57 protein-coding genes, 5 tRNA genes and 1 pseudogene (1 of these 63 only partly in view) are annotated in these 57,671 nt (G+C 44.2%); 17 read left to right on the top strand and 46 right to left on the bottom strand.

Annotated elements, in window-relative coordinates; all coding sequences use genetic code 11:
• The 4 genes from BMX02_RS05280 to BMX02_RS05265 all read right to left on the bottom strand — a co-directional run.
• Positions 1-509: the 5' portion of a fumarylacetoacetate hydrolase family protein gene (locus BMX02_RS05280; protein WP_091689633.1), read on the bottom strand. 223 nt of this gene lie to the left of the window's left edge; the window shows 509 of its 732 coding nt (coding positions 1-509); the start codon lies at positions 507-509; its stop codon lies beyond the left edge, outside the window.
• A 143-nt stretch (positions 510-652) separates the two neighbouring features.
• On the bottom strand, positions 653-1,552 hold the full coding sequence (locus tag BMX02_RS05275; RefSeq protein ID WP_091689632.1) for a mechanosensitive ion channel family protein: 900 nt from the start codon (positions 1,550-1,552) through the stop codon (positions 653-655).
• Between the two features lie 125 nt (positions 1,553-1,677).
• On the bottom strand, positions 1,678-2,094 hold the full coding sequence (locus BMX02_RS05270; RefSeq protein WP_091689631.1) for a hypothetical protein: 417 nt from the start codon (positions 2,092-2,094) through the stop codon (positions 1,678-1,680).
• Between the two features lie 86 nt (positions 2,095-2,180).
• Positions 2,181-2,516 (bottom strand): Rieske (2Fe-2S) protein, encoded by a 336-nt coding sequence (locus BMX02_RS05265; RefSeq protein ID WP_091689630.1) that lies wholly within the window; start codon positions 2,514-2,516, stop codon positions 2,181-2,183.
• A 189-nt stretch (positions 2,517-2,705) separates the two neighbouring features.
• Between BMX02_RS05265 and msrB the strand changes: the two genes are divergently transcribed.
• Complete coding sequence (msrB, locus tag BMX02_RS05260; RefSeq protein WP_091689629.1) at positions 2,706-3,104, top strand: peptide-methionine (R)-S-oxide reductase MsrB; 399 nt, start codon at positions 2,706-2,708, stop codon at positions 3,102-3,104.
• Positions 3,105-3,136: 32 nt separating this feature from the next.
• Entirely contained in the window at positions 3,137-3,595 is a 459-nt protein-coding gene (gene msrA, locus BMX02_RS05255) for a peptide-methionine (S)-S-oxide reductase MsrA (protein WP_091689687.1), read from the top strand.
• An 83-nt stretch (positions 3,596-3,678) separates the two neighbouring features.
• Here the strand turns inward: msrA and BMX02_RS11840 are convergent, their stop codons facing one another.
• Positions 3,679-3,846: a hypothetical protein gene (locus BMX02_RS11840; RefSeq protein WP_167879254.1), complete on the bottom strand. Its 168-nt coding sequence runs from the start codon at positions 3,844-3,846 to the stop codon at positions 3,679-3,681.
• A gap of 173 nt (positions 3,847-4,019) precedes the next feature.
• Between BMX02_RS11840 and BMX02_RS05250 the strand changes: the two genes are divergently transcribed.
• Positions 4,020-4,346 carry a DUF1801 domain-containing protein gene (locus BMX02_RS05250; RefSeq protein WP_167879253.1) on the top strand — a complete coding sequence of 109 codons (327 nt, stop codon included), beginning with the start codon at positions 4,020-4,022 and terminating at the stop codon, positions 4,344-4,346.
• A 229-nt stretch (positions 4,347-4,575) separates the two neighbouring features.
• Here the strand turns inward: BMX02_RS05250 and BMX02_RS05245 are convergent, their stop codons facing one another.
• From BMX02_RS05245 to BMX02_RS05200, 10 genes are all read right to left on the bottom strand, one after another.
• Positions 4,576-4,974, bottom strand: coding sequence for a hypothetical protein (locus tag BMX02_RS05245; protein ID WP_091689627.1), 399 nt, complete (start codon positions 4,972-4,974; stop codon positions 4,576-4,578).
• Between the two features lie 102 nt (positions 4,975-5,076).
• A complete protein-coding gene (locus BMX02_RS05240; RefSeq protein WP_135643939.1) occupies positions 5,077-5,655 on the bottom strand; it encodes a hypothetical protein in 579 nt (192 codons plus the stop codon).
• 527 nt (positions 5,656-6,182) lie between these two features.
• Positions 6,183-6,267: transfer RNA gene (locus BMX02_RS05235), tRNA-Leu, on the bottom strand.
• Positions 6,268-6,368: 101 nt separating this feature from the next.
• Positions 6,369-7,724: an MATE family efflux transporter gene (locus BMX02_RS05230; protein WP_091689625.1), complete on the bottom strand. Its 1,356-nt coding sequence runs from the start codon at positions 7,722-7,724 to the stop codon at positions 6,369-6,371.
• Complete coding sequence (locus tag BMX02_RS05225) at positions 7,721-8,152, bottom strand: MarR family winged helix-turn-helix transcriptional regulator (RefSeq protein ID WP_091689624.1); 432 nt, start codon at positions 8,150-8,152, stop codon at positions 7,721-7,723. The genes BMX02_RS05230 and BMX02_RS05225 overlap by 4 nt, the downstream gene beginning before the upstream one ends.
• Positions 8,153-8,278: 126 nt before the next feature.
• Positions 8,279-8,349: transfer RNA gene (locus tag BMX02_RS05220), tRNA-Gly, on the bottom strand.
• Between the two features lie 100 nt (positions 8,350-8,449).
• Complete coding sequence (gene uvrB / locus BMX02_RS05215; RefSeq protein WP_210409155.1) at positions 8,450-10,432, bottom strand: excinuclease ABC subunit UvrB; 1,983 nt, start codon at positions 10,430-10,432, stop codon at positions 8,450-8,452.
• Positions 10,433-10,563: 131 nt separating this feature from the next.
• Complete coding sequence (locus tag BMX02_RS05210) at positions 10,564-10,926, bottom strand: TIGR00304 family membrane protein (RefSeq protein ID WP_091689622.1); 363 nt, start codon at positions 10,924-10,926, stop codon at positions 10,564-10,566.
• Positions 10,923-11,168 carry a TIGR00304 family membrane protein gene (locus BMX02_RS05205; RefSeq protein WP_091689621.1) on the bottom strand — a complete coding sequence of 82 codons (246 nt, stop codon included), beginning with the start codon at positions 11,166-11,168 and terminating at the stop codon, positions 10,923-10,925. The genes BMX02_RS05210 and BMX02_RS05205 overlap by 4 nt, the downstream gene beginning before the upstream one ends.
• Before the next feature lie 29 nt (positions 11,169-11,197).
• On the bottom strand, positions 11,198-12,082 hold the full coding sequence (locus BMX02_RS05200; RefSeq protein WP_091689620.1) for a hypothetical protein: 885 nt from the start codon (positions 12,080-12,082) through the stop codon (positions 11,198-11,200).
• 581 nt (positions 12,083-12,663) lie between these two features.
• Between BMX02_RS05200 and BMX02_RS05195 the strand changes: the two genes are divergently transcribed.
• The 4 genes from BMX02_RS05195 to BMX02_RS11595 all read left to right on the top strand — a co-directional run bounded on the left by BMX02_RS05195 (position 12,664) and on the right by BMX02_RS11595 (position 14,877).
• Positions 12,664-13,911, top strand: coding sequence for a proteasome-activating nucleotidase (locus BMX02_RS05195; RefSeq protein WP_091689619.1), 1,248 nt, complete (start codon positions 12,664-12,666; stop codon positions 13,909-13,911).
• 86 nt (positions 13,912-13,997) lie between these two features.
• Positions 13,998-14,075, top strand: a tRNA-Glu gene (locus tag BMX02_RS05190).
• A 200-nt stretch (positions 14,076-14,275) separates the two neighbouring features.
• Positions 14,276-14,542 carry a hypothetical protein gene (locus tag BMX02_RS05185; RefSeq protein ID WP_091689618.1) on the top strand — a complete coding sequence of 89 codons (267 nt, stop codon included), beginning with the start codon at positions 14,276-14,278 and terminating at the stop codon, positions 14,540-14,542.
• Between the two features lie 71 nt (positions 14,543-14,613).
• The gene (locus tag BMX02_RS11595; protein ID WP_135643936.1) at positions 14,614-14,877 is read left to right on the top strand and encodes a hypothetical protein; all 264 of its coding nucleotides are present in this window, start codon (positions 14,614-14,616) and stop codon (positions 14,875-14,877) included.
• A gap of 126 nt (positions 14,878-15,003) precedes the next feature.
• Here the strand turns inward: BMX02_RS11595 and BMX02_RS11835 are convergent, their stop codons facing one another.
• The 7 genes and pseudogenes from BMX02_RS11835 to mtbC all read right to left on the bottom strand — a co-directional run bounded on the left by BMX02_RS11835 (position 15,004) and on the right by mtbC (position 21,075).
• A complete protein-coding gene (locus tag BMX02_RS11835; protein ID WP_167879252.1) occupies positions 15,004-15,156 on the bottom strand; it encodes a hypothetical protein in 153 nt (50 codons plus the stop codon).
• Positions 15,157-15,368: 212 nt separating this feature from the next.
• The gene (locus BMX02_RS11830) at positions 15,369-15,545 is read right to left on the bottom strand and encodes a hypothetical protein (RefSeq protein WP_167879251.1); all 177 of its coding nucleotides are present in this window, start codon (positions 15,543-15,545) and stop codon (positions 15,369-15,371) included.
• A 329-nt stretch (positions 15,546-15,874) separates the two neighbouring features.
• Entirely contained in the window at positions 15,875-16,279 is a 405-nt protein-coding gene (locus tag BMX02_RS05180; RefSeq protein ID WP_091689617.1) for a response regulator, read from the bottom strand.
• A gap of 63 nt (positions 16,280-16,342) precedes the next feature.
• Positions 16,343-17,242 (bottom strand): GAF domain-containing protein, encoded by a 900-nt coding sequence (locus BMX02_RS05175; protein ID WP_091689616.1) that lies wholly within the window; start codon positions 17,240-17,242, stop codon positions 16,343-16,345.
• A 126-nt stretch (positions 17,243-17,368) separates the two neighbouring features.
• Positions 17,369-18,871 carry an APC family permease gene (locus tag BMX02_RS05170; RefSeq protein ID WP_091689615.1) on the bottom strand — a complete coding sequence of 501 codons (1,503 nt, stop codon included), beginning with the start codon at positions 18,869-18,871 and terminating at the stop codon, positions 17,369-17,371.
• A 111-nt stretch (positions 18,872-18,982) separates the two neighbouring features.
• Positions 18,983-20,386, bottom strand: a pseudogene (gene mtbB, locus BMX02_RS05165) ([dimethylamine--corrinoid protein] Co-methyltransferase).
• 17 nt (positions 20,387-20,403) lie between these two features.
• Positions 20,404-21,075, bottom strand: a complete 672-nt coding sequence (gene mtbC / locus BMX02_RS05160) for a dimethylamine corrinoid protein MtbC (protein ID WP_091689614.1) — start codon at positions 21,073-21,075, stop codon at positions 20,404-20,406.
• 331 nt (positions 21,076-21,406) lie between these two features.
• Here mtbC and BMX02_RS05155 point away from each other — a divergent pair, with 331 nt between their 5' ends.
• From BMX02_RS05155 to BMX02_RS05145, 3 genes are read left to right on the top strand one after another with little or no spacing between them, the layout of a single operon-like run.
• Positions 21,407-22,195 (top strand): helix-turn-helix transcriptional regulator, encoded by a 789-nt coding sequence (locus BMX02_RS05155; protein WP_091689613.1) that lies wholly within the window; start codon positions 21,407-21,409, stop codon positions 22,193-22,195.
• 15 nt (positions 22,196-22,210) lie between these two features.
• Positions 22,211-24,730, top strand: coding sequence for a histidine kinase dimerization/phosphoacceptor domain -containing protein (locus BMX02_RS05150; protein WP_244624848.1), 2,520 nt, complete (start codon positions 22,211-22,213; stop codon positions 24,728-24,730).
• A 10-nt stretch (positions 24,731-24,740) separates the two neighbouring features.
• Entirely contained in the window at positions 24,741-25,145 is a 405-nt protein-coding gene (locus BMX02_RS05145) for a response regulator (protein ID WP_091689685.1), read from the top strand.
• A 130-nt stretch (positions 25,146-25,275) separates the two neighbouring features.
• Here BMX02_RS05145 and BMX02_RS05140 read toward each other — a convergent pair whose 3' ends face one another.
• The 11 genes from BMX02_RS05140 to BMX02_RS05090 all read right to left on the bottom strand — a co-directional run bounded on the left by BMX02_RS05140 (position 25,276) and on the right by BMX02_RS05090 (position 34,020).
• The gene (locus BMX02_RS05140) at positions 25,276-25,425 is read right to left on the bottom strand and encodes a 30S ribosomal protein S27ae (protein WP_048193869.1); all 150 of its coding nucleotides are present in this window, start codon (positions 25,423-25,425) and stop codon (positions 25,276-25,278) included.
• 17 nt (positions 25,426-25,442) lie between these two features.
• Entirely contained in the window at positions 25,443-25,772 is a 330-nt protein-coding gene (locus BMX02_RS05135; RefSeq protein WP_091689612.1) for a 30S ribosomal protein S24e, read from the bottom strand.
• Positions 25,762-26,343 (bottom strand): GTP-dependent dephospho-CoA kinase family protein, encoded by a 582-nt coding sequence (locus BMX02_RS05130; protein ID WP_091689611.1) that lies wholly within the window; start codon positions 26,341-26,343, stop codon positions 25,762-25,764. The genes BMX02_RS05135 and BMX02_RS05130 overlap by 11 nt, the downstream gene beginning before the upstream one ends.
• Before the next feature lie 2 nt (positions 26,344-26,345).
• On the bottom strand, positions 26,346-26,531 hold the full coding sequence (gene spt4, locus BMX02_RS05125; RefSeq protein ID WP_091689610.1) for a transcription elongation factor subunit Spt4: 186 nt from the start codon (positions 26,529-26,531) through the stop codon (positions 26,346-26,348).
• A gap of 17 nt (positions 26,532-26,548) precedes the next feature.
• Positions 26,549-27,118: a DNA-directed RNA polymerase gene (locus BMX02_RS05120; protein WP_091689609.1), complete on the bottom strand. Its 570-nt coding sequence runs from the start codon at positions 27,116-27,118 to the stop codon at positions 26,549-26,551.
• Positions 27,119-27,190: 72 nt separating this feature from the next.
• Positions 27,191-27,556: a DNA-binding protein gene (locus BMX02_RS05115; protein WP_091689608.1), complete on the bottom strand. Its 366-nt coding sequence runs from the start codon at positions 27,554-27,556 to the stop codon at positions 27,191-27,193.
• Positions 27,553-28,779, bottom strand: a complete 1,227-nt coding sequence (locus BMX02_RS05110) for a translation initiation factor IF-2 subunit gamma (RefSeq protein ID WP_091689607.1) — start codon at positions 28,777-28,779, stop codon at positions 27,553-27,555. Before BMX02_RS05110 ends, BMX02_RS05115 begins: the two co-directional genes overlap by 4 nt.
• Before the next feature lie 225 nt (positions 28,780-29,004).
• Positions 29,005-30,120, bottom strand: a complete 1,116-nt coding sequence (locus BMX02_RS05105; RefSeq protein ID WP_091689606.1) for a COG1361 S-layer family protein — start codon at positions 30,118-30,120, stop codon at positions 29,005-29,007.
• A gap of 48 nt (positions 30,121-30,168) precedes the next feature.
• Complete coding sequence (locus BMX02_RS05100; RefSeq protein WP_244624841.1) at positions 30,169-31,221, bottom strand: COG1361 S-layer family protein; 1,053 nt, start codon at positions 31,219-31,221, stop codon at positions 30,169-30,171.
• Between the two features lie 50 nt (positions 31,222-31,271).
• Positions 31,272-33,602, bottom strand: coding sequence for an efflux RND transporter permease subunit (locus BMX02_RS05095; protein WP_244624863.1), 2,331 nt, complete (start codon positions 33,600-33,602; stop codon positions 31,272-31,274).
• A 91-nt stretch (positions 33,603-33,693) separates the two neighbouring features.
• Positions 33,694-34,020, bottom strand: a complete 327-nt coding sequence (locus BMX02_RS05090) for a MarR family winged helix-turn-helix transcriptional regulator (RefSeq protein WP_091689603.1) — start codon at positions 34,018-34,020, stop codon at positions 33,694-33,696.
• An 809-nt stretch (positions 34,021-34,829) separates the two neighbouring features.
• Between BMX02_RS05090 and BMX02_RS05085 the strand changes: the two genes are divergently transcribed.
• The 3 genes from BMX02_RS05085 to BMX02_RS05075 are packed head-to-tail and all read left to right on the top strand — an operon-like array spanning position 34,830 to position 38,095.
• Complete coding sequence (locus tag BMX02_RS05085; RefSeq protein WP_244624839.1) at positions 34,830-35,630, top strand: mechanosensitive ion channel family protein; 801 nt, start codon at positions 34,830-34,832, stop codon at positions 35,628-35,630.
• A gap of 28 nt (positions 35,631-35,658) precedes the next feature.
• Positions 35,659-36,294 carry a CDGSH iron-sulfur domain-containing protein gene (locus BMX02_RS05080; protein ID WP_091689601.1) on the top strand — a complete coding sequence of 212 codons (636 nt, stop codon included), beginning with the start codon at positions 35,659-35,661 and terminating at the stop codon, positions 36,292-36,294.
• Entirely contained in the window at positions 36,281-38,095 is a 1,815-nt protein-coding gene (locus tag BMX02_RS05075; protein ID WP_091689600.1) for a thiamine pyrophosphate-dependent enzyme, read from the top strand. Before BMX02_RS05080 ends, BMX02_RS05075 begins: the two co-directional genes overlap by 14 nt.
• Here the strand turns inward: BMX02_RS05075 and BMX02_RS05070 are convergent.
• The 4 genes from BMX02_RS05070 to BMX02_RS05055 form a co-directional block, all read right to left on the bottom strand.
• On the bottom strand, positions 38,092-38,376 hold the full coding sequence (locus BMX02_RS05070; RefSeq protein ID WP_091689599.1) for a DUF427 domain-containing protein: 285 nt from the start codon (positions 38,374-38,376) through the stop codon (positions 38,092-38,094). The genes BMX02_RS05075 and BMX02_RS05070 overlap by 4 nt on opposite strands.
• A gap of 152 nt (positions 38,377-38,528) precedes the next feature.
• A complete protein-coding gene (locus tag BMX02_RS05065) occupies positions 38,529-39,116 on the bottom strand; it encodes a Maf family nucleotide pyrophosphatase (protein WP_091689598.1) in 588 nt (195 codons plus the stop codon).
• A 4-nt stretch (positions 39,117-39,120) separates the two neighbouring features.
• Complete coding sequence (locus BMX02_RS05060) at positions 39,121-41,619, bottom strand: U32 family peptidase (protein ID WP_091689684.1); 2,499 nt, start codon at positions 41,617-41,619, stop codon at positions 39,121-39,123.
• Between the two features lie 74 nt (positions 41,620-41,693).
• Positions 41,694-43,406 (bottom strand): tetratricopeptide repeat protein, encoded by a 1,713-nt coding sequence (locus BMX02_RS05055; protein WP_135643933.1) that lies wholly within the window; start codon positions 43,404-43,406, stop codon positions 41,694-41,696.
• 200 nt (positions 43,407-43,606) lie between these two features.
• On the opposite strand from BMX02_RS05055, the gene larB reads away from it, so the two are divergent.
• From larB to BMX02_RS11825, 3 genes are all read left to right on the top strand, one after another.
• On the top strand, positions 43,607-44,386 hold the full coding sequence (gene larB / locus BMX02_RS05050) for a nickel pincer cofactor biosynthesis protein LarB (RefSeq protein WP_091689596.1): 780 nt from the start codon (positions 43,607-43,609) through the stop codon (positions 44,384-44,386).
• Between the two features lie 16 nt (positions 44,387-44,402).
• A complete protein-coding gene (larC, locus tag BMX02_RS05045; RefSeq protein WP_091689595.1) occupies positions 44,403-45,593 on the top strand; it encodes a nickel pincer cofactor biosynthesis protein LarC in 1,191 nt (396 codons plus the stop codon).
• A 792-nt stretch (positions 45,594-46,385) separates the two neighbouring features.
• Positions 46,386-46,529: a hypothetical protein gene (locus BMX02_RS11825; RefSeq protein ID WP_167879250.1), complete on the top strand. Its 144-nt coding sequence runs from the start codon at positions 46,386-46,388 to the stop codon at positions 46,527-46,529.
• Positions 46,530-46,657: 128 nt separating this feature from the next.
• Here BMX02_RS11825 and BMX02_RS05040 read toward each other — a convergent pair whose 3' ends face one another.
• From BMX02_RS05040 to BMX02_RS05025, 4 genes are all read right to left on the bottom strand, one after another.
• A complete protein-coding gene (locus tag BMX02_RS05040) occupies positions 46,658-46,870 on the bottom strand; it encodes a DUF8180 domain-containing protein (protein WP_091689594.1) in 213 nt (70 codons plus the stop codon).
• 25 nt (positions 46,871-46,895) lie between these two features.
• The gene (locus BMX02_RS05035) at positions 46,896-48,128 is read right to left on the bottom strand and encodes a 3-isopropylmalate dehydratase large subunit (protein ID WP_280176507.1); all 1,233 of its coding nucleotides are present in this window, start codon (positions 48,126-48,128) and stop codon (positions 46,896-46,898) included.
• Positions 48,129-48,317: 189 nt separating this feature from the next.
• The gene (locus BMX02_RS05030; RefSeq protein ID WP_177165250.1) at positions 48,318-48,689 is read right to left on the bottom strand and encodes an MreA family transcriptional regulator; all 372 of its coding nucleotides are present in this window, start codon (positions 48,687-48,689) and stop codon (positions 48,318-48,320) included.
• A 340-nt stretch (positions 48,690-49,029) separates the two neighbouring features.
• Positions 49,030-49,106 (bottom strand) — tRNA-Ile (locus BMX02_RS05025).
• Positions 49,107-49,282: 176 nt separating this feature from the next.
• Here BMX02_RS05025 and BMX02_RS05020 point away from each other — a divergent pair.
• A tRNA-Ala gene (locus tag BMX02_RS05020) sits at positions 49,283-49,357 on the top strand.
• A 201-nt stretch (positions 49,358-49,558) separates the two neighbouring features.
• On the opposite strand, the gene BMX02_RS05015 is transcribed toward BMX02_RS05020, so the two are convergent.
• The 5 genes from BMX02_RS05015 to BMX02_RS04995 all read right to left on the bottom strand — a co-directional run bounded on the left by BMX02_RS05015 (position 49,559) and on the right by BMX02_RS04995 (position 57,154).
• Positions 49,559-50,581 carry a Coenzyme F420 hydrogenase/dehydrogenase, beta subunit C-terminal domain gene (locus BMX02_RS05015; RefSeq protein WP_342210515.1) on the bottom strand — a complete coding sequence of 341 codons (1,023 nt, stop codon included), beginning with the start codon at positions 50,579-50,581 and terminating at the stop codon, positions 49,559-49,561.
• A gap of 179 nt (positions 50,582-50,760) precedes the next feature.
• Complete coding sequence (locus tag BMX02_RS05010) at positions 50,761-55,365, bottom strand: cobaltochelatase subunit CobN (protein ID WP_091689591.1); 4,605 nt, start codon at positions 55,363-55,365, stop codon at positions 50,761-50,763.
• Positions 55,366-55,500: 135 nt separating this feature from the next.
• The gene (locus tag BMX02_RS05005) at positions 55,501-55,857 is read right to left on the bottom strand and encodes a DUF2149 domain-containing protein (protein WP_091689590.1); all 357 of its coding nucleotides are present in this window, start codon (positions 55,855-55,857) and stop codon (positions 55,501-55,503) included.
• A complete protein-coding gene (locus BMX02_RS05000; protein WP_091689589.1) occupies positions 55,854-56,477 on the bottom strand; it encodes a MotA/TolQ/ExbB proton channel family protein in 624 nt (207 codons plus the stop codon). Before BMX02_RS05000 ends, BMX02_RS05005 begins: the two co-directional genes overlap by 4 nt.
• A 2-nt stretch (positions 56,478-56,479) precedes the next feature.
• The gene (locus tag BMX02_RS04995; protein WP_091689588.1) at positions 56,480-57,154 is read right to left on the bottom strand and encodes a DUF2162 domain-containing protein; all 675 of its coding nucleotides are present in this window, start codon (positions 57,152-57,154) and stop codon (positions 56,480-56,482) included.
• Positions 57,155-57,671: the final 517 nt, after the last annotated feature.

Here is a 57,671-nt window from a genome sequence, read left to right as displayed (position 1 = left end):
GTGACATCAGAAGGATCAAGTTCTTCTTTTGGAACAATGAACGGACCCAAAGGTGCAAATGTATCAAAGCTCTTGGAACGTGTCCACTGACCATCCTTTTGCTGCAGGTCACGAGCAGTCACATCATTAAAGCAGGTATAGCCTGCGATCACATCCATTGCATTCTCCGAGCTGATGTTCCTGCACCCCTTCCCGATAACAACAGCCAGTTCTGCCTCATAGTCCACACGCTGGCTCATGGCAGGATAGACGATCTTGTCACCTGACCCGATCACGGAGGAGGAAGGTTTCATGAATATCACGGGTTCTGTAGGGATCTCCATGTCAAGTTCAATAGCATGATCGACATAGTTCAGACCAATGCAGATTATCTTTGAAGGAGTTGCAGGAGGGAGTACAGCGAGCTCGGATAGCTCAAATGTCCTGCTTTCATGATCCATGGATGTAACGAGATCACCGTTGACATTACCATAGAAAACATCATCATCGTGTTTGAATCGACCTATCATAATTGCACATTCTTTATTCTGATTGTAGTTAAGAACAGAATTGTAGTATAAATTATTTGTCAAACATTCTTTCATGAACTGAAATCGGACAGCAGACCTGACTGAATATAACATTAAAAATAAATATATAAAATAAAACAAGGTTAAGCCACAGACTCGTGCTGCGACTCTTCAAGGTCCTTCTTGTAAACGATGGTCCTGTATGGGAATGGGATCTCTACGCCTTCAGCATCGAACCTTTTCTTAATGGCCTCTTTCAGTTCACAGCCGGTGTTAAATGCAACTGAGCGGTCATGAACCCACACATATAGTTTGAGATTCACTGCGAAATCACCCAATTCCGTGACCAGCACAGAGACCTCTTCACCCTTCTTTGCATATGAATGATAATTCAGGAGTTGCTCATAGCTCATGACCTTAGGGTGCTTCTTGGCCTCGGATATCATTATGCTACGTGCAAGATCAATATCTGAATCATAGCTTATACCAACCTCAACTGTCCAGTTGACAGTAGGATCATCAATTGACCAATTAATGATAGCTTCGTCACTGATGATATGATTCGGGATATTAAGCCTCCTGTTATCCCATGTCCGGATCTTCGTATATCCCAGAGTGATATCAGTTACACGGCCGTATTCCTCATGAATCGTCAGCAGGTCACCCACACGAAATGGCCTGAATGTCGCAAGGGCAATCCCTGCAATGATATTGGAAAGAGTGTTCTGGGCAGCCATACCGATAACAATACCTGCAAACCCTGCGCCTGCAAAAAGAGCTATCGAAAGATCGCGAAGGCTAGGAATACTGAAGATGATAACAATGAAACCGGAGAAATACACTATTGCCACTATGATACGTCTTACAAGACCATAAGTGGTTTCATCAATGTTCATTTTCTTGCTGGCCAGCACAAAATATGCTTTTAGCAGCCGATCTATTAGCTTAGCAAACAGGAAGGTCAATATTACGACCAGGAAAACAAAAGAAATGACCGCAACATCCCATGAGAGCCAGGAAGGAATCATATCCAGAACATCCATAGAACATCATTAGGCACAGATGATATACATATTTGACTATTGTCAGGAGACAGTATAAGCTAAAGGTCACTTATTCAACCCGGAACTTGGACCCTGAATTAAAGATCCGGCACTTAAACAAGTACTTACATCCGACTATAGAAGTAGAACAAAGCAAAAAGCACAGTGACACCAAGGACCAGAAAACTGATGGTAAAGACCAGAAGTGTCCTTTGGAGCCTTTTCTCTTCCTCCGTCAGTGGGCGGATGTTATTTTTATATTTCTTTTCAAGTATAGATCCTATAGCACTTCCAAAGCCCATTCCAAATGCAGGGCCGAGGGCAATACCAAGTCCGATATTCCCGGTTAAAATGCCTGCGCCAAGACCCAATGGCACACCAAGCAGGAGACCAAGAGCAATTCCTTTTCCAAGCCAGTAGCCTTTAGGATACATGACCGAACTTTGGCCATCATCAGCGCTTTTCTTTACTCCAATGCTCAGGATCATACCAACAAGTAATATTACAACAGCAATGAATCCCAATACGATCAGAAGTGCCATGGATACATGATAGGTACTACCTGATATAAGGATTTACGGTAGTGATCCGGCATCAGGAACTGTACCGGAATTGATCTAATATGACCTTATATTTTTACGTAGACCTTGCCATCCTCTACTTTGAGCTCGTATGCTTTCTGGTCACCACATTTACCTGAAAGCGACTCAACTAAAAAACCTGCACCCCTTTTGACCTTGCCGGATGTCACGTCATAGCGGCACCGGTGAACCGGGCATATGACAAGGTTATCCCTGAGCCTTCCTTTGACCAATTTGCCGCCCATGTGGTTGCAGATGGCATCAAGACCATAGAACTCCCCTTTCAGGTTGATCACCAGAACCTCATTGTTTCCGGAGGTGAAACTTCTCATTTCCCCTTCCGGCACATCAGCTGTACTGCATAATTCGACATATTCCGCCATGCTTGATTACCCCATTAATTATTTGTGGCATCGGTATAAGAACATTCCCTCTTTCCAAATGCAGATATTACTTTTAATGTATTTATATAATGATAAATTGTACCACAGTAGCCGTAATTATTACATAAAGTACTTATCTTCAAGACCCAATTTTGATACATTACTTTTTCTGCTAAAGGGGGTTTTAGCATAATAGAGAAAATAGAGAGGTCAGAAGAGGAGTGGAAAAAGCTGCTGACGCCTGAACAGTATGCTATCCTAAGAGAAAAGAGAACGGAAATGCCGTTTACAGGAAAGCTGTTGCCTAATAAGAAAAAAGGAACCTATAGCTGTGCCGCCTGTGGCCAGATGATATTCGCATCAGATAAGAAGTTCGACTCACAATCTGGCTGGCCAAGCTTTTACGATGTGATCTCCAGTGACAGTGTGGAACTTGTCACTGATGATAGCCACTTCATGCACAGGATAGAAGCGCTTTGCCCCAGTTGTGGAAGCCATCTGGGCCATGTTTTTGATGACGGACCAGAACCCACAGGGAAGCGCTATTGTATAAATTCTGCATCCCTGCGGTTCGGGGAAGATGAATGAAAAACACAGAAGGACAATGGTGAGCAACAATGATGGAAAAAGCCACATTTGCAGCCGGATGCTTCTGGGGAGTCGAGGACAAGTTCAGCAGGGTAAGGGGAGTAACATCAACAAAAGTAGGTTACACCGGCGGTTCAATGGGAGATCCCGGATACTATGATGTAGCCACAGGAAAGACTGGACATGCAGAATCCATAGAGATCATTTTCGATCCGGAGATAATTTCATACGAAGAACTGCTGGAAGTGTTCTGGAGCATACATGATCCCACCACAAAGGACAAACAGGGACCTGACATTGGCACACAGTACAGGTCTGCGATCTTTTACCATGATGAGAAGCAAAAAAAAGCTGCTCTGAACTCAAAGAAAGAACAGGAAGACAGCAAGAGATATGGCAGCAGTATCAAGACCGAGATCGTTCCGGCTTCTGTATTTTATCCTGCAGAAGAATATCACCAGAAGTACTTCGAAAAGCTGAGATCAAGATAATTTATTTTCAAAAAAGAAAATGGGAAATAATGAAAAGCCGATGAAATAAAGGAGTTTCCGGATCACCGGAACTTTACCTTACTTCAAAAGAGATTGATATAAGATGCAAGTCTGAGGAAGGCCATCAGAGCAATGGACACGGTAAGCGTGGCAATGAATGCTCCGTTGCCATCAATGTTAAGTCCTCTAGTTGTCCATTCAAGGATGTTGTCTTCGTCTTCCATCGTGGAACCTTCGTAGTATGTGTCCATTTATTCTTTCCTCCTGGTTTTATGATCAATGATTGATTATCACGATTAATCATTGTACACAACTATAATGATTAATCATTTATTAATGTTTCTATTGCAGACCTAAGTATATAATCCCACACCCCATATTATGATCAGGTCAAGCTGTTATGAAAACAGGGAGGCGGGGAAACGTGAACAGTAAAATACAGGCATATATCAAAAAGCAAAGATCACCACAAAGAGAAATCGTTGAAAAACTAAGAGAGATAATTCTGAGGACATATCCTGATATGAAGGAAGAGTTCAAAATGGGTGTTCCCTGGTATGAAGGGAAGTACTATCTTGTTGCTCTCAAAGACCATGTGAATATAGGTTTTTCAATTGAGGGTTTGTCAGAAGACGAGATGAAACTCTTTGAAGGTACAGGAAAAACAATGAAGCATATCAAGGTATATTCCCTGAAAGGGATAAACGAAGAAGAGATCGTAAAGTTGCTGAAAGTAGTAAAGAATGAATGAGATGAGAATAAAAAAGAAGGAACTGAGCAAACAGGAATCAGGTCGTTGGAAATATAATAGATATGTTTATGTAAAACATCAGTCTAAATTTCTACCATGAATAAACTGGCCACATCTGGCGTCTTGCAGACTACAACATCTGGCACGTCATCTGGCCGATGATATATTACTGATGACATCACCTGACAAGATCAATGCTGATATCTGCACTCCGGGCTCCTGCCTGACCTCAGGACAAGATCCTGTTGGCAAGCCAGGGAGATATTGCTGTTACAATTAGCACGAGTAACCAGATGCGTCCTTCGAGAAAGTTGTAATCATGTAGCAGGTGTTCCCATGAGTGACCTATGACAAAATGTCCGAAGAGGAATTCAAAGGATATTGTCAGGAACAACCACATCAGGCCTACATAAATGAACTGGACAGGTGTTCCCGAAACATCGGAATATTTCAGGAAAACGTAGGTTACCACAAATATGACCGTGCTGAAGATCACTGAACTTATCTGGTGGGCAAGAAGTTCCCCCGTATAAGGCGCATAAAAACCTCTTGAGATGCCATTGATTATGGCAAGAAAAACGAACAGCATCCAAACACCAAGGGAATACAGGTAAAGATTCTGAATCATAGTAATAATTTTGATCACTCTAGATAAAAACATATTCTTGTTTTCAAAAAAAGATCAGCTCATTGGAGGCTTCAATGAGCTGAAAATGATCAATGATCGGAATCAGCTGATCAGCGCATAGAGCTTCATCACCACAGGCATTATTGCAAGAGATATTTTTGTTGTCATACTTGCACGATCGGAAGTCTCAATGATGATCATACCACTATCGTATGCTTCCGTAAAGGTTGCTCCGGGAGATTCAGAATCCAGGATCGCCCTTGCTGTATCCTCGTTTGTTGTCACAACGAGTGTTTCAGCAAACTCCACACCATTCCAATAGTGTTGTTCATCCAGCTCGCTCCATTTACCGAAATTGGCTACGGAAGCATCACCATCTGTGATCGCTACCATCTTCATACTGACACCACTTTCCGTAACGAACGGACCTTCGCTGAGAACCAGTTCAAATGCAGGACCTTTTGCCTCTATAGTTTCATTTTCAGATTCATTCTCATTCATGTAAATAACAAGAATGACATGTTGGTCTGAAAATATAGATTGCAGGGTCCCGGGAACCTGATCAATTTTCTCATTGTATTCATCTACTGCATCATTCAGATCATCGAACATATCTGCACTCGCAGGCGTCATTAAAAACACAGCTACAAGCACCATTGAAATAATTAATCTTAATTTCATTTATAGCACCCCAATTTATAATTAGTAAGTAAGTAGATTTGAAGTTTACCCTTTTAAAGTCATCCAGCAAACAGCAGACCCGATATATGTATTAAATTCAGGAATGAATCAGACCCCATTCAAATGAATACAGTAAAAACATAGATTATAAAACTGAATTGATTGAATGCCTGGATATCAACATCTCTGAAAAAATTAAAGAATGGGCAATAAGAACCTTAAAATATACATTGATAATGAAAGAGATACGATTTAAATAAAACTTATTTAACCTAAAACTTTTATTATTCGATATAAATATATAGTGAGAAGCACTATATGGAGTGTCAGGGTATGACAGGGTTGGGAACCTAATCCGATGAGTGGGGGCTCATCTTTCCCTTTTTTATGATTGGTTTTTGAATATTGGAAATGAAAGAAGAAAATTCCCGTTCTGTTGATAACAATTACATACATTAACTTTAAGCAGACGTAGAAAATTTTAACAAAGTGGTGAACACAGATCATTAAATTCATCAAAATAAGAGTGCGGGAGGTGCGATTCGAACGCACGAACTCCTACGAGACAGGGTCCTAAGCCCTGCGCCTTTGACCTGGCTGGGCAACCCCCGCAAAAAGAAACAATCTGTAAACTCATTTTTTGTATTTAATCTTATGCAATGGGTGCGATACAGCCTATTTTCTACACAAGCGCATCGCAACCCGTAAAGTTGTCAATTGACAGATTCAGCCGGAGGGTGTTTGAGGAATCTTAATTCCTTCAGGAACATTATCGCTACGACCGAGAACATAAGATACTGGCCTATAGGAGCTGCCATCCATATACCTGTAAGGCCATAGTATCGCGGAAGGGTGAACAGTAAGGGGAGAATGAAGATGAAGATCTTCCCGAACTGGATGAACAATGACGGCTTTATCTTGTTCACTGACTGGTAATAGACCGCTGAGGAGATTATGATGCCTTCAACGACAATGCCGAACATGAATATCCTCATACCTTCGACCGCGGTTACCAGCAATTCCGGATCGTTGCGATTGAAAAGCTGGATAACCGTTTCCGGAAACATGTATAGTAGAGTGAAACCTGAAAGACCTACAAATAGACATGACAGCATCGCCATCCTGATCGCACTATAGACGCGGGCGTAGAGCTTTGCACCGTAGTTAAAACCGATTATTGGCTGGACACCGGCTGAAATGCCCTCGAATATCATGTAAAATATTGAGAATGAATATTCGATCACACCGTAAGAAGATACTGCAACTTCAGAACCGTATTTCAGGAGCATATAGTTATAGCTCAACACAAGCACTGCGAGAGATATCTGCATGACGAATGCCGGAAAACCGGCCTTTGCGATACCCGCAATTATCTTCGGATCAGGGCTGATATCGGAAAGATGAAGCCTCAACTTTGCATGTCTGCTGAAGAAGTATAATGTGAATACCACAGCAGAAACCGCAAAAGCGATCAGTGTAGCAATGGCCGCACCCTGCATCCCCATTCCCCACCGCATAACGAAAAGATAGTCAAGCACAATATTTGTCACTGCACCTACTGCCATCATCTTCATAGCAAACGCTGGCCTGCCGTCATTCCGGACCAGAGGATCAAAACCAATTCCCGCGATGAAGAAGATCGAACCCATTAGCATAATACTGAGATAGTCATTCGCCATACTGAAAACAATTCCAGTAGCACCAACCAGAGTCAGCAACGGTTCAGTGAAGAACATACCTATAATAGCAAAGAAAGCGCCTGCCACAACGATCATCGGCAGCAGGTCAGAAGCGATCCTGTGAGCACGCATCCTGCCACCCTTCCCAAGTTCGAGCGCTACAAGTGCAGCACAACCCGTGCCCAGCATCATGCCTGTTGCCATCATAGCAATGAGTAAAGGATATACAAGGGTCACTGATGTGAGTCCAAGAGTACCAACAACATTACCGATGAAATATCCATCAATGATTATCTGGATACCACCAATAATGAATCCCACTACTGCCGGAAGCGTGAACTTCCTGAACAACTTACCTACACTCTCAATTGCTAATTCATCATCACTCATTTCCCACGTTCCCCTTCAAGATTGGAAGTTATCTTTTCCCACAATCCTGCAAAGACCTCGAACTCATTGTCATCAAGGATCTCCGCGATCTTTCCAAAGAACAGATCATCAGCAGACCTGCCCAGTTCGATCACTTCGTTCCCTTCTACAGAGAGGATCAACTTGCAGACACGTTTATCGCTGACCGAGCGTTCGGTCTCCAGCAGACCCATATCAACAAGCTTTCTCACCATAGTACTTGCAGAAGGTTTCTTCACATCCATTGCAGATGCGAGTTCCGATATTGTGGGGTTGGAGAGTGATCGGACCACCATGAGATAAGAGAAAGAACTAAAACTCACATCGGCATACTTCTCAAGCTTTTCGTTTTTCGTAAGGATCTTCTGGTAGTACTTATCGACCTTTTCAAACGAAAGTTGTGCAGGCATAATGGTTAGTTAGGCTAACTAATATTTAACTACGACGGAAAGTCATCCAGTAAGAATGAACAAACAGAAATAAACAAACATAACAGACACTAACGTAACTGGACAATTAAAACAAAAAAAGAGAGATGCGCCGACCGGGATTTGAACCCGGGTTTAGGGCTTGGAAGGCCCCAGTCATGCCACTAGACCATCAGCGCACTTGCATCCCCTAACTTGCATTTTTAGAATATAACCTTTTCGCCCAAACTTAGTGGCAGGATAAATGTATTGCTTTAGTCACAATACGTGCAATCGCCTTTATAAAGAATATGTGCTGCGAAGCTCCTTGATCTGATCCCTTAGTGCTGCTGCCTTCTCAAATTCCAGATTTGCCGCTGCTGAATGCATCTCTGCCTCAAGGTCAATGATCATATCGGCAAGCTCCATGTCGGAAAGGTCCTCTGCAACCTCCAGGACCTCGGACTTCACTTCCTCGTATTCTGCTTCTACAAGCTCTTTCTGTAAAGCCTTCCTGATGGTCTGCGGGATTATGTTATGTTCCTCGTTATACGCAAGTTGCATCTCACGCCTGCGGCCGGATTCCTTCAGGGCACCTGCCATGGAACCGGTCATATTGTCAGCATACAGTATTACATACCCTTCCGCATTCCTGGACGCTCTACCGATCGTCTGTATCAGCGACCTCTCTGAACGCAGGAATCCTTCCTTGTCCGCATCAAGGATCGCAACAAAAGCAACCTCAGGAATGTCAAGACCTTCCCTCAAAAGATTAATACCGACAAGAACATCGAACTCGCCTTTCCTCAGGTCGCGGATGGTCTCCGCCCTCATGAGAGTATCAATATCCGAATGCATGTACCGCACCCGGATCCCCATTTCCAGCAAATAGTCGGTCAGGTCTTCAGCCATACGCTTGGTAAGGGTTGTCACAAGGGTGCGCCAGCCGCGGTCCGTGACCTTGTTGACCTCCCCGATAAGATCGTCGATCTGGTTCTCCACAGGGCGCACGAATACTTCAGGGTCCACAAGCCCTGTCGGCCTGATGATCTGCTCCACAACTGCGCCGCTTATCTCCAGCTCATAGTCCGCAGGAGTGGCTGACACGTATATTGCCTGATTTATCCTCTGGTGGAACTCATTGTATTTCAAAGGTCTATTATCAAAAGCAGAAGGTAAACGAAAACCATAGTTGACCAGTGATTCCTTCCTGGCACGGTCACCATTATGCATCCCTCTTATCTGCGGGATGGTCACATGGGATTCATCGATGACCAGAAGGAAATCATCAGGGAAGAATTCAAGCAAAGAGGACGGAGGATCACCCGGACTCCTGCCATCGAAATGACGGGAATAGTTCTCGATACCGCTGCAGTATCCCAGTTCACGGATCATCTCCATATCGAATTTCGTACGCTGCAACAGCCTCTGGGCTTCAAGTATCCGGTTCTCCGACTCAAGCTTTGCGATCTGATCCTCAAGCTCTTCTTCAATAGAGTCCAATGCAAGCACCATCTCTTCCTGAGGCATTACAAAATGCTTTGCGGGATATATGACAATGCTGTTGTCATCCTTCACAACACCGAGCGTCTTGCCGGTCAGAGGATCAAAGGAGGATATCCTATCAATCTCATCCCCGAACAATTCGATACGGATACCATGCTTCTCCTGTGCAGGGAACACTTCCACAGTATCCCCTTTTGAACGGAACGTACCTTTGGCATAGTCCATTTCGTTGCGCTCATACTGAATGTTGATGAGACGTGCGAACAACTCGTTCCTTTCGATATGTTCACCAGGTCTTAGCACAACAGACATCTCCCTCCATTCTTCAGGGGAACCGATGTTGTAAATACTTGAAACACTGGAAATAACAATAACATCCCTGCGTTCTATCAGGGATTTTGTGGCTGAAAGCCTCAACCTGTCGATCTCCTCGTTCACAGAGGAATCCTTTTCGATGTAAGTATCGGTAGTCGGAAGATAAGCTTCAGGCTGGTAGTAATCATAATAGCTGACAAAATATTCCACGGCATTATCAGGGAAGAACTCCCTGAACTCCGAGAATAACTGAGCTGCCAGGGTTTTGTTATGAGCAATTACAAGCGTAGGCTTCTGTACTTTCTGAATAACATTTGCAACTGTGAATGTCTTACCGGACCCGGTCACACCCAACAATACCTGATGTTTTAATCCCTTGTCCAGACCTTCTACCAGCTTTCTGATAGCTTCTGGCTGGTCGCCTTTTGGCTCATATTCAGATACAAGCTTAAAACTGCTCATCACTCTGTAATATGTCTGTGAATATCTATAAACGTATGTGTGCGACACTTTGACCCTATTCACAATACAACATGAGGTGAACACGTAATTACATGTTTACAACATTTCGTCTACAGTATCCATCTGCAAGATCAGCGAAACAGTACGAACCATAGCAACATCAGAATGATAGCAAGGATAATAGCGATCTCTAAGCTTTTCCTGTCGCTGCCAAAGATTATAGAAATCTGACCTATCATAACCACACCACCGCCTTTCACAAAGGATCGACTGTCAGTATCTGTCCGAACCTCACCAAAGTATTCAGGACGAATACCTGCATCGTAATCTGATCTGTCGTCACGTTGTTGATACTGCAGATCCTTTTGATACTGTTGGTCTTGTTGATCCTGTCCGACAGAGCCACCTGACAGTTTTCGGGAACCAGACAATGTGAAAAGATACCCCAGAATGATCAGCACGATTCCCGTTACGACTATAATAACACCGATCATGATCTTCGCCTCCACATGAGAACATAGATCAGGGCAATAAGAAGTCCGACCCACATCATGGTGCTGGTAGCCTCTGAAGATGAGCCAAATGCGGTAGGTATCGGACCTATCATCACAAAACCCCCGAAGTCACCTTTTCCTGCGGAGGTAATAGCAGTCACCATCATACCTGTAAAAACAAGGAAAAGGCCGAGAACAATTAACAGAAAACCAAGTTGAAGATCATCATTTGCCGACCTCATAGGAAACAATTTGCCCAGATCAATAAAAGTTATACCCTCTGCATCTGCCAGACAGGAGCATATCCCTGCGGTGCTGCCTGGGCAGCAACCTCTTCCCTGTCACCGATGTAGAGATATTCACGCTGTGTGCGGTTACCACGGCGTTCCAGAAGGTTCTTGCGATACATACGGGAGAGATATGTAGAAACTGTGCTTAGCTTGATCTCACCGTAAACACGCTCATAGTTCTGCTGGATCTGTTGTGAAGTGGACCATTCACGAGGATGCTCGTACTTCAGGAAAAGCTCAAGCCTTTCATTGATCGTAAGCTTTGAATTACTTACCTTGTCGCGAAGTGGTACGTTCGATACAGCATTGTTGTTAACCTGTGGAACCTGTTGTTCCGTCATAGCACCCTGAACTGGACGAACAGGAGCAAAGTTACCAGAAGATACAGTCGCTTGCTGCGGTTGTACTGGTTGTTGATAACAAACCGGCTGGTTCACCACAGGATTCACAGTCGGATTAACTGTTTGCTGGTTCACAGGCACGTAGTACTGCGGGTACTGTTGAGCTTGTTGAACCGGCATCTGCACAGGCTGGCAATAAGGCTGTGCTTGTTGTGGAACTGGCATCACAGATACAGGATAGTATTGTGGTGGTACAACCTGTGGAGGTTGTGAAACAACAGTTTCCGGAGTTGACGCGGAAGTTTGTTGTGAAAACAGTTGCTGAACGTTTTGTTCAGATTGCAGATAGGAGGATGAAGAACCGGTCGAACGAGGTTGCGCCTCTTCTAATGTATCAATAAACTTGATAACCCGTTCTTTTACGTTCTCACCAGCAAATTCAATACTGGTGTTTTCTTTTCCTTCGTCATCGATTATTTCGAGCCGAATCTTCATCTTCTGCGCCTCTGCAGCGTATCCATCCATCCCCTCAGATCGGTGGATTCACAAACCATCCATCCCCTCAGATAATGGCTCAGCTTTTATGTGAATACAGTTTCATGCAATCGATTTGTACTGCGATAGTACAATTGCTTTGAACTGCAATACATCCATTATACTTAATGATATATAAAAGTTGGCATTAAAATATAAGTCATTATATGTATTATACTAAATTAAAGGTTTTAAAATACTTATTTTCAAAAATAGGCATATAAAAACGCTTTAAAAAACATCCACATTACTTGTCTAAAAACAAGAAAATCCGGAATCACAACATATTCTAGGGAATACTCCAGTGGAAGTAAGGGGGTTTGTTTTCATACATTTTTTGCTGAGATTATCTACCTAAAAGTAAAATAAAAAGTTATTAAGCCACCATAAGATAAAATAAAAATTATTAATGATTATTAACTACATAAAATGCATAAAAATACTTTAAATTAAAAATAAAGTCGTAAAAACAAATAAAAATAGATCCAGACGCGATCCGAACACCTGCCGCACAAAGCATTATTGCCCCAGTCAGTTGCTTTTATATTACATGATGTTTATAAGGACGAAACATGACCGACGTAAGTGCAGGATCATCAACGGGAAATGATGTGTCGGATATGAATACCGACAAAGTAACCCGCGAAGCAGAAAAAGTTGAAGACATGGACGTCCAGTCGATACTCAACGAGAATGAGGTCCTGAAGGTCCAGAACGAAACTATGAAAGCAAAGCTCCTTGAAGCCAATATGATGGCTAACAAGTACCTTTCAGAGATCGAAAAACTGAAGGAGCAATTGGACCACCTCACCACACCACCACTGTTCATTGCTAGTGTCATGGAGATAGAAGACGACATGGTGCTTCTGAGACAGCATGGCAACAACCAGGAGGTTATGACAAGGGTGCCGCCAGGGATGCAGGGCATCATTGAACCAGGCATGCGCGTGAGTATTAACGCAGCGTTTTCCATCATATCCACGATCAGTAAGGCAGCAGACGTACGTGCCCAGGTCATGGAACTTATCAATTCCCCAGGCATCGACTACGACATGATCGGTGGCCTTGACGATGTCCTCAAGGAAGTCATCGAATCAGTTGAACTTCCACTGACAGAACCGGAACTTTTCGAGAACATCGGAATAGAACCTCCAAGCGGAGTTCTCCTGTACGGAAATCCGGGAACAGGTAAGACCCTGATAGCAAAGGCGGTTGCATCAAGAGCAAATGCCACATTCATCCGCATGTCAGGTTCAGACCTCGTGCAGAAGTTCATCGGAGAGGGCGCAAGACTTGTTAAGGACGTGTTCCAGCTTGCAAGGGAAAAGTCCCCATCAATACTGTTCATCGACGAGATAGATGCAGTCGGAGGCATGCGTACCCACGACGGCACAACAGGTTCTGCAGAAGTGAACCGCACAATGTTGCAACTTCTGGCAGAGATGGACGGATTCGACCCCAGCGGCAATGTAAAGATAATGGCAGCAACTAACAGGATCGACCTGCTTGACCCCGCACTCCTGCGTCCTGGCAGGTTCGACCGTATAATCGAAGTGCCGCTGCCTGACGAGAAAGCAAGGGAAGAGATCCTGAAGATCCACACAAGGAAAATGACCCTCGAAGAAGGTCTCGATCTCGCCAAGATCGCAAACATGACCGACGGCCTGAGTGGTGCTGACCTGAATGTAATAGTCAAGGAAGCAGGCATGTTCGTCCTGAGAAGAAGAGGCGACATGATCACCATGAAAGATCTCCTCGACGCATTCGAAAAGGTCGTATCAGAAGAAGAAGTAAACGTACCAGCCGGAATGTTCGCTTAAAGCGAACTTCCAACTACCTTTTTAGACGATAAGTATAAATATAATTGATTGCTTTTAGGGGATGCTAAAACGCACTAAAACCGTGTGCTCCGATAGTGTAGCACGGCCAATCATTCAGGACTCTCACTCCTGTGACTGGGGTTCGAATCCCCATCGGAGCACCACTAACTTTTTTATAATCCCACTCTTTTTGGACTTAATGTATATAGAGATAAATCTATTTTTAATATGATTTCCCACTTCATGAGATCAGTTTGTCCTGTAGATCAGATCCAGAGATTTCTGACAGCAAAAATATATTAAGCACACAACTATAACATTTACCAAAAAACGTATTAAAACAACATGACCAAAGAGAGATACAATGGACCAAAAGCAAATAACACAGCTACCCTTAGCAGGAACGCTGATCGGCGCATTAATTGCATATTTACTAAGACCGGAAGCCCCACAAATAGGCCAGCTCCCATTCGGCGTAGTCATGACAAGGGGAGCAGATCTAAGCGGCTTAGACGAGATGTTGATACCAATAGCAGAAGCATCATTTAACTACACGGTAGCAGGTGCAATAATAGGTGCGATAATAGGTACAATAGTATTCTGGGTCATGAGCAATAAAATGAAGAAATAATGAACCTTATATGACCCCTTGCAGACTTATGGCAGGAGCTTATACCACTTGTTGCATTCAGCTATTTTAAAGTGAACTTAAGACTAAGGAAAAGAAGGGATGTTGCCTGCTTCTTTGTCTTTGCAGCCTTCCTAAACAACCTCAGAGGTGCCTCATGGGACTCATATATGCTGGCGATCAATGGAATTATCCCTTATGAGGAACTCTTTCTGGCCTTTGAAGGATGGTTTACGGAAAACGTGATAGCTACGATCATGATAGTTCCATTTTTACTAAGATGCGTCACCCCATACATCCAGCAAACAGAATCCTATGTGGAAAGCTACTGGAAATAAGATATTTGTACTGGATATTAGCCCCACCGGAATACTACTTACCTCTTTTTGCAGCACCTTAACCAAAGAGCAATGTGCACATATTACTGTATATTGCAATAACCTAAATTTTGATAATGAGAAAAGTTATTCGCCATCAACTACTTTCCGATACTCCAACTCACATGCATACAAACACGCTGCCAGCCTCTTGTCTTTCAGATCGTTCACAGTATCCTTTAGCCCAAGCTTTGAACATTCTTCATAGACCTTACAGACATCACAACAATTAGTACTCACAGGGCAACCTCCAGGAACAGATCTTTGGACATATCAATGAAGGATATAACTTAAATTCTGCGTTCGGCCAGGGAAGGTCAGGTTATCAGAACGGAAAAACAAAGCGAATAAAACAGGGAATAAATGCAAGTATATGATCATTAAAAGCAAAAGATACGATGGAGTAGGCTTGGCCCTCCATACGTCAGCATATGGAGGAAGGTGCCCCACCATCAAAGACTTGACAGGAAGGACACTTTGCTCAGTGCAAAGACGACGAAAGAACCAACTGCAACATCCTGAAGGTTTAGAGGGATCATTCCACCAGGATTTGTAAGTACATAAATGACCAGTGTTGCTATTCCTGCAAATGCAAAAGCTCCAATAATAACATCTTCTATTTCTACCATTTTTTATCACGCTCAATGAGGGGGCTAAGCATGCGACAGAGGTTGAGAAGTCAACCGGTATCGTATATACACAAACCGCGACTCGTTTTGTTATTTAGAAGTGTTTTTTCCTAAAAGATGATGTTGTATATATAGATTCCGATATGTTGTTAGGACAATACCTTTAAAGACTAAAAAAAAGTAGACGCAAACGGTGAATAACCGTTTGGGGGAAAATACAATAAAATCGAATTGCACCCCTCATATGTGCAAAAAATAATAAATTGTGCAAAAAATAAAGAACATATGTGGAAAAGGAAAGAGAAGGCACTATTCAACCTGAACAAAATTCAGGCTAGAACGTTGACTTCTCCTGCTCCATCCACGGAGTTGTAAAACACAGAATGAACAATATTTCCCAGATCTTCATCCATAAAGGGCTTCGTCAGATAACCCTGATGACCTACCAGGCTTGCCCTCTCACGGGTAGCCTTAGAAGAATCTGCGGTAATGAACACTATCGGTATGTTATATGACTCACGTATCTTCATAGCGGTTTCGATGCCATCCATCCCACCCTTTAACCTTATATCCATAAGAATAAGATCAGGATGGATCGCACTCACCAAGGAAATGGCATCTTTGCCCTTTGAAGCAAAACCAGCTACAGAATAACCCATCTTCTCAAGTTTCAACTTTATCATCATACCGACGATCAATTCATCTTCAACAACGACTATCTTTTTGTTTTTCATAGTAATTATCCGGATAATCCCAAAAAGGACTGTTCTCGTACCCATACCCCAATATACTTTCATTCATGCCGTACTGTAATGCACACTATCACTCATTACGGACATTGTCATATTACTGATCATAAGACCGGCTAACGACTTGATCACATCAAGACTGTCACGATCATTTTCAGGAATAATGAATTCAGAAGATGATGACGCGATCAATAATCCTACAAAGTGGTGTTCATGATGGATAGGAATAATGGCAGTACCCTGCAATCCTTCATCCTGCATCCGAGCACCCGTAATGAAAGGATATATCTCAGAATAATGCTTGTATATAGGGAAGCCTTTCTTTGCAAAGTTTATCTGACCGGAATCAGCACCAAAATATGAGACACTGTTCACAAAGTCACTTGAAAGACCCTTATGGTTCACAAGTACCAGCCCCCCGGTAACCTCGTCAACCACATATAAAGCACAAATATCTATAGCATCGAGCTGAGTAGTCAGCTCAAGAAGGACATTCATGGATTCCTCCAGATTTACAGGCCAGCTGAGATCACTGCCCAGCTCATCCTGAATGAACATAAAATCATCACGTTTTTTCTCATCATTGATATCAACGATCTTCGCCTTCAGGCATTGCATGCGACCATCCTCATCATAGATGATCTGTGTCTTCTCACGAACCCACCTGACATCACCATCTGCCTTCATTATCCTGTATTCCTGCATGAGATCGACTTCAGAACTATCAGAGTACTTCAGAAGGGCCTTTCTAACCATTTCAAGATCAGCAGGATGAATTATATCTTCATATGACAGGCCGCCAAACAGAAAATCATCGGGTTCATAACCAAAAAAGGATACATTATCTGATACGAACTCAAGTGGCCAGCCATATTCAGACCTCCACACGAATACCACCTCGGGCATTTCATCTTGAAGATCCGGTAAATTAAAAGTTCCTTTCATCATAGCACCCACCCCTGTTCAGAAGATTAATTGAATTTTAAATAAGAATTCTAAGTTTTTTCATCTAAAAAGATAGCAGTCCCCGGAGATCTCCGGGAACCTTTCAACAGATAGAGGAGTTGTTTCCTATCACTTCTTCTTTGAAATTGCTGATACCATACTTACAGCAGCGATCTTATCAACATGAGCCTCGTGCTGTGAGTAGAACCACATTGGGATATAGAGACCAAGCACACCTATTCCGATAACGGTTGAGAACCAGCTACCTTCAACACTGTTAAGGTAGATCACACCGACCAGACAGAGTGGGAGGTTGAAGAGACCGAACAACAGAGCAACGTTCTTCCATCCGGTTGGTGCCTTGAATGGCCTGTCAAGACCAGCAAGGTGTGGGTCTCTCTTTGCCTTTACGTATGCGAAAAGGCTGATACCGTTAGCACAAACATATCCGATTGCTGATGCAGCAAGGATAGCTGATGGAGTACCCATTGAGATCAGGATCAGGTTGAAGACACCGATAATGACCATTGCGAGTACAGGAGTACCATGTGCATTTGTTTTCTTGAAGAGCTTAGGAAGGTTTCCTTCTGTTGCCATTGAATGCATTGCCCTTGATGCACCAAGGTATGCAGTCTGGATGATCAAGACCATTGCTGCAATGAGCATGACAATAGCGACAGTTGAACCGACATCACCGAGTGCTGCCTGTGCAAGCGGAAGCATTGGATCAATTGGTGCAGCGGCAATACCATCGATACCAAGTACACCAGTAATGGTCATCTGTACAAGGATGTAAGCCACCAGACAGATAGCACCACAGGAGAACAATGCCTTTGGTACATCAGAGCCAGGTTTCTTATATTCCGGACCATAGATAGCTGCAGTTTCCCATGCGCAAGCACTCCACTGGGCCATTGCAAAGATACCGAGCAGGATCAGGATATGATGGAAATCCCATGCCCAGTCAGTTGGTAACCAGGTACTGGTGATGTTAGACATTGCAAAGTCACCGGTTGCATAAGGGGCCAGTGTAATAATTGCCATTGGAATAAGTGAGAAAGCTGCAAGGATGTAACCTACAAGCGCACCACTTGAAAGACCACGGTAGTTAACAAGTATCAATCCACCGAATATCACAATACCTGCCCCCAATGAAAGCTGATACTGGCTGAAAGAGGCTGCCAGTGAAGGGAACAGGCTGTGGAGATAGAAACCCACAAGAATTGCGAAGATAGCAAGTACAGGGTTCCATGCGAACCAGTAACTCCATGCACTGAATCCACCGATCAGTTTACCCTTGTCATACTTTCCTACGTGCTCAGGCGACTTGAAAACGTTCTGGGCGAATCCGGGCAGACCGGATGCGTTAGGGAAAGTTGTTGCAAGTTCACCATAAGCGAGGTTCTGCATAAATCCCTGGAAAACAGAGAGACCCCATACAATAATAGCAAATGACCATAGATAACTAGCAAAATAACCAATCGATGGCAAGATCAATAAAGGTACACCAATAGCAATAGCCAATCCCTGTTTCCAATCGATCGATCTTTCGAGCGTACCGGCTTCACAGACAACCTTTGCGCATTGCTCCGCATGGTGCCAGTCTACGCCGGATGCTTTTTCTTCAGACATATTCCATCACACTCCTTTTAATAATGATTCCTTATAACAATAAAGAAAAATACCGAAATTGACCTGACATATGTCAGGTCATATCGGCATAAATACGGTTTAACTTACAGTTTAACCTGTAATTTCCCTGAACTTGTCACAGCAGTTGATGTCAATACCGAGAAGCTTCTCGATGTTCATCTTAGCTGCAATACCCTTTGCACAGCCAGGAACTGATGTGATCACACCAATGTCGAGCTCTTCCCTGAGTTCCCTCATGACATACTCGTCGGAGAGATCTGCAGTTGAAACGCCGAGCTTCTTTGCAACGAAGTCCTTTGCTTCCCCGATTCTCATGTTCTTGTCAAACTGCATCCTTGCAACAAGGTCACCAGCTGCCCTGATACCGGTCATACCGGAAGCCATGATGTGTGCAATTGGCATACCCATTGGGTCACCAACACCGATCTATATACCGTCGACGCCTGCGATCTCGACCATTGCCTTGCTTGCCCTGGTTACTGCATCGATTGGTGGGGTCTCAAGCATTGGGATACCACCGACACCCATTCCCATATCGACATGACATGGAATTGTTGATGCCTCAACAGCTGCCTTCATGAAGGTAACTGAACGACCAAGGTTCCATGCGGATGTCCTACTGGTATTGGTGTTACATACAGGACCGAATACGTTTGCTCCTGCCTTTGCTATAAGTGGTGCCTGCTGGTGTGGCCACAGACCTGCAAGTACTGTACCATCGTACTCAAGCTCTCCGTGCATACCGAGAACGAGTTCTCCTGCCATACCTGCTTCAATGTAGATTCCAGGGAATTCTTTCCTCAATGCTTCGATAGAATTAAGGGATGCATACATGTCACCGTCACCGGCTGCACCGATGGTATCGAAGTTGACACCGTCACAACCAACATGCTGGAGCCTCTGCATGATCCAGACCATGTCACGGATACCATGCTCTGCTGCATGGAAAATAGAGTCCTGTGCTTCGGAGATCTTGAATGCTTTCATAAGATCACCAGGGTTCTCGAATGGACCATCAGGAGTGTAGTACAGACCCATGTTTGGCATTGCACCATAGAGCATAGGAATGATCATGTTCTGCTGGCAAACTTCCATTGTCTGGCATTCCTGTGAGATAACAGGCTTTACAGGCTTGTAACTGTAGTCGATGTGACCGAGTTCCATTGTGTCTGCACCAAATGCACGCTCGTGCATCATTGAACCAACAAGTCTGCTTGAAGGAATACCTACACCACTGTTACCCTGGTCACCATCGATCCTGATAGCACCGATATCGTGGGTTACAGGAACTTCCATGCCTGGTTCGACACCAACGATCCTGCCAGGAGATATGATGATATCAAGCATCTTGTCCATCTGGTCTTCAGTAAGTGCTGGGATGTCACCAAGATCTGCTGCATCTGCACTACCTGCTTCGATATCAGCCCGGATGTCTTCCTTTGTCATGAAGATCTTCTGACCGTCACCCATTCTTAAGAAATATTCTGTTGCCATTTTTACAACCCCATTAATTAAAGAAGTAATTCCTTTGCTTTGACTACAGCTTCACTTGCATTTTCTGCATAGCAATCTGCACCGATCTTCTTTGCCCATGCATCTGTTGCTGGAGCGCCGCCGACCATGACCTTGACCTTGTCTCTGAGACCGTTCTCCTTGAGAAGTTCAACGACTTCCTTCTGGCCCTGAAGTGTTGTTGTCATAAGTGCGGAGAGACCGACCATGTCAGCATCGGTTTCCTTGATCTTGTCAATAAAATTCTGGAGAGGTACATCCCTACCAATGTCGTGAACTTCAAACCCTGCAGCCTGAAGCATTGTTGATACAATTGCTTTACCAATGTCGTGTACGTCACCCTCGACAGTACCATTGACAATTACACCGAGCTTTGCAGAGGCTCCACTGCCTGCCATCTCATCTTCCAATTCTGCGACGCCTGTAGACATTGCATCTGCTGCCATCATAACGTGTGGAAGGAAGAGTTTTCCCCTTTCGAAGAGAACACCAACTTCGTTCATACCTGCTGCAAGACCCTTATCAATGATCTCTACTGCCGGGACCTTACCCTTTGCCTTTGCTACTGCAGCTAATACTTCATCTTTTTTGCAGGACACTACCGCATCGGATAGCTCTTTGAATAATTCCTCGTTTGTCGTGTTACAACCTCCATTAAAGTCGTGGAATATTTACCACATGATTATGGTAGCAGGATTTGATCCTCACCACCATAGAATGAAAAACCAGAATCATATATAGCATAATTTGCTTTGGAAGTTTGACTGATACTGGAAATGGAAATACCCATGGGAAATGACCATAGTCATTGGATATTCAAACGGCATGAGAATTTCCAACGGCTTTAGTTTATATATAAATTAAAAACAGTTCAGGAATAATCAACACCATGAACCGGATTATTCAAAAAGAAGAACAGAATTATGCCATAAAGCCCGTTCTTCCCGAAGAACAACCGAAAGAATCATTAAGGTTAATACTGGATTTTATAGAGGAGTCTCGATGAAATCCTCATTAAGTGATACAATATGGCTTTCTGAAAAAAGGAAAAACCTTCTTTTACTGCTCGTTGAGGGATCAAGGAATATCGACCAGATAAAGACGTCCCTGAATGTCACGTCAAAGGCAATGATGCCCCAGATAAAGATACTGAAAGAGCAGGACATGATCATCCAGAATGAAAGCGATGCGTATGAACTTTCTGATGTTGGCAGGATAATAGTCAGGAACATGAGCCCGTTATTGAAGACGCTCGAAGTAATAGAGGAGAACAGGGAGTACTGGGCTACCCGCGACCTTTCAGCAATACCGGAACCTCTTGCGTACAGGCTGGGCGAATTGGGACAATGCATGCTGATAGAACCTGACCTGAACCACATGTTCGACCTCCCTGTCGAATTTACAGAGAACCTGACAAGGTCAGAAGATGTGAAGATGTTTGCATCATATTTTCACCCATTATACCCGGAACTATTTTCAGAAATCATTGAAAAGGGTATTAAGTTCGAACTCATCCTTACGGACTCTGTCCTCAATCGAATGAAGAATGATTGCCTTGACCATCTTAAACTGCTCGCATCATCCGATAATACGGAACTTCATGTATGTGACGATAGTATCAAACTGACGACCATATCTGTCACAGAACGGTTTACTTACATATGCCTCTTCAACAAGGATGGCAGATACGACCACCGGAAGATCATGAGCTTTGATGATAGTGCACGCATTTGGGGTGAAGAATTGTTCTCATATTACCAGGAACGATCCCGCCAGTTGAAAGATATCTAATAAGGAAGATCCAATATGGCTTTGAGAAAAATAGAATGGAAAAACGTACCCCTCAGGTCCAAATTGATCCTCTTCATTGTGATAGGTGTCCTGCTGGTACTAGTCACATCAACTGCTGTCATCATATCCACTGTTACCAACCAGGAAGTTGACCTGGCCTACGAACAATCCATAGAAAAGTCCAGAGGTTACGCGAACCAGTTTGATGTTGACATGCGAAAGAACCATGCAATAGGTCAGACGATCGCAAATTCTCTGGCAGCATATGAAACTGCTGACAGGGATGAGGTCAATGATATATTGAAGGAATTAGCGGTCAAGAACCCGGACCTCCTTGGAACATATGTTTGTTATGAACCAAATGCCTTTGATGGCAATGACAGGACTTTTGTAAATGCACCGGGACATGATTCCACGGGAAGGTTCATCCCATACTGGAACAGGATCAGCGGTGATCTTCAACTTGATCCACTACTCAATTATGATACTTCCGATTACTACCAGTTACCAAAGAAACTGAAGGAAGAACAGATCATTGATCCTTACTTCTATGAAGGGGTTTTCATAGTAAGTTACGTGACCCCCATAATAAAGGACGGGGAATTTATCGGTATTGGAGGTGTGGATGTATCCCTTACATACCTTGATGAAGTGGTAAGCGAAGTAAAGGCATTCGATACAGGGTATGCGTTCATGACAGGAAATACAGGCATCCTCGTCTCACAACCCGAACAGAAAGACTGGATCGGTTACAAAACACTCTATGATTTCAATGTCCCGGAAATAACCGCCATGGCAGATGATATCAAAGGAGGAGAGGGGGGATATATAGATACTATCGACCCTACCACAGGAAAAGAAGTAGTGATGTTCTATGAACCGATCAAGACCGGTGATTTTTCATTTATACTTGTGGTTCCGAAAGAGGAGATGCTTGCAGGTGTTGTTGAGCTTCGTAATAACCTCATCGTGATATCCGCCATATCCATTATATTCATGACAGGACTTGCCGCCCTTATTGCAGGCTTTGTCACAAGACCTATCAGTGAGATCGTAGCCAGTTTTAAGGATGTCTCCGATGCAGCGGTGGGAGGGAAAATATATGCCCGAGCTGACACCGATGTGGATATCGATTTCAAAGACATACCATCGGGTTTGAACGAGATCCTTGATGCCTTCACAAAACCCATGGCTGAAACCATGCACGTAGCCAACGGTCTTGCAAAAGGAGAACTTGAAACCCGTGTAACTCCCGGTCTCAAAGGTGACTTCAAAGATCTGGGTGACACCCTTGACAGATTTGCTGAAAAGCTCAATAACATTATTGATGAATCCAATTCAGTGCTGATGGCTTTCCAGAAAGAAGATTTTACACAAAAAATAAGTATCAAAGGAGAAGGTGACTTCAGGATACTCACTGATGGTATTGAAGAAACAAGGCAAGCCCTATACAAGATCACTACTGAACAGAAAAAAGCCAAACAGGAACTAATAAAGTATGCAGAAGAGCTTGAGCACTCCAACCAGATGAAAGAAGAGATGGAGCGGGTCGTCGAGAACAGTCCTGTTGTCGTATTTAAATGGAGAGCAGAAAAGGGATGGCCTATTGAGTTCGTATCAAAGAATATATCACAGTTTGGTTACTCACTTGAAGATTTTGCATCTGGTAAAGTAAAGTATGGAGATATTGTCCACCCACAGGACCTTCCAAGAGTTGAAGCCGAACTACAAAAAAAATGTGACGAAGGTTACAATCAGTTCAACATCGAATACCGGATCCTGACCAAATACGGTACTGTCCTCTGGGCAGATGAGAGGACATTCATACGTCGTGATGAAGATGGGAACGTGAACTACCTGCAAGGAATCATTGTAAACATCGACGAAAGAAAGCGTGCGGAGGAGGCTCTTATAAAGATAGAGGATATTCGCAAGAAAGAGATCCATCACCGTATAAAAAATAACCTGCAGGTCATATCCACATTATTATACCTGGAATCTGATAAATTCAAGGATAAAAAGGTAAAGGAAGCTTTCAGGGATAGTCAGGACAGGGTCAGAACAATGGCACTTGTGCATGAAAAACTATACCAGTCAGAGGATATGGAAAGCATTGACTTTGCAGACTATACTAAGAATCTAATTAATTACCTGTCACAATCATACGTTGTCGGCAACCGTGATATAAAGATAGACCTGAAAGTGGAAGATATTTTCCTGAACATGGATACAGCAGTGCCACTTGGGATCATTATCAACGAACTTGTTTCGAACTCACTTAAGTATGCCTTCGAGGATAAAAAGGACAAGGGTACTATATCGGTAGACATAAAGCATGCTGGAGACAACTTCACACTAACTGTCTGCGACAACGGATGTGGAATACCTGAAGATATTGACTTCAGAGAGACCGAATCCCTTGGACTTCAGCTTGTGACGAACCTCGTCGAGCAGATCGATGGAACGATCACGCTTGACAAAGAGAAGGGAACAAAGTTCATAATACAATTCACAGAAGAAAAATATGAAATATGAGAGGGAATCGATGACTCAAACTAAGATCCTGGTCGTAGAAGATGAAAAGATCGTTGCCTTAGGTATCAAGAAGATGCTGAAGAACATGGGATACCTTGTACCCAGCATTGCATCTACCGGAAAAGAGGCCATCAGTAAAGCAGAGATCACATTTCCGGATCTTGTGTTGATGGACATAATGCTAAAAGGGGATATGGATGGTGTCGAAGCTGCTGAACAGATACGACAGCGTTTTGATGTCCCCGTGGTCTACCTTACGGCATATTCCGATGAAAAGATACTGGACCGAGCTAAAAGGACAAAGCCTTATGGTTATATTATCAAGCCTTTCGAGGAAAACAGTCTTCATACCACCATAGAACTTGCACTCCACAATTACAGAGTGGAAAAAGGACTTGAAGAACCTGATGAATGAGAAGAGCAGTTATTAAAAAATGGTGCGTTGATACTGCACATCTAAATTAAAAATGGATGCTTTGATAATAAATATCTAAATTAAAAGAGAAACGCATCACAACACAACGTTGCGATGCATAAAATTATAATTATTTCTTGAATTCTGTGTATCCGCATTTGCCACAGGTAAGTCTGTCCTTGTGGTCTGCAAGATATACACCATCGCCACAGCGTGGGCAGAACTGCCTGAGCCTTTCGATGGAATCGCCGGTTACTTTGTAGTAGTCTTTAACTGCCATTATGATCACTCACTATCTTATGCTTCTTCAGCTGGTTCTTCGGATGCTTCGTCTTCGACAACTTCAGGTTCTGGAAGTTCGTTCCTTTTAAGGACATATTCCTTCTCTACAACCTTCATGCGATCTGCATCTTCATAGATCTTTGCGTATCCTTCAGCTGCAGATATACCGTAGCTGTTCTCGAACTTTTGGAGAATGACGAGCTCAAGTGGCACGTTCAGCATTGCAGCCAGTCTGTTCTTGACATCGAGCCTTGAAGGTGTTGCACCCTCGAATGCAGCATCGAACTTCACTTCCCTTCTGTTGAGAAGTGCGTTGTTTTTATCTTCTGTAATATTAATATCCATTTAATTTCCTCCGCACATTATTGAACTGTTCTTTATTATCTTGTTTTTCAAGAATTTTATCAAATAGATCTTTTATTTCTGCTTTTTTGGATTCTGTGACCCTTACAAGCATTACACCTTTATCCGGTTGCCCATACATGATAACCGAACCGAGAGGTGCCATCATCATCGCAGGTAAAGCCGCAAGATCCTCTTCGCCTTTTACGAATATCCGAACATTCCGATCGGACACTAATGCATCGCCTATCACAGATATCAGTTCTTCGGTGATCACACCAGCAGGATTATCGACTGAAATTTCAACAAATCCCTGATGTTTCGTACCATCGACAACCTGTGAGGAAGCCGGTGCCCTTTTCGTCCTATCGTCCACGATCAGTACATCTGGAATGATGTTTGATTCGAGCAAGTGGAAAGTAGTAACATCACCCACAGATATAAGTTTTGTGGGATTGCCGAGATCCTTTACCGAACTTCTGACGGCATCACCGCCAACACCTTCATACAGGATACCAAAAGGTTCCCGGAAAAGATGTCGAAGACTCTCCGGTAAAAAGATCTGTAAACCCAAATTTACCGCACCTTCAAAGCATACTTATCGGCAACTGTCACACCGATCATCTCTGCGATCTTAGATCGCTGAGGATCCACAATAATAACAAGTCCGCTCCAGTCAGAGCTCAAATTGCTTGAACCACAGACCGGACAGGTCTGACCTGTTACCACCCTGTGACATTCACGACATACCTGTTCTACCATTATAGATACACTCCGGTTCACTCTTTAGATTCATCGGATTTTGGCTTGCGTGCATCTTCCAGCCATTCCAGCCTTCCAAGAGCATGCTGACGCATGGTCAATCCGATCTTACTGTCCCTTGGCTCTCTTTCGTTAGTGCTTACAGCAACTATACGGGCACGCACCTTGTCGCCTTCTGAAAGGATACGATCTCCGGTCTTACTCAGAAGCCTGCCGTGCTTACCGTCATATGACATGAAGTCGTCAGTGACCTGGCTTACGTGCAAAAGACCATCCATGGCACCTATGCTAACGAAAGCACCGAACTCAACTGTCTCGACGACCAATCCTTCAATGACTTCCTGAAGCTGTGGGATGAACACAATAGCATCGAAAACAACATCGTAATAGACCGCTCCATCACCAACAAGGATATGACCTTCTCCAACTTCTTCAATATCCGTGACCGCAACAATTGCACCAAGTGTCTTATCGACCCTGCCCTCAAGTTTCTCCTTTAGTGCATCCTTTACACTGACCCCGACATCCTCACCCAAAAGGCGGGGAGCCACACGGATCGTGTCCGCAAGTTTCATCCTTTTATACATATCTCGATCTCCAATATGCCCTGCATTAATCTAAACTGCCACTATAACTATAAGTGTAATATGAAATGATGATCATGTTATATCCAAACGGTTCTTCTGGCGCAAACGCACAACGGTCACATCCACTTCCTTCAGGCGCTTGACCAAACCGACATCATTGGTCAACACTGCTGCCCCAGTATCAAGAGCGAGCTGGAGGATGACATCATCCGCACTTCCTGTCCGGTCCACAATGGTACATCTGTCAGATAATGAAAGTGCAACCTTTGCCGCTGTTCTGTTCTCACCCCTATACCTTTTGATCAGGATCTTTATCTCATTTATGATCGCCTGGGGAACAATGAGCTCATCATAACCCAGACGTTTCAGTTCTGAAAAGATATCGACCTTGAACTGAACTGGTATCATTAAACCATTTGTATCTATTATAACCTTCAAGCCTTAATGACTCCCACGCCTATAAGTCTCCAACGGGAACCAACACGCCTGCTGATAGCAACCATGGAACCAATTTCAGCACAGACCGGCCTCTTTAGCTTGGTCTCAGCAACATTTTCTCTGGCACTTGTTACAATACCCACAGTAGTAGCAGTTCCAACGTTGAGCATCAATGGTTCACTGCTCTTGATGTTACCAATTGATTCCTCATCTGAAACGCCGACCACACGCTCGAGAAGCTTCAGGTCCATAGTGAATGAATCGTGTGTAGGAGGTAATGTACCTGGTGCGCCTGCAACCTGCCCTGTGAGCGAATCGCTCTTTGTGATACTTGGGTCCAGTCCTGTACCCAATGCAAGCAATCCTCCAGGAGTTGCTTCTTCTACCTTGTCGCTACCTGCAGCGATCATGTTGATAGTAGTGAATATAGGCTCCCAGTGGATAACATTCTCGCTTTCCACCTTGCGTCCCGGACGGATCTCAAGTTCATCACCCGGATGCAAAGAACCTGCTGTAAGTGTTCCACCGATGACACCGCCTGCGATCTTATCGATAGCTTTTCCCGGCTTGTTGATGTCAAAGGATCTTGCAATAAGCATATGTGCAGGCTTGTCAAGTTTCTGCACAGGTGTTGGTATCACTTCGTTCATCGCATCGATCAGCACATCGATATTGATGTTCTGCTGTGCGGAGATAGGAACGACAGGTGCATTCTCAGCAACAGTCCCCTTAACGAACTCCTTTATCTGATGATAATGCTCGATAACCTTCTCCTTTGGAACAAGGTCGATCTTGTTCTGAACGATAACAATGTTCTCGATACCAATGATATTCAAAGCCATCAGGTGCTCTTTTGTCTGTGGCTGCGGACATTCCTCGTTCGCAGCGATCACAAGGATAGCACCATCCATGATAGCAGCACCTGAAAGCATTGTGGCCATCAATGTCTCGTGACCAGGGGAATCCACAAAAGATACGGTCCTCATATCCTCGGTCTTTTCACCACAGTGCTCACATTTCTTGGCTACAGTATAACACTGGGGTTCGGGGCAAGTTGGACATTTCCTGAAGGTAGTATCTGCATACCCTAACCTGATCGAAATACCACGCTTCAATTCTTCACTATGAGTATCGGTCCATACTCCAGATAACGCGCTTACAAGCGTCGTTTTCCCATGATCGACATGACCTACCATGCCAATATTAACACAAGGCTGACTCAATTTTTGATTTCCCTCCCTATCGGGCTAAAATAAAAGTGTAATCTAATATAATTATACGAATTCAACGTAACTACTCTGAAGTTTGTGATACCATGTCATTCCTAATATATAAGTGATTTCAACCATTATAGTATCATACCATATTAGTACTGATCTAAAAAGGTCAGGAACATCATAGAAAGAACACGAAACCTGTCAATAAAAAGAAAACGATGAGAGAAATGATCACTCATCGTTGCTGTTATTTGAAGACCTGCTGCGATAAACAAAATAAGCTCCACCAGCGATCACTATTACCAGTACTGCGCCAATAATGATGCCAGTCATGCCGGAGCCACTGTCATTTGCAGATGCAGGGAGGACTTCCGTCTTGATCTTCACCGTGTCCGAGATACGGTCATGTCCATCAGTATCCTCATACTTGATCTCACTGTTCAGTGCATAAGCCTTCGGTACTGCAAGATCATCGACCTTTAGTTTGAACACTGCAACAGTGCTCTCGCCGGAATCAAGTGTACCCAGGAATGCCTGGTCATCAGTAGTGCTGAACGGATCAGCAGCACTGATCCTCACAGTAGCATCCTTTGCAGGAAGGTCACCCACATTCTCAAAGGTAACATATAACAGACCTTCTGTGTCAGGATACAGGTCACCGGATACATTAGTTACCTCGAACCTTGCCTCATCCTTCACAAACAGATCGAAGGTAGTGTTCTGCGCACCTACATCATACCAGAGTCCGATCTCCATATTAGTAATGCCAAGATCGGTCTCATTGTCACCATTTATCTGGACATTCTTCTGGTATCCATAATAGAGATCAAGGCGCATAGGGTAGCTACCTGACTCGGCGTTCTTTGATATCTCTACATTGAACCGGACAGGCGATTCGGTCTTCTGCCCTGATACAAGAGTACCTGCTTCCTGAGGTCCGGACTTTACTTTAACAGCAGGATCAAGAGGGGTCAGAACAGCAACAATACCGATAGCCGTAGTTCTCTGGGATTCATAGGACATTTCAGTACTCTGCAACTTCTGCTCCAGCTCAGTAAGGTAGAAATCATCCTCTTCTGATCTGAAACCTGTGATCATACCCTTGTTCATAAGATCGAGGTTCAGTGTGACGGAATCACCTCGTTCGAACTCGTTATCACCTACGAGGGTCGCAGTCACATCGGGACCACCATATACAGTATAATAGTTCTCATCAAAATTGAAGAAATCAGGTAGTTCCGCATTAGCTGCCGTAAACTCCGCATGGACCGGAGCTGCAAACAGCAGCAATACTGCAAGTGAGACCATAATTGGCACAGCGTATCTGGAATCTGTCATTTTAAACATAATTAGTCCTCTTCATAGTGTTAATTCGATAATTTTTCAGCCAAAGTGTTATTTTTTGTCATCCTTCCTGCGTATCGTATTGTATCCCATGTAAGCTGCTACCAGGAGTATTCCTGCAAGTGCCAGCGTCGTGATGCTGATACGGGCTTCCCTTGACCTGAGCGGAACCTCAACAATAATGTTGTCCGAGAACTCGATCTCGCCATCCTCATCACAATACTTGATCTCACTATCAATTCCGTAATTCTTCTCCACTGCAGAGATCTCCGCAGCAAGATCGAATGATGCGGTCTTACTTTCCCCCGGTGCAATATTACCCAGGTTTACAACTGACCTGTCAGAACTCAACGGTTTCATCACAATTATCCGGGCAAACGCATCAGCCGCTTCGACCTCACCCACATTCGTGTAGGTCACATTAATGATGCCTGACTGCCCGGATGTAAGTTCACCTTCCACATCGGACACCGCGAACTTTGCAGCTGGTTCGATCACCAGCGGTATCTGAAGGGTCGTATTCCTTGTCTTGTAGAATGTGGTATGGTCAAGATCAGGTAAGCCAAGCCTCACAGTACTCCCATCGGTCATCTCGACCTGACTCTGATATTCGTAACTCACAGGCAGCAAAAGCACGTAACTCCCTGCAGGTGCATTGTCTGAGATAGTGATGGTAAAAGACATCGGATCATCTGGAAGTACTCCCGGGTATAGCTTGTCAAGTGTCTGGACACTTGTTGTCGGGTCGACCTCTATATTATCTGTGATCGAGACCATCTCAGCCTTAACCCCAAAAGCAGTCGTCCTCAAAGACTCATATTCAATTTCCTTTAAAGACTTTGCATGATCACTTTCTTTTGTACCTACATCGGCCTTAGCCTTGAATCCATACAGTACACCCCTGTTCGAAAGGACAATGCGAACCTGTGCGGTCTCACCCCTTTCAAACACAGTGTCCCCGAGAACGGAAGCATAGATATCAGGTTCACCGTAGGCATCATAATAATTGGTAGAGAACTCATAGGTCGGCTGTATGAACTCTTTTGCTCCTACAGGAGATGCAGTGACCGCAAACAAAGCCGCAGTCAGCAGAACAGCCATCATGACCGCTGAATTCACATATTTGTTTTTTTGTGTTTTTTTACAGTTCGTCATCAAAAGGCATCAGCCCCCGGATCAGTTCCATATTTTCCAGTTTCTGTCGTTGATATATCATCCTCAAATGATCCATCAAGTATTATCTTTTTTGCTTTCCTCTTTTCGCGGAAATTATCGAGCAATACCATCACAGGCGGGAAGATCACAAATGTTGCGAACAGGGCAAGCCCTACATCTATTACAGTGATCATTCCAAAACTGCTGATAATATTGAAATCGGATGCTACCAGTGCACAAAAACCAAACAGCGTTGTAAGTCCGGAAGTGATGATCGCTTTTCCGATCTTGACACCTGCTTCGGTCATTGCTTCTTCAGGAGTGGCACCTTTTTCTTTTTCCTCGAAATATCTCTCCATCATAAGTACAGCATACTCGGAACCCACACCAAGGATAAGTGCACCCAGTGTAGCTGTCATTGGTGTGTATTCCATACCCATCAGGTACATCAGTCCTCCTGACCAGCCGACAACCATGAACATTGTCACTACCGGAACAAGGGCCTTGAGAAGATCACGGTAGATCAAAAGCAATCCACCAAATACCAGCCCCAATCCCAGATATGTCATAAAGACCCTTCCTGAAGTGAGAGCTCCAATGACCTCTGTGAACACGACATTACTTCCTGTTATTGTAGCAGTCAGCCCGGGAGGTGGTGACATCCACAACATGTCATCCCTGACAACATCCGTGAGAACTTCGACCCCTTCCATACCAAGGCTTCCCATTACATCACCAATATTCAGGTTAAGCAAGAGCATATTCTCCCCATACATGAAACGGTCTTTCTGCTGGGCAGGCATCTGTTCATACAGTGATCTGATCTCATCTTCACTTTCGGGGATCACGCCACCGTTCATTGACTTAACAATAGTAGCCATGCTTTCCGCCCCGAGGATATTGTTCCGGTTATCCACTTCATGAATGCTGAACTCATCCATCCATTTCAGAGTATTAGGATCAGCAACATTGTCGGTCTTTATAATAATGTTCAGCTGGTCCTCGCCCCCTGTAATATCAGAAAGGTGTTTCAGGTCGACCAATGCCGGCAGGTCCTGCGGTACAAAGGTTTCCGTATCTGTCTGGATAGGGACCTGGGTGTCTGCCAGCAGACCACCAGCACAGACAAGAACAGCAATAGACAGGATCATGAAAGGATGTTTGATAGTGAAATGGGTTGTACGACCCAGTATCCTGTCCAGAATGTCCGGCTTAGCCTCCTTGGAGTTTGAGGATGATGTCTTTGACTTATTTTTGCCGGTCAGGGATAAATGCCCAAACCTCTCCTTGCGTATAGATTGCATGTTGTCAAGACCGTATATCACAGTCACTCCGACGAACAGGGATGCAAGGAAGCACATCACAATACCTATGAGAAGCAGTTTTGCAAAGTCCTGTATCATGGGTACGCTTGAGGTCACAAGGGAAAAGAAACCCAGTGCTGTAATTATGAGTGCGATCAGGACAGCCGGACCGGTATGTTTGATAGTATCCACCACTGCCTCTGCCGGCGTCTCGCCGCGTTCGAGTTCCTCTTCGATACGATTCTGGAACTGGATGGCATAGTCTATACCCAGCCCTATGAGTACAGGGAATGCTGCCATTGAGACCATGGTCATTGGTATCTCCAGATAGCCCATGGCACCGAAAGTGTAGATTATACCTAGCAATACAATAGCAAGGGGCATGAGTCTCCACCTGACATGGCCGAACACAAGATATAGCACAACGATCATCAGGACGACCGAAAGCCCAAGCAGTACAGCCATACTTGACATCATGGCATTGTTCATGGAAACCATGAAAGCCGGCTCACCTGTTACTACAATATTATAATCAGGAGGGAATTCCGCCAGGACAACTGATGTCTCGATCTCCCTTAATATCTCCTGTTTCTGGTCATCACTTACCGACCCTGCTATTTCAACGTAGATAAGTGTGTGAGTATTGTCCGGCATCAGTTGTTCAGGAACATAGTGGGTGATAAGGGACTCCAATTCGACCCTGTCTTCAGGAAGTGCTGCTTCACCGGTAAGACCGAAATTGGCATCTTTGACAACCGATGAAACACTTTGCACCCCTACCACACCGGGCAGTGACGATGACATGTGATCCAGTCGGTCCATTGCCTGCAGCAAAGCAGGATCACTTACCGGTCCGTCCTCCACTATTATGACAATGGCCTCTGTACCAAAGATATTCATATAGAGATGATCAAAATCCTGATACAGTTGGGAAGTCTTCTCAACAAATGTTTCTGTTCCGGATTCCATACTGATGTTCTGTGCACCCTGAACAGAGACAAGTACGAACAATAATGCCACTACTATTATAGGGATCGTATTGTTCTCAATAAAGATTCCCAGTTTTTCGAATAGGTTCTTTATGGTAATCGCTTCCTATCTTTTATTATTGACTGTATTATTCAGGAGTACATTTTTGATCGAGCAGTTCAACCGATCGATCATACATGTGGCGCTGTAATTTGAGTAGGATTAGCTGTGCTTCAATAGCCTTTTCAAGCGTTTCATCATCCAGATCGCTCATACATTTTTTAGCTACTGAAAGCATTTTAGTGATGATCTTTTTAGTGTGTTCCACACCTTTTTCAGTAATAGAGATCAACACTTTCCTGCGATCGGAAGGATCGTCTTTCCGACAGACAAAACCTTCATTTTCAAGACTGTCGATAAGGCTTGTAACACTGCTCTTTTTGAGTTCCAGGAATCTCGCAAGTGTCGAAGGCATGATCTCACTTTCTTCCTATATGAGAAGAAGGGCCTTGTTCATGGTTTTATGTGCACTGGTACAACCTTCATCTTTCAGGAAACATTCAGTCATGTTACCCTCTAATTTTCTTTTGACATGTTCAATTTCCACATGTAATTTGACGAATTGCTCAATTTTATCCAAATTGTACCTCCTGAATCCAGTACTCAACGTTGAAACTGCAACAATTAGATAATCAAATCATTTGATAAACTAATAGTTAGATTTTCTAATATTCCAATTCTTATATAAGCCTTTTGAGATTGTCAACCGGTGGGACGATAATATCGGCCGTTTGTCGATAAATATGCGCACCCGATTCAAAGTTAACTGGAAATAGATGCATAGAAAGTAACAGATACAAATTCTAAAAAAGAGCAACAGCTAACGCTTTAAACGTGAATTAAAACAACAGAGAATATGCATAAAAGAGTTGGAGGAGGAGTATCATTGGACACGCCTCCCCGTTTGGAGTCAGCCCCCTAGAAGGAGTAATATTATAAAAAGATATTTGTCAATGATTATTCACGATATTTTGTAAGCTAACAAGAAATAATGCAAATGAATGAAGAAATATGTGGAGTAAATCAGAGTTTATTATGACTTATGAATAGCATGACCCCACACATATAAACACCAAAACATAATCAATCGAACTCATCGCACCATAATCAGATGATATCCGAATCACAGAACACATCCCGGCCAGGGAATTTTACAATACCCTTATATAGCCATCAACACCAACAAATAATGGGTATTGTTTTAAAATTAAGGGAGTTGACTACATGCTGTCTCAAAATCTACCATATATGGATCTGACATATTTTGATTTGCTATCAGCCTTGGTAATACTTGTTGTAGGTATCATTATAGCAAAGATCATAGCAGGAATGTTTAAGAGTGGACTTCAAAAAACAGAACTGCCCGAACTTGTAGCAGAATTCCTGTCCAGGTTCGTTCTGGCATTGTTGTATGTTGCAGTCATACTTGCAACGGTATCAGCACTTGGTCCTGATATTAGCTCGATAGTAGTCGGGCTTTCAGCAGTCATAGGTCTGATACTTGGCTTCGGAATGCAGGATACACTGACAAATCTTGCAGCAGGCATATGGATCGCCACACTGAGACCATTCGACAAAGGGGAATTTGTATCAGTGACAGGCTACTCAGGAAGTGTAAGTGCTGTTGGTTTTATGGCAACAGAACTGCTTACACCCGATAACAAGTTAGTTACAATTCCTAACAAGGTAATTTGGGGAAGTGCCATTGAGAACGCAACAAGAATGCCTACCAGAAGAGTTGATGTTAACGTTGGCATCAGTTACGACACAAAGCTGGATCAGGCCATCCAGGTTGCTATGGACCTTATGAAGAACAACTCAATGGTCCTTGGGGACCCTGCACCTGCTGTTGTCACAACTGAACTTGCAGATTCATCTGTAAATCTCCAGCTTCGTGCATGGGCAAATACATCGGATTACTGGGGAGTCAAAGGCGATCTTACCAATGGAATTCTGAATGCATACAAAGATGCAGATATCGAGATACCATATCCACAACTGGATGTCCATATGGACAAAGAATGAATTTTCTGACATAAGGGGGAAGTAAGAAATGACAGACAACAAAACAAGCATCCAGCCATCAACGAACGGGCCATACCTTGCAAAGGAACTTAACAACCTGAAGAACTCAAAAGGAGAAACTTTTGAACCAAAGCCCATGGTAGCCCTGTGTCGCTGTGGACAGTCATCAACCAAACCTTTCTGTGACGGTACACATGTAAAGGTAGGTTTCACCGGCGAGAAGCTCGAAGGCAGGCAACCTGACAAAGTGGATGACTATGTTGGAAAAGATATTACTATCCACGACAATAGGGGAGTCTGTTCCCACAGAGGATACTGTACAGACAACCTCCCATCAGTATTCAGGATGAAACAGGAACCGTGGATCGATCCTGAAGGAGCCAGTGTGGAAGACATCATGAGAGTTATCGAGATGTGCCCATCAGGTGCCCTTAGCTACACAAAGGATGGTGTGCTACACAAGGAACTTGACAAGGAACCCGGAGTTACTATCTCAAAGGATGGACCATATGAAGTAGTAGGCGGTATCGAACTTGATGATCCTGATGGAAATACTCCTGAATCCAAGGAACATTATACTCTTTGCAGATGTGGTGCTTCAAAGAACAAGCCGTTCTGTAATGGCGAACACTGGTATGTAGAGTTCAAGGATGAGAAGAACTGATCCGAACGACTGCGAGGGCGATATGGGTAAATACAAATGTTCGGTTTGCAACTGGACATATGACGAAGAAGCAGAAGGGCAGGATTTTGACTCCCTGCCCGATACTTACACCTGCCCGGTCTGCGGAGCACCGAAATCCGCATTTGTCAAGGAAGGCGGTGCAAAGGAAGACCAGGATATAAAGACAACTGTTGCTGACAAGATCGTCGAGCAACTGGAAGCTTTTGGTGTCAGATATGTTTACGGCATACCAGGAGATTCAAATCTTCCACTTATCGATGCCATCAGAAGGAGTGAAAATATACGTTTCATTCTCACACGCCATGAGGAAACAGCTGCATTCATGGCATCAGCACATGGAAAAATGACATCCGAACTCGGAGTGTGTATTTCCATTGCCGGACCCGGTTGTACCAACCTGATAACCGGATTGATGGATGCTGCCACCGACAGGAGTTGCGTACTTGCTTTTGCAGGTCAGGTGCCGGAAGTATACCTTGGAAGCGAAGCATTCCAGGAGATCGACCAGATCGAGCTGTTCAAGCCATTCACTGAATTTGCCGAGACCATTGCCAGGGATAACCAGGCATTAAAGTTACTCACCACGGCAGTTAAGTACGCACACCGAAAACCGGGAGTTTCAGTTCTTAGCACTCCCACAGACATTCTTGCCGAAAAACTTGGTGAGAAGATATATTTGCCTGAAAAGAGAGTTTTCATGAACAAGACATCTCCAAAGGAGGAGGATGTACTAAGGGCAGCGGAACTTATCAATGGATGCAAAAAAGTGACCCTCTTTGCAGGCTGGGGTTCCCGGCACAGCAAGGAACTGCTGCTGGAGATGTCACGAAAAATTAAAGCTCCCATTGCAACCACATCAAGAGCCAAGGGTGTGATCCATGAGACCGAACGCTTCAGCGTAGGCGTCCTGGGGTCCATCGGATCAAAACATTCTGCACAGGCGATCAAGGATTCTGACCTGATAGTCATAATTGGTTCCGGTTTCAGACAGGCTAACCTCGTACCTACTGGCATAAAGATAATCCAGATCGATATCGACCCTACAAAGATAGGAAAGACCTTTGATGTGGATGTTGGCATTGTCGGCGACGCAGACCTTGTGCTTAAGGAACTATTACCTCATATAAATGAAAGGGAGGAGAACAAAGAGTTCCTGGAGAACATCGACCGGATGAAAAAGACACACAGGGAAGAATTAGAGACCGATGCCAATGACCTGTCCATACCAATAAATCCCGGCTACGTTGTGCAGGCCATCAAACGCCATGCAAACAAAGACGCCATCATCTGTGTCGATGTCGGAGACCATACATACTGGTTCTACAAGAAGTTCGTCTGTGAAGGGCAGAGGACATTCATGTCAGCAAACATCGCGAGCATGGGTTTTGCACTTCCGGCATCCCTTTCAGCAAAGCTTGACTATCCTGACAAGCAGGTCATCTGTGTGACAGGAGATGGTGGATTCGGGATGCTCATGGGCGATTTCACCACAGCTGTAAGGGAAGAGCTTGGCATCAACGTCATTGTCTTTAACGACGGCAAGCTCAAGAACATCAAGAAAGAGCAATTAAGGGACAACTATCCGGAATACGGAGTCACTTTCCCGAACCCTGACTTTGCAGGATTTGCAAGATCTGCCGGAGGGGAAGGCTACAGGATAGAAGACCCCGCACAACTGGACGATGCACTGGAAAAAGCATTCAGTTCAGAAAAAGCAGCACTTATTGACGTGGTCGTTGACCCCGACAAGACGGCTGCCAGTACAAAAAGGGTGGATTAAGAAGTTACCTCCACACCCTTCCAGAATGCAACATAACCTGTGATCTCTTTTGCAGCCGGCTTGGAATCGGGATAATTCCAGGCTGCATCTTTATTCACATCGTCGCCTACAACGATATCGTAGTAATATGCCAGACCCTTCCAGGGACAGGTCGAACGGGTATCCGATTCACGCAGGTATTCCCTGTTCACCGAATCCGGCGGGAAGTAAAGATTTCCTTCGACCTCCTTCACTGCATCACTTTCTGCAAGTATGGCCCCGTTCCATTTTGCTACTGTCATAGTATATCCACTCCTATAAAACTGGTTAAAAGAAGTTGTAAAGCATTCTTTATGTGGATTTTGGTCAGCTGGATTTATCAGTTTTTGTTTGTAGCTCTACCCTAAGATATGAAAATGGTTGAAAGATCGAGCCTATTGAATGAGAAACAAGATCATTCAAAATCAAAGACATGAACACCCATGTCATCGAGGATAGAACCCAATTTGAAAAGTGGAAGACCGACAACATTGAAGAAATCTCCCCTGATGCTTTCGACAAGTATCGCACCTTTCCCCTGAATCGCAAAAGCTCCGGCCTTATCCAGCGGTTCCCCTGACCTTACATAGGATGCGATCTCCTCCCCGGACATCTTTTTCATATTCACATCCGTGATCTCGGAAATGCTGACATCCTCCCCGGAATCAATATCCAGAACCGTCATGCCCGTGATAGCCTGCACGACCTTTCCACTGATACTATCAAGCATTTTCCTTGCTTTCTCAGGAGAGTGTGGCTTTCCAAGAACCTTATCATCACATAGAACAATGGTATCAGCCGAGATGATGATACCTGAATCGAACTTCCCGGCAACATCCCGTGCCTTGGAAAGGGAATGGTGTACAACCAGTTCGGTTGCATCCATCCCGGCCTGAGGAGATTCATCGTATGAGCTCACACAAACCTCGAAATTGTCCCCGATAAGCTGCTTTAGCAACTCCTTTCTTCGAGGAGATGCTGATGCAAGAACTATCCTCCGCATGCTATCATATACCCTTAAAATAATGCCCTCTGGAAAACTTCACGCCTCTTCTGGGCCGAAGTTCTGCAGGCTTACCGTCAAGCATTCTTCGATATGCTGAAGTGATCTCTTTTACATCCCTCTTGCCATACAGGGACAGGTCCAGACGCATAACATCTGCACCGCATTTCTTCAGTTCATCAATTTTATCGAGCATGTCCAGCACTTTGGAATCGTAGATCAGCGTCCTTTCATCCACACGCTTTACCGGATATTCCACACTCTTTGAATCTACCATAAGCACTTCACTGCTGGCCGTAGCACTACCCTGCTCAAGCAAAGGCTTCAACAGGTCATGCTCTGTGATGAGCATCAGTTCTCTTCCATGCACAACTATTTCCAGCTGATGTTCCTTACCACGACAGGAGATGTCATCACAAGCATCACTGATCTCGTCAAGGTTCAGTTCGGTAGACAGTGTGACACGATATGCCCCGGCCCTGTAGAACTCATCTGCTGTGTAAGAATTGAAAGTATTGAACTCCTTTTGCACCACGAACGGCACTCCGACCTGTTTTGCAAGTTCCACCTGACCCAGAGTGTAGCAGGCAATGTGGAAACCGTCATCTTTTGCTTTTTCCATCAGCGGCAATAGCTCCATGAGCTCAGCCTCATGGCTTATGCGTGGTGCCATGAGAACGATCTCAGAATTGCTTCTGGCAGCCTCCAGTCTGTCGGCATTCTCTTCCAGCATCAGCTCGTGGAACTTCCTGATAGGCAGGTAGAGTATGTCCGCACCCATGTCCACAGCATCGAAAAAAGTGCCTGCATTCTTTACTTCTACGCTCAGAAGTGGAGTTTGCTTTTCATCCTTGGAGCTACTATCCTCACATCCCCCGTCTGTGCAGAAGTATGATATCTCTGATAATTGCGGATGTTTTTCTTCCTCCCTGTATTGTGCAAGGACCTTTTCAAGCAACTTTTCAGCAGCTTCCCTCCTCGCACCTGAAAGCACCCCAATAGGAATGAAGATGTTTCCATTGATCTTCAGATCCACCGAAGATGCCGAAAATGAAGTATCTCCTAATTTTTCCATTGCTGAAACGATCTGTTCCTCAGAAATCGGGGCTTTCTTGGCTTCCTGAACCTCAAACTCATCAATGACATCAACGCTCATTTCACCGGAGGTCATACTGACCTTTAATCGTTCACCAACCTCAGCAATCACTTCGATACTTACAGGAAGTCCCTTTGTCTTCGTTCGCTGAAGGCTTTCCAGAAGCTTCTGATCGGTTGTAAGATAGACCTCATTACCCCTGGCAACAGCTTTCCCGGTCTTAGAGCTGATCTCAATAATGACCTTCTCGCCTTTCTTCGCGGTATTTATTTCATTCTCGTTTGCATCCAGAAGCTTGTTGATCGCAGAACCCAGCACACCTGCCTTTGTGTGTATACCTACACCATCCTTTACCTGGACATCTTCCTTCAAGGTCAGGGTTAAACTGGTAGTATACTTGTAAGTCTCAATCTCCTTGATCTTTCCGAGGTAAACACCATAACTTGAACTGTATTTAGAATGAACGACATCCCTTTCGCCAAGAACGAATCCCTTTGTAAATCCCCGGTAGAAAAGTTGTGCAAGGTCCTTTTCGAACGCCTCGATCTCGGCCTCCTCAAGCTTTTCCCCATTACATATCGCTTCGACTGCCCGCTTGTACACACTTGCACTTTCGGTCACATATTCCGGTTTCTTCATCCTCCCTTCGATCTTAAGGCTTCGAAGACCTGTACCAACGATCTCATCGAGTTCCGAAAGTGTGCACAGTTCAGCACAGCTTATCGGGAACCTGCCTACACCTTTAACATTGACATTACGACCGTTCACAACGAAGTTATATGGCCTTCTGCAGGGCTGTGCACAGGCTCCGCGGTTAGCACTCCTGTCACTCATGAAACTGCTGAAAAGACACTTCCCAGAATAAGAATAGCAAAGAGCACCATGTACGAAGATCTCGATCTCGGTATCGGAATGCCCCACGATGTCAGTAAGTTCCTTCACCGTGAGTTCACGTGAAACAATAACACGAACTGCCCCTTCGTTTGCAATAAAGTCAACACCTTTCATGCTGTGGACGGTCATTTGTGTACTTGCATGAAGCGCCAGATCAGGATAGGTCTCATGAAGGATCCGCAGAAGACCGAGGTCCTGCAGGATAATAGCATCCACACCAAAAGAATAGGCTTTGTCCACCACATCCAGAGCATGCTGAAGCTCCTTCTGCTTGATAGGTATGTTCAATGCCAGAAATGCTTTTACACCATGGGAATGCAGCATATCAATAGTATCTTCAAGGTCTTCCATGGAGAAGTTCTTCGCACCTTTTCTTGCATTAAGGTCTGTCACACCGAAATAGACCGCATCTGCACCACCCTTGATAGCACCTATCAACGCGTCGATATCTCCTGCCGGGGCGAGGACTTCAGGAGGAACATCACAGACCTTTTTATCATTTTTTAATATCATCAGATCACATTCTTGTGGAAGGGGTCCACCCATACATTGAATGGACCTTTCATCTAATTAAGACACCCCCCTTATCAGATGTCTTCTAATAATTCCCTGGCACTCTCATGCATACGCAGGGAATCTTCCTCACGACCCATCTTCCCAAGCAAGGAAGCCAGATTGTCAAGTGTTCGGGATGCATGCTTCTTGTAACCGACCTTTTCAGGTTCGGATTTTAGCAGCCCTGCATAGATCTCAAGTGCGGATTCATAAATACGCTTTGCATCCTCATGCCGCTCCATGTCAGCAAGCAGCTTGGCAAGGTTGTTCAATGTAAGTGCAGCACCATATTCATATGCAGGATCATCAGGAATACGGTCGAATAGACCCATATAGCCTTCAAGGGATTCCTCGAACATAGTTTTTGCATCTCCAAAATACCCCTCCTGTGCTAACAGGGTACCAAGGTTGTTTTTAATGGAAGCAATTCCGAACTCATGCAAAAGAGGGGATTCTCCTGCCTTTATCAGCTCATCCCTGATGCCCAGTGACATATTGTAGCTCTGGCGGGCTTCGTCTGTCCTGCCTGCCTTCATCAGGAACCTGCCTTTATCATCATAAAGTGTTGCGATCTTTGTGCGATATGAAAGATCCGCAGGCACCATCCGGGAGAGCTTCTCATACATTGAGATCAGAACATTATGGTCCGCTTCCTTTTCCGATTCGGGAGAATCCATTACCAGCAAATTTTCCATATCAAGTAATATATTCCTGAATATATCCAAATAGATGCTGTTATTGGGTTCTTCCCCCAATAGCTTCAGGATCACAATAATGGACGTTTCATAAATGGAACGAGTATCATCGAGCATATTTTCGTCTGCACGCCTGGATGCAAGTTCTGCCAGCCCCATGAAGATATCGGAGACCTTTCTGGAAAAGGAGGGGTCATTATTTGTAGCTCTTGGTAGCAACTCCACCAGCTCATAAATGCGTTCTTTTGCTGGATCATATTCACCAATGGCCATAAGGGCATTAACAAGCTTCTCAAGGAGTTCCAGCGACTGCTCATGTAAGATGCTGTTTGAAGGATCATCCTTCATGAGCCCTGAATAACCATCGAATGCATGTTCCAGATTCAGCCTTGCATTCTGCATAAGCCCCATCTCATAGAGAAGATTAGCCAGATTGGCCTGGATAGTCAGTGCCTTTGCGCTGTTCTCCCTGTTCAACGGATCGAGCACGACCATCTTGCCGGAAAGCTTCAGCGCTTTTTCGAACATCTCTTTTGCCTTATCATTGTGGCCTTCATCTGCTAGGATCGTGGCAAGATCGTTCATCGCAGAGGCAGCACTTGAACAGTAAACATCGTTCTTGGGTTCTTTGGCAAGGAGTTTGTCGTAGGACACAACAGCTTTCTCAAAGAAAGGGATCGCTTTATGAATATCACCCTGCTCTGAGAGAAGGGAAGCTGTCTTGTTCATGGCCAGTGCCTTATGCTCCGCAAATGAAGGGTCTGAACCTGCCATATCCTCAAGCAGTTCAGATGCTTCTGCATACATGTCAATGGCTTTCCCTATCCTGCCATCTGACTCCATTATACCTCCGATCGCCTGCAGTACATTGACGAGCAGGTCCGGTGAACCGGTCCCCCTTGCATCAGTTTCTGCTTTCATCAAACACTCAAGGGCATCCTCCTGCTGACCATCATATAGGAGAGACATGCCTTTGTTGAAATTTCGAAGCGCCATATCTTTTGATCTTTTGGACATTATTGTAAACCTGTATTTGTACCTGATTTCCACCTGATTACCACAGGGATGCCCTGTCAATGCAAAGGTTAGAGGACATACCGAACAGTGATGTAATAATCACATTCATGGAATAAGAATGTTTTAACTTTTCGCTTTCTTCTGGCTACATCCTAGGCTTCTTATTGTTATAATTCTTTGCCTGAAAGGGACTTCTATTTATAAGGTTCATTCCATTATTATAAAGGTTGAATATGGAATTAAAGAAGATCTTACGTCAGGTAAAAGACAACAAGACAGACCTTGAGGTTGCAGAAAGCCAGATACGATCAATGGGCTATGTGCAAATATCGGATATCGCCAAACTCGACACATTCCGCAAATGTCGAACCGGTGTAATGGAAGCTATATTAGCCGAAGGAAAGGAAGCCGATGATATAGTAGAGATAGCAAAGGCACAGGTCGATGCTACAGGAAGAGTACTCATTACACGCCTTGACGAAGACAAGGTCACTGCTTTAAAAAGATCTTTCGGAAATGACAATATAGAATTGAGCAAGCATTCAAGAACAGCTGTTGTACACAACGGCACCCCTGCACCCAGAACAGGCGGCAGGGTTGTGATCATTTCAGCAGGGACCGCAGACATAACCGTTGCTGAGGAAGCCAGGATGGTCGCTTCTGAGATGGGATGTGAAACACTGTCCATTTACGATGTGGGTGTGGCCGGATTCCACAGGCTGATCTCAGAGATGGAAGATATCGAGGATCACAAACCGGACTCCATTGTTGTGGCTGCAGGAAGAGAAGGTACCCTGCCAACAGTTGTATCCAGCCTTGTCGATGTACCGGTCATAGGATTACCGGTATCCACTGGTTACGGTGCCGGTGCAAAAGGGGAAGCTGCATTGTTATCTATGTTACAATCCTGCTCGGTGATATCAGTTGTCAATATTGATGCAGGGTTCGTTGCCGGCGCATTTGCAGCAAGAATTGCAAACAAGGTAGCTGAGGCACGCAATTCCAATAATTAAAAGGGTTGTTGATGGAATGAGATCACTTATCTTTGAGCCGTTCTCAGGTGCATCCGGAGACATGATCGTTGGGGGGCTAATAGGACTTGGCGTGGATGAATCTGAACTTTGCGAGATCATTGAGTCGGTCGTAGATGTCACTGTTTCTGTGGGAACTGCAAATAAGTGCGGTATTGAAGCTACGGACGTTCACATCCAAACACATGATGATAAGAACAACAGAAAATATGCAGATCTTATCGATACCGTCAAAGCTGCAGCATTACCTGCTGAGGTCGAGAAAAGTGCTCTTGGTGTTTTCAGACTTATCGGAGAGACCGAATCCAGGGTACATGGAAAAACCCTCGAAGAGCTTCACTTCCATGAAGTAGGCCAGGATGATGCCCTTGCAGACGTAATTGGTTCCTGTTATGCCATCCATAAAATAAAAGCTGATCACATATTCTGCACCCCTGTCAACGTTGGTGGTGGCAATGTAAAAGCTGCCCATGGCACATTCCCGGTGCCTGCACCCGCCACTCTTGAGATACTAAAGGGAAGCGGGCTGGACATCTACAGCTCGGGTGAGCGGGAGCTACTTACACCCACGGGTGCAGCCATACTTGCATATTTTGCAGAACCTGTGGACAGGCTGCCTATGGGAAAGATACTTGAGACCGGGTACGGTGCAGGAGATGCTGATATAGAGATACCGAACGTTCTTCGTACAATGCTAATGGACGTCACCGGAGAGCTATCCCGCGATTCCATAGAAGTGCTTGAGACAAACGTGGACGATGTGACGGGAGAGGTCCTCGGAAACCTGTTCGACAAACTGATGGAAGCCGGAGCAAAAGATGTTGCCATCACACCCACTACCATGAAGAAAGGCCGTAGTGGTCATATAATCCAGGTGATAGCAAAGCCGGAGGACAGTACACGCATTGCAGGAGAACTTATGCGGCAGACCGGCACCCTGGGAGTACGCGTCATTCCCACAAAACACCGGTTCATAGCCGACCGCAGGATGGACAGTGCCACTATAGCAATTGCAGACAAGGAGTATAAGGTTGCTGTGAAGATCGCGCAGGACAAAAGCGGAGAGATCCTTCATATTTCTGCGGAATACGAAGACTGCCGCCGTGTCAGTGACATTACCGGGTTGCCTTTGAAAGAAGTTATGCGCCGCACAGAAGAGAGCGCATGGAAGAAATATAAGGACCTCTGAAGCAATAAAAATATTTTTAGAAACTTTCTGTCGAGTAAGCGAGGAATTATGCGGCAGGTCCATGCATGAGAAGAATAAAGGCGACAGATGCTTGTTTTTAACTTTTGAATTAAATTGCAATTGATTTTTTATTAAAACAAATCGACTTGTTTAATTTAAAAAGAGATTGCAACGACTACATCATCATAGAATATTATCTCGAAGAAAAACATGGAAAGTTATGTAAGCTTTTGATCTAGAGATCGTTTGACCAGATATCTTCAGGAAAAAATTGGAAATTTTGGATTTCCATATTAGATAAAAAAAAGTCTATTGATAACTATTTAGTTTATTCATAATAGCTGTGACTAATAGGTAAGGCGTTAAAATAGTTTATAATTAATTAAATTAGTAGATAATATGCATAATATTTTAACATAAGTTTTATTGATTGCGTTTTTTGAGTAAGCCAGCTGTCAAAAATAAGAGGAGATGTTTATCTATTTCTTGCAACTGTCAAAAAAATCCCAGACAATTAAGCCTACACTTATCGTTTTTTTAAACACCAATGTTTATAAGTACCAACTCTTAATTATAGAAATATTTATATTCAGGCAGATTTAGTCCAGTTTTTTTGTTTATAAAATAATTAATAAATAAAACCATATTTCAACTCGAAAAATAAGCGCATATATAAATAAAACAAATAACTATATATATTTGAAGATTAGTGTGTAATTGCCTACTGCAACAGGAGCAAAGGGCAAAATAAAGGAGTCAAATATTATTTTAAATTAAGAAGGAGAAACACTTATGGCAAATAAGATAGAAGTAAGAGTTGTATCAGCTTCGCCTTTCCCACATGCATTGCATGGTTTCAGGTTAAGCGACAGAACAGTTGAAGAACACAACGCACACTACGTTCTTGAAAGCTCCGCTCGGAAAGTAGCTGAGTGATAGTTGTTATTTAATTGTCAGGCATTGATATTCCATCGTGGCATATCATTGCCGCAATTTATCTTCCAAAAATCGATGGCTTTCCAATAAGCCGGCAATCAAACTAAAAATGTCGTCCGTGAGGAAATTTACTTCCTCACGACCTCTTTTGCCTGTTTTAAATGTTCAGTACATTCATCCATCTTTGTAGCAGCTGTGCGGATATGGCCTGCAACTTCCCCAAAACCAGCAGCTTCAAGCTTGACGATCCAGTCATTGAAACTTTTGCTGTGGCTTTCATTGTGCTCTATCCAGTGTCCCAGAAGATGCTCCAGTTTTCCTTCATCCAGTTCTTCTACCATTTCACTACCTCCACATAAATACTATTCAAACGGTCCTTGGATCGCTGATCTCACCGGTCAGCGCAGACGCTGCAGCTGTTACAGGGGATGCCAGATAGATCTGACCACCAGTACCCATCCTGCCTCTGAAATTGCGGTTTGCTGTAGAGATGCACACTTCACCTTCAGCGATAACACCCATGTGACCTCCAAGACATGGACCACATCCGGGAGTTCCAAGGGTCGCGCCTGCCTCTAATAATGTTTCAGCAGTTCCATTTCGAATAGCTTCGATCATTATAGAGCGTGATGCAGGAATAACGAGGGTCCTGACAGCCACTTTCTCACCTTTAAGGATATCAGCGGCAATTTCAAGGTCTTCGAGCCTTCCATTGGTGCATGTGCCGATGAACACCTGGTCCACCTTTGTGCCGGCAACTTCCATGACATCACATACATTGTCCACCTGATGAGGACGAGCAACCTGCGGCTCGAGGTTTGCTGCATCGATATCATATTCAGCGCAGTATTCAGCATCCTCATCGGCGTAGACAGGTTCATACTCTTCAACAGCCCTGCCTTCAAGGAAATCGAATGTCTTCTTATCAGGCGGTACGATACCGGCCTTACCACCCATTTCGATCGCCATGTTACACAGCGTCATCCTGCCGGATATTGAAAGATCTGTGATGGTGTCACCATAAAACTCTGCGGCCTTGTATGTAGCCCCGGCAGCACCCACTGTACCAATGGTCTTGAGGGTCACATCCTTGGCAAGCACATGCTTACCCAGTTTACCCCGGGCTGTCACCTTGATCGTCTCAGGAACCTTGAACCACAGCTTGCCTGCGGCAAATATCTCGGACATGTCAGTAGCTCCCACACCGGTCCCAAATGCCCCGAAAGCACCGTAAGTACATGAATGGGAATCTGCACCAACTACAAGCTTACCAGGCATTGCAAAGCCGTTCTCAGGAAGCACCTGATGGCAAATGCCTTCACCCACATCAAAGAAGTTGGGGATTCCCTGCTCTGCGATCCACTCCCTTATATCGTGATGCAATGCAGCAGTTGTTTCCGTGTTTGCCGGAGTGAGATGATCAAATGGAATTACAATACGTTTTGGGTCCCATACCTTTTCAAGGCCCATTTTTTTGAACGATCTTACTGCAAGCACACTGGTGCCATCATGAGCCATGGCATAGTCCACGTTCGCCATGATAAACTCGTTTGCTTTTGCTTCTTTTCCGCTTGCCCTGCTAAATATTTTCTCGCTTATGGTACTCAAAAGACTAACTCCTGTATCACTTGCTTACTGAATACTACAGTAAACAGATAAATATGTGTATCTGTCCACAGCTGCAAACAGGAGAAATAGGACAGATAATAGATCAAAAAACGATCTTGAAATAATTGACAATAGAATTACTTGATAAATAAATAGATAGAATGTAATTAGAAAAGAAGATCATGAAAGGCCTTTCAGCCTTTCAATGTTCTCCAGCATCATTTGATTCTCAGATATAACCTTCTGCTCTATGGTATCAATGATATCATCCATTGGAACAGTTAGAGTATACACTTTAATAGGTCTGCCCTTCCCCTGTTTCTTCTTTACTTCTTCGACCTCTACCCAGTTGTTCTTCTGAAGATAGGTCATGGCAATACTGACCTCTGGTTGCCTTAAACGTGACATCATCTCGACCTCACGGGAAGTTATCTTTTCAGCAGTTAATAAACAAGCAAGTGTCTTTGCCACAGGCTTTGAAACATTCAGTTTCTGAAGGAGCAAGACCATCTCGCTGTCTTCATCATCCACATAATATTCACCATTATTCATATGTCCACCATTATTCATATGTCCACCATTATAGTAGGTATTTTATAAAGGGGATATTATCTATTGGTTTATAAATTTTATGTTTTTCTTTTTATATTATATCGGTAACCTCACCCAGATCCAGATCACGCTTCTGGAGCGCGGTTCGAGATGTTTCGCTTCGCTCAACACCTCAAATACAGTATTACCAATGTCACGAGAAGGCAGAAACAACAATCAGCTATGGCTAATTGAAGGAACTAGTTGAATGTATGTAGTTTGAAAAGTCGTGAAAAACAATGAACTAATTTAGATAAAGTAGATAGAACAATAAATATAGAAATCTTCAGAAAAGTAATGATGGTGGGCCCGCTGAGATTCGAACTCAGGACCTTTCGGTTATCAGCCGAACGCTCCACCTAGCTAAGCTACGGGCCCAATGCGTATCTTGCACGATGTTGTTCATCGTACGAGCTACACAATACACATTCTAGTATATTAACATTTCGCGCATAGATGCCGTCATTATGAAAAAATAAATGGTGTGAGAAGAAACGCCAGCATTATACAGCGATAGCTTTATTTTAGATAATGGTAAGTATGGTTTAGATATTGGGCCGGTAGATCAGGGGAAGATCGCTACCTTGGCATGGTAGAGGCCTCGGGTTCAATTCCCGACCGGTCCACCAATATTGATTTCTTTTACTTTGAACTATTTCCACCAATGGATATTTTGAAAATATAACATGAAGTCAGGCTTGCTGCCTGCGATTTAAGGCATACATCTGTACCTTCTTCATCTTTGCAAGATTGACGGCACGGTCCATTTCCTTATTCTCAAGACGTCTGGCCTCGATGTAGCCATTGTCGATCGCTTCACAGAGTATCTCCTATCCAATCGATGAGCGCGCCAGGACAGTACTCCAGCCCTGCGGAGTTCCCACGCCCCCGAAGGAGATATCCGAATTCTCAGCAGCCATATCGGTACAGAACTTGCAGGAGGTAGACCTGTACCGGTCCAGTTCTGAGAGATCGTAGCTCTTTATACCGTCAGCTATGCCAAATTCAAAGACACCTTTACGGATCTTCATGGACTCGATGTCATTCAGGTCCATTCCATGTGTTTCCACAAATTCCCTTATACCCTCATGCTCGAAGCTATCCATACAAAAAAGGCCGAACTTCAGGACCTTTGCCCTCAGGAACAGATGAAGGAAGCCATATGGGCTCGTCTGCATCTTGTGAACAGCATCTATATTACAACTCGGCCCAACAAATGCAATGCTCCTCATACCCTGCTTGATGGCGCTCATCAGTGGTTCCATGGTCATGCTGTGAGAATAGATACTTCCTGCAGAATCAAAGAGTTCATCCGCGGTAGTTGCAATAAAAGGTTCAGCTTTCCAGGGGTCATCTTCCGACCTCCTTGTGACTATGGCACAATCCAGCAGGCCTTCCTCAAGCCCGTATGCAAGCAGTGAGGTGACAACACCGCCATCCTGCCCTTTAAAGCCGGGAATTGAAGACCTGGCAGCATATCCGAACCTGAGCTTCCCGACAAGGTCCTCTTCCCTTGTAACGGTTCTCGGGCACTGGTTATAGCAAACACCGCATGCCGTACATTTATCGATCAGTTTGGGCTGATTGCCCACAAAAGCTATGGATTCACAGGAAGAAACACAGGCACCACACAAAGTGCAAATGCCAAGGTTAATTATCTCTTTTTTGAGCTTACCAAAAGAGATCCTCTCACGCTCACCAATGTTACGCTTCAGGCGTATCACACTCTTTTCGAGCTGATCGAACTTATTCTTGCATTCCGCAGAACAAAAGTAGTACCTCTTCCCGCCATAATCCGTGACATAAGTACTGTTCTCAGTTACATGAGCTTTACAAATTGGATCCGTTATCATTTTGATCAACCCCAGAAGATCAGATAAGGAAGTAGTAAAAACTCATTCGTAATAAAACAAACTTTAATTATTTTTAATTATAATTGTTTTACGTGATGGTATTTGTGCAATAAAACAAATTAATGAGAAAAACAGAGAAATAAAAAAAAGAAAAGAACACCCGAATGGGTGTTCATGACTTAGAGTCGCCTTCTTCTAAATCCGATAGTTATGACAGCAACGGCTAACACTACCAACACACTGCCTAAAATATCAGCACCGGAGAAGGATGTAGACGACGAGGCTGAATCACTTGTTGTGGATTCTTTTGTCATTTCATACCCTTCAACATAGTTGTCTGGTGTGCTTTGCTGTGAAGCATCTGCTGGCTGGTCGGTTGTAGTTCCATATCCCCCATCATCACTGCTTGTGCTGGTGCTATTGACGATTGAAGCAGATGCAGTCGATCCGCTGCTGCTGCGTGTACTGGGCGCTGATGATTGAGCATTCCTCTGTGTGGCCTCTTCCATCAATCTGTTGTACTCATCGATGGTTTCCTGTGACACAACTCCGGGTACGGACATTATACCCTGTATGTACTCGTTAAGCAGAGCATTTCCACAGGTATGGTGACAGCACGTGACACCATCTTCAACCACAGACTCGGCGTATTCCCTCACAAGGTTCTGAAGTGTCTCATCCGATGCATCCCAGTATTCTTTCCTGTCAGTCTCTATCATTCTAGTGAGTATGGATTGATATTGATATGGATTCTCGGTTTTGAGGAACTCATCCACATCAAGATCATACTTATCCATAACATAGATGTCGTAGATCTCATTCCAATCAGAATCCGTGACCATGTCGGGTGTCATGACGTCCCAGCCCCACAGATTATCGGTAAATTTCATGAATTCTCTGGCGCCGGCGTAATCATATTCCATCATTCCGGATATCCATTTAGGATTGAAGTTCCGTGCACGCAATTCATTCCTGAACGCTTCGTTCAAGGTAATGATCCCTGGATCATCCACACTTGTCAGGTCGGCCACATACATTTCGGGATTCTCCCCTGTCAGCGACCTCACCGCAAGTCCAAGACCTCCGAGGTACTGATAGAAGTCATCATTATCGATGAGTCCGTACAGGTTTGAGGTATCACTGTGTACAGCTGCATCAACATCCATCAGGTTCATCCTGAACACGTCTTCATAGCTCTCACCCCACATGTCCTGCCCATAGATGTTGGACATGCGTGACATGTACAGGTCAGCAAGTTTGTCTTCACTGTCCCATGTCTCACTCGCAGTTACAACACCCGGAAGTCCGGTACCGTATGAACCCGGTGATTCACTGAATATCCTGGACTGTGAGATCGCCTGTGCCGTGGTGTTATTGTACCCACTGGCCAGAAGTGCGTCTTCCATCTTCAGGGAATTCCACCTGACATAGTTCGTTTGATTAGTCTCGTTGAGTGCTGCAACTGTTCGGACCGCCTCATCGATCAGCTCAAGCTGATACGGGAACGTATCCCTGTACAGTCCAGAAGGTGTAATGACCACATCGATCCTTGGATGTGTCATGTTCTCCAGAGAAATAACCTCAAAACCTGTGATCCTACCCCAGCTTCGTACAGGTTCGACACCAAGCAGAGAGTAGATCTGAGCTTCCATGAGTCCATGATGACGCATTGTCTCCACAGACCAGAGAACATAAGCCACCTTGTTCGGATAGGTGTTGTTGTGTGTGTCATAGTGCTGCTGCACCAGCTGGTCCGCAAGGGTCGCACCCATAGCTGTTGTTTCCACATCAGGGAACTTTCTCTGGTCGAAACTGTAGAAGTTCCTACCTGTTGGCAGAGCTTCCGGATTCCGTATCGGATCATTTCCTGGACCGGGCTCAATATATCCTGCATTGAGAGCATGCAATGTCTCATCGATCTCACGAGAGGTCTGGCTCAGGAATACAGAATATTCGATTGCCAGATTCAGATCTGCCGTGATGTTCACGTCGGTGAGGTTCAGCACATTTAACTGAGCAGTTGAAACATCCGTCCCATTGAGTAATGTGGCATTCAACAAATCATTGGCACGCTGTTCGGTTGCAACCTCCCAATCATCTTCATGTCCACTGACATAAGGAAAGAGATTTGTTATGTGATCAATGAAACCGCTGCGAAGCATTGATTTGACCATACAGACAAGTTTCTCATCCTGTGGTGCGACACCAAAGGTATGGAGTCCAAGAGGCATGAGCGTACCCTGCAGTTTATGCAGATAGTCATGGAGAGTGACTGAAATGAAGTTCGTATAATCATCTTCTGTCATTGCCCTGAGTTGATCAGGAGTTACACCAAGATCATTTTCCATTGAAAGATTTGTGTAAAGCCCGATCATACTATCGCGATAGAGTGCCATCATTGCAGTATTATTGGTACTCTTGGCCTCTTCATACCTATGTAGCTTGTCATGCATTGTTGCCAGTTCACCATACAGTCCTGCATTTGTTATTGCCGGAACCAGGTGGTCTATGATCACTGCATTGCCCCGGCGTTTGGCCTGAGTACCCTCACCAACATTGTCCATGATGTATGGATATACCACAGGTGTATCTGCCACCATGATGGATGGGTAATCATACTTCCACAGGCCAACCTCTTTGCCCGGCAGCCATTCCTGCGTGCCGTGCGTACCGAAATGGATCATGGCATCGGCATTATAGACATTGTTGATCCAGTAATAGGTCGCAAGATACTGGTGTGTAGGTGGCAGTTCCTTGTCGTGGTACATGGCTGATTCATCGGACAGGTCGCCTCTGGTCGGCTGTGGTATAAAGTTGATGTTCCCAAGCTGTACTGTGGGGATCACAAAGTTGTCTTCATACACCATGATGTTGCCTGGTGCTTCACCCCATCGTGCTTCAACCTCATCCCGAACGGACTGCGGCAGGGTGTTGTACCATGCAAGATATTCGTCCTTTGGTACCAGCGTGACATTGCCTGAGTTGACAACCTTCTCAAGTTCACCTGGCGCCCATGATCCAACATTCCTGCTCTCAATGAAACGATCGATGAACTCACTGCCATTTGGAATGGTACCGTTGCCTACATCGTAACCTGCTGTTCGCATCTGTTCAAGCAGCAATGTGAAACTGGAAGAGATGTCCAGGTAGCTGGCACCGATGTTGTTCTTGCCACCTTCATGGTTGTAGTAGATGATGGTCACCTTCTTATCGGCGTTGCTGGCATGACCAAGCTCTGCCCATGAGATCGCACGGTCACACATCCAGTCCAACTGGTACATCAGGGGTTCATAGTATTTCTGCTGGGTGACCGGGTCTGTAGCCCTACCAGCGATCCATATATAATCGATACATCCATCGATCTCGGGTTGGGTCACCTGGAAAGCGAGCGATGATGGGCTTACTCCGTGTACGCTGGCATTGTACTCATCAGGAGTATTGTAATAGTCAAGCACAGCTTTTATCACAGGAACATCGTAACCCTTCAGGTATTCCACACCTTCATCCTGATGGTAGTAGTTGAAATAGAACCCTTTCAGGGAGATTATGGAGTCCACAAGCACTGTACCATTGTTGGTGAAATATTCCACATCATCGCTACACACCTTCTTGGTGGTATAGATGACATTACATCCCTTTGATTCCAGATTCCTGATAATCTCATCATCGGTATTGAAATCGATGGATGTCTTTCCGATATTGCTGGAGGCGATTATACCGATGGTCGGTGCAGATGCATTGTATCCGTTGTCTGCGTACCAATCAAGGTATTCTGAACTGTTCTCGAAGATCCTCGGGAACGCATCTGGATGATAGATCCCATTGTTAGGAATCGATGGAGGTCCTGCTGGAGAGTACTCGATGTAGGCCTCTTCAAGAGTTGCCCCTATGCAGCGAATCCAGTTCTCCATGTTCGCATATCCACCATTGTAGAAGTAATCCTGCATGGCACTGTGGGGTGGGTTCTTCATATCGATGGTACTGATGTTATACACATCGTTCATGCCAAACATGCCGATCTGTGTACCACTAGCTTTTGCAGCAAGAAGTTCATCCTTGAACTCCGGAAGCGTATTGGCACCGATCATATACATCATGATAACGTCCTGGTCAGAAACATCTGTCAGGTTTGCTGCAGCCTCTTCACCATCCATTACAGTGACATCGAAACGGTCTGTGATCACACTTCTCTCTGACAGGACCTGAGAAAGATAGTACCTGCTGGCATCAGAGTTGATAATATAGGTGATCTTTTGTTTGGACTGCAGAATAACAGGTTCTGGAATGGTCTCGTTCGCCCATGCATCGCAGAACTCCTGTCCCATGAACTTGAGCATGGATTCCATGTTGGTGTCGCCACCCTGTACCCAGTACCGTTCGATGTCGGTGTAATCATTTGAATACAGGTCTACATTGGCCACAGCGGATGAGAGATTATATCCTATCACCTCACTGCCATTGTCCTTTGCAGTGGTCAGATTAGACGTCAAGTTCGCTTGCCAGTCGTTGACAACACTCTCCGACTGTGATTCGATGAATATAACAGAATAATTCGAGAAATTGAATCCTGCCGGAACGATTTCGGTACTGTTGAAGATCGTTACGGTCAGGTTGGATGTGATGTTAGAGTGCGAAGACATAGTTGTTAACGATGCTTCATTCACATCCGTGCCCAGCACAAACATTACATTCGTTTGGTTTTCATCTGCCGATACCACTGGCATTGAAACTGCCAGCAAAATCAATACACTTAATAGTAATAATTGATGTTTTATATTTCGCATGTTATCCACCCGATAATATGTAAGACATCCCGGCACTTTGCTTGGAGGCTGTTCCGGGATGTCTCAAACTTTCATTATCTACACATTTTCATTCAATTTTCTTATTGTTCGTTTCCATACACACTTTTGAAAGAATCATGATCCCGTTTCGTTTCCGGAATCAGGAACGTAGATCACACGACCATCCGCCAGCTTGTAAGCGGTTCCAAGAGCATCGCCGGTACCACCGCCTATCTGATCGGTCATGTTCAGTACTTCTATCTCCTGCCCTTCCTTGACTATGATCTTCATATTCTCCTGGCCAGGATTCATTACGATGGTCATATCTGTAGGACTGAGCAGCTCAGGTAGCTGGTAAGACATCACAAGAGCTACCAATAGAGCTACTGAGAACACCATGGCAACATCGAAGAGGTTAGCCACTCCGGTAAGAGGGCTCTGGTCTTCTTCCTCATAGAGGATGCCTGTTCGATGATACCGTTTCCTTCTCATTGATTACACTCCATGGAATCAACGAGATAATCGATGTCTGCCATATCCTGCCAGTACCATCTCTTCCTGATCAATGTAAGTGTGTACCCCACGATACCTGCAAAAAGGCCAAGCACTGTAGTGGCAAAGGCGATCATCAGATTGTTGGCAAGCTGGAGAATGTCACCCTGTGCAAGGCCGATGAGTGCAGGGCCCAATGGAATTAAAGTTCCCATCAATCCGAGCATAGGGGCTACCGTAGACAGTATCTTGGTCTGCTCCAGACGTTTTGTCATTCTCACTTCATATTCTTCGGACAACCAGTCCATGGAGGAAAGCGAGTTCTGTTTCAGGTGCTCTGCTGCATCACGTGCAAAAGATGTAACAAGCTGGTTCTGGTCAAGTTTTAGAAGATGTGATGCGGCATTATCGTGGGAGGAATTGTTGACATTCTCCTGAACGTTTCTGCCTATATGTTCCAGTTCCTTGACATTTCGATGACGTTTTGCATATTCTGAGATGAACTCACCGATCAGACCAAGCGATACCGTAACTGCCAGGATCAAAAGTATTACCACAGGATACAGCAGGGCTGATGAAGCAGTATACATGATCTGGAACAAAGAAGAATCAATAGCCATATTTAGTTACTCCTAATTTTATCAAGAACAAATCCCCCGGCAATCAGTGCTGCAAAGGCCACGAATGGAAGGATCTCCACAGGCGGTGCGGAATACGCAGGAATGTTCATCTGTTTTGTCTTAATGTAAGCAGGCACAATGATGGCGCCCATGAGATAGTAGATACCAAGGATCATCATGACGTTACCAAGGGTCTCCGGGGTCTTGTTCAGCATCTTGCACAGAAGGGAAGACGCAACCACAGAGATGAAGAACACACTACCCACAAGCAGTCCGATCAGGATCCCACTTATCTCAATATATGTTGCCAGAAGCATACAGGATATGAAGAGTGCTGTCAGGCAGACAGGGCAGGGCAGGGAGATCACAAGGAATGTGCGATGAGAAACATCACAGCCACAGTTCCACTGTTTCTGGGTATAGATGCCTGCCCCGATCAGGAGCAATGCAACCAGGACGTGAAGAGACATACCCATGCTCGCAATAAGGTCGAGATTGGACTGGTCCACATATCCTATGAGACTGCCAATTATCAGTGATAAAATAAAATAGCTGCCTGCAATCGCAAGGATCTCTTTTGTGCTGCGATTAGAAAATCCACAGCCTATCCCGGTCTTAATACCAAATAGAAAAATGGCCAACAGTATCCCCACAACGGTGAGAAGTACCATGTTCATTCACAAGCACCTCTTATAAAAATTAACATCTCTTTTAGAATGTATGTTATTAACAACATTTCTACCACCCAAATTGATAATGTTTACATCATATTAAATCAAATATGATCTTGCATTGAATCAGACAAGTTTAGTTGAGTGCCACGAATAAAACTGATATAGTATATAAAACTGTCTTTTTGAATCATATATGTGTTACTTTTTGATATTAATGTATTTCATGAAGAATGTATATATTAGTCAAATAGGATATGAAATGAGAAACATTCCTAAGACATTGCACACCAGACCAAATCAGAAAAATAAAGTTGCAACGAACGATAGAAGCAATAATAACTATGCATCTACCATTACATGAGCCTAAAAACGATGCAACTGAAGTTACAATGAAATATAATTTATTGGATATACAACAAAGAGTCTACATAACTTATCAAATCATACTTATTATTACAAACCTTCATCTAAGTCTTACAGAGGAACACCATGCCAAACAATATAGAAACTCAGATATAAA

This window comes from Methanococcoides vulcani, from assembly GCF_900111645.1.
Classification (GTDB): Archaea; Halobacteriota; Methanosarcinia; order Methanosarcinales; family Methanosarcinaceae; genus Methanococcoides; species Methanococcoides vulcani.
Note: the sequence above shows the minus strand (reverse complement) of the source record. Positions and strands in the feature narration are given on the sequence as shown.

Coding starts and splice junctions, on each gene's coding strand:
- BMX02_RS05275 (WP_091689632.1), bottom strand. CDS start 1,552: ATGGATGTTCTGGATATGATTCCTTCCTGGCTCTCATGGGATGTTGCG.
- BMX02_RS05270 (WP_091689631.1), bottom strand. CDS start 2,094: ATGGCACTTCTGATCGTATTGGGATTCATTGCTGTTGTAATATTACTT.
- BMX02_RS05265 (WP_091689630.1), bottom strand. CDS start 2,516: ATGGCGGAATATGTCGAATTATGCAGTACAGCTGATGTGCCGGAAGGG.
- msrA (WP_091689687.1), top strand. CDS start 3,137: ATGGAAAAAGCCACATTTGCAGCCGGATGCTTCTGGGGAGTCGAGGAC.
- BMX02_RS11840 (WP_167879254.1), bottom strand. CDS start 3,846: ATGGACACATACTACGAAGGTTCCACGATGGAAGACGAAGACAACATC.
- BMX02_RS05245 (WP_091689627.1), bottom strand. CDS start 4,974: ATGATTCAGAATCTTTACCTGTATTCCCTTGGTGTTTGGATGCTGTTC.
- BMX02_RS05240 (WP_135643939.1), bottom strand. CDS start 5,655: ATGAAATTAAGATTAATTATTTCAATGGTGCTTGTAGCTGTGTTTTTA.
- BMX02_RS05230 (WP_091689625.1), bottom strand. CDS start 7,724: ATGAGTGATGATGAATTAGCAATTGAGAGTGTAGGTAAGTTGTTCAGG.
- BMX02_RS05225 (WP_091689624.1), bottom strand. CDS start 8,152: ATGCCTGCACAACTTTCGTTTGAAAAGGTCGATAAGTACTACCAGAAG.
- uvrB (WP_210409155.1), bottom strand. CDS start 10,432: ATGAGCAGTTTTAAGCTTGTATCTGAATATGAGCCAAAAGGCGACCAG.
- BMX02_RS05210 (WP_091689622.1), bottom strand. CDS start 10,926: ATGATCGGTGTTATTATAGTCGTAACGGGAATCGTGCTGATCATTCTG.
- BMX02_RS05205 (WP_091689621.1), bottom strand. CDS start 11,168: ATGAGGTCGGCAAATGATGATCTTCAACTTGGTTTTCTGTTAATTGTT.
- BMX02_RS05200 (WP_091689620.1), bottom strand. CDS start 12,082: ATGGATGGATACGCTGCAGAGGCGCAGAAGATGAAGATTCGGCTCGAA.
- BMX02_RS05195 (WP_091689619.1), top strand. CDS start 12,664: ATGACCGACGTAAGTGCAGGATCATCAACGGGAAATGATGTGTCGGAT.
- BMX02_RS05185 (WP_091689618.1), top strand. CDS start 14,276: ATGGACCAAAAGCAAATAACACAGCTACCCTTAGCAGGAACGCTGATC.
- BMX02_RS11830 (WP_167879251.1), bottom strand. CDS start 15,545: ATGGTAGAAATAGAAGATGTTATTATTGGAGCTTTTGCATTTGCAGGA.
- BMX02_RS05180 (WP_091689617.1), bottom strand. CDS start 16,279: ATGAAAAACAAAAAGATAGTCGTTGTTGAAGATGAATTGATCGTCGGT.
- BMX02_RS05175 (WP_091689616.1), bottom strand. CDS start 17,242: ATGATGAAAGGAACTTTTAATTTACCGGATCTTCAAGATGAAATGCCC.
- BMX02_RS05170 (WP_091689615.1), bottom strand. CDS start 18,871: ATGTCTGAAGAAAAAGCATCCGGCGTAGACTGGCACCATGCGGAGCAA.
- BMX02_RS05155 (WP_091689613.1), top strand. CDS start 21,407: ATGAAATCCTCATTAAGTGATACAATATGGCTTTCTGAAAAAAGGAAA.
- BMX02_RS05150 (WP_244624848.1), top strand. CDS start 22,211: ATGGCTTTGAGAAAAATAGAATGGAAAAACGTACCCCTCAGGTCCAAA.
- BMX02_RS05145 (WP_091689685.1), top strand. CDS start 24,741: ATGACTCAAACTAAGATCCTGGTCGTAGAAGATGAAAAGATCGTTGCC.
- BMX02_RS05140 (WP_048193869.1), bottom strand. CDS start 25,425: ATGGCAGTTAAAGACTACTACAAAGTAACCGGCGATTCCATCGAAAGG.
- BMX02_RS05135 (WP_091689612.1), bottom strand. CDS start 25,772: ATGGATATTAATATTACAGAAGATAAAAACAACGCACTTCTCAACAGA.
- spt4 (WP_091689610.1), bottom strand. CDS start 26,531: ATGGTAGAACAGGTATGTCGTGAATGTCACAGGGTGGTAACAGGTCAG.
- BMX02_RS05120 (WP_091689609.1), bottom strand. CDS start 27,118: ATGTATAAAAGGATGAAACTTGCGGACACGATCCGTGTGGCTCCCCGC.
- BMX02_RS05105 (WP_091689606.1), bottom strand. CDS start 30,120: ATGTTTAAAATGACAGATTCCAGATACGCTGTGCCAATTATGGTCTCA.
- BMX02_RS05100 (WP_244624841.1), bottom strand. CDS start 31,221: ATGATGGCTGTTCTGCTGACTGCGGCTTTGTTTGCGGTCACTGCATCT.
- BMX02_RS05090 (WP_091689603.1), bottom strand. CDS start 34,020: ATGCCTTCGACACTTGCGAGATTCCTGGAACTCAAAAAGAGCAGTGTT.
- BMX02_RS05085 (WP_244624839.1), top strand. CDS start 34,830: ATGCTGTCTCAAAATCTACCATATATGGATCTGACATATTTTGATTTG.
- BMX02_RS05080 (WP_091689601.1), top strand. CDS start 35,659: ATGACAGACAACAAAACAAGCATCCAGCCATCAACGAACGGGCCATAC.
- BMX02_RS05075 (WP_091689600.1), top strand. CDS start 36,281: ATGAGAAGAACTGATCCGAACGACTGCGAGGGCGATATGGGTAAATAC.
- BMX02_RS05070 (WP_091689599.1), bottom strand. CDS start 38,376: ATGACAGTAGCAAAATGGAACGGGGCCATACTTGCAGAAAGTGATGCA.
- BMX02_RS05065 (WP_091689598.1), bottom strand. CDS start 39,116: ATGCGGAGGATAGTTCTTGCATCAGCATCTCCTCGAAGAAAGGAGTTG.
- BMX02_RS05060 (WP_091689684.1), bottom strand. CDS start 41,619: ATGATATTAAAAAATGATAAAAAGGTCTGTGATGTTCCTCCTGAAGTC.
- larB (WP_091689596.1), top strand. CDS start 43,607: ATGGAATTAAAGAAGATCTTACGTCAGGTAAAAGACAACAAGACAGAC.
- larC (WP_091689595.1), top strand. CDS start 44,403: ATGAGATCACTTATCTTTGAGCCGTTCTCAGGTGCATCCGGAGACATG.
- BMX02_RS11825 (WP_167879250.1), top strand. CDS start 46,386: ATGGCAAATAAGATAGAAGTAAGAGTTGTATCAGCTTCGCCTTTCCCA.
- BMX02_RS05040 (WP_091689594.1), bottom strand. CDS start 46,870: ATGGTAGAAGAACTGGATGAAGGAAAACTGGAGCATCTTCTGGGACAC.
- BMX02_RS05030 (WP_177165250.1), bottom strand. CDS start 48,689: ATGAATAATGGTGAATATTATGTGGATGATGAAGACAGCGAGATGGTC.
- BMX02_RS05015 (WP_342210515.1), bottom strand. CDS start 50,581: ATGATAACGGATCCAATTTGTAAAGCTCATGTAACTGAGAACAGTACT.
- BMX02_RS05010 (WP_091689591.1), bottom strand. CDS start 55,365: ATGCGAAATATAAAACATCAATTATTACTATTAAGTGTATTGATTTTG.
- BMX02_RS05005 (WP_091689590.1), bottom strand. CDS start 55,857: ATGAGAAGGAAACGGTATCATCGAACAGGCATCCTCTATGAGGAAGAA.
- BMX02_RS05000 (WP_091689589.1), bottom strand. CDS start 56,477: ATGGCTATTGATTCTTCTTTGTTCCAGATCATGTATACTGCTTCATCA.
- BMX02_RS04995 (WP_091689588.1), bottom strand. CDS start 57,154: ATGAACATGGTACTTCTCACCGTTGTGGGGATACTGTTGGCCATTTTT.